Annotated in this window: 51 protein-coding genes (1 of these 51 running past the window's edge); 26 read left to right on the top strand and 25 right to left on the bottom strand. The window is 72.8% G+C overall.

Features of this window, described 5'->3' with window-relative positions; genetic code table 11:
- Positions 1 to 416: the 3' portion of a GTP-binding protein gene (locus tag ACZ4M5_RS00255; RefSeq protein ID WP_467731453.1), read on the top strand. It extends 166 nt beyond the left edge of the window; the window shows 416 of its 582 coding nt (coding positions 167–582); the start codon falls outside the window, past its left edge; the stop codon is at positions 414 to 416.
- A gap of 107 nt (positions 417 to 523) precedes the next feature.
- Here the strand turns inward: ACZ4M5_RS00255 and ACZ4M5_RS00250 are convergent, their stop codons facing one another.
- The 6 genes from ACZ4M5_RS00250 to ACZ4M5_RS00225 all read right to left on the bottom strand — a co-directional run bounded on the left by ACZ4M5_RS00250 (position 524) and on the right by ACZ4M5_RS00225 (position 6270).
- Positions 524 to 1477: an ABC transporter substrate-binding protein gene (locus tag ACZ4M5_RS00250; RefSeq protein ID WP_467731451.1), complete on the bottom strand. Its 954-nt coding sequence runs from the start codon at positions 1475 to 1477 to the stop codon at positions 524 to 526.
- Between the two features lie 78 nt (positions 1478 to 1555).
- Positions 1556 to 2221 (bottom strand): ABC transporter permease, encoded by a 666-nt coding sequence (locus tag ACZ4M5_RS00245; RefSeq protein WP_467731449.1) that lies wholly within the window; start codon positions 2219 to 2221, stop codon positions 1556 to 1558.
- Positions 2218 to 2922, bottom strand: coding sequence for an ABC transporter permease (locus tag ACZ4M5_RS00240; RefSeq protein WP_467731447.1), 705 nt, complete (start codon positions 2920 to 2922; stop codon positions 2218 to 2220). The genes ACZ4M5_RS00245 and ACZ4M5_RS00240 overlap by 4 nt, the downstream gene beginning before the upstream one ends.
- A complete protein-coding gene (locus ACZ4M5_RS00235) occupies positions 2919 to 4034 on the bottom strand; it encodes an ABC transporter ATP-binding protein (protein ID WP_467731445.1) in 1116 nt (371 codons plus the stop codon). Before ACZ4M5_RS00235 ends, ACZ4M5_RS00240 begins: the two co-directional genes overlap by 4 nt.
- A gap of 83 nt (positions 4035 to 4117) precedes the next feature.
- A complete protein-coding gene (locus tag ACZ4M5_RS00230) occupies positions 4118 to 5575 on the bottom strand; it encodes a sensor histidine kinase (protein ID WP_467731443.1) in 1458 nt (485 codons plus the stop codon).
- Complete coding sequence (locus ACZ4M5_RS00225; RefSeq protein WP_369195271.1) at positions 5572 to 6270, bottom strand: response regulator transcription factor; 699 nt, start codon at positions 6268 to 6270, stop codon at positions 5572 to 5574. Before ACZ4M5_RS00225 ends, ACZ4M5_RS00230 begins: the two co-directional genes overlap by 4 nt.
- 206 nt (positions 6271 to 6476) lie before the next feature.
- Here ACZ4M5_RS00225 and ACZ4M5_RS00220 point away from each other — a divergent pair, with 206 nt between their 5' ends.
- Genes ACZ4M5_RS00220 through ACZ4M5_RS00205 form a run of 4 tightly spaced genes read left to right on the top strand, consistent with a single transcriptional unit; the run spans position 6477 to position 11942 of the window.
- Positions 6477 to 7763, top strand: coding sequence for a ferredoxin reductase family protein (locus tag ACZ4M5_RS00220; RefSeq protein WP_467732806.1), 1287 nt, complete (start codon positions 6477 to 6479; stop codon positions 7761 to 7763).
- 13 nt (positions 7764 to 7776) lie between these two features.
- On the top strand, positions 7777 to 8181 hold the full coding sequence (locus ACZ4M5_RS00215) for an FMN-binding protein (protein WP_467731440.1): 405 nt from the start codon (positions 7777 to 7779) through the stop codon (positions 8179 to 8181).
- A gap of 3 nt (positions 8182 to 8184) precedes the next feature.
- Complete coding sequence (locus tag ACZ4M5_RS00210) at positions 8185 to 8997, top strand: FAD:protein FMN transferase (protein ID WP_467731438.1); 813 nt, start codon at positions 8185 to 8187, stop codon at positions 8995 to 8997.
- A 35-nt stretch (positions 8998 to 9032) separates the two neighbouring features.
- Positions 9033 to 11942, top strand: a complete 2910-nt coding sequence (locus ACZ4M5_RS00205; RefSeq protein WP_467731436.1) for a type 1 periplasmic-binding domain-containing protein — start codon at positions 9033 to 9035, stop codon at positions 11940 to 11942.
- A 12-nt stretch (positions 11943 to 11954) separates the two neighbouring features.
- On the opposite strand, the gene msrB is transcribed toward ACZ4M5_RS00205, so the two are convergent.
- From msrB to ACZ4M5_RS00185, 4 genes are all read right to left on the bottom strand, one after another.
- Positions 11955 to 12362 (bottom strand): peptide-methionine (R)-S-oxide reductase MsrB, encoded by a 408-nt coding sequence (msrB, locus tag ACZ4M5_RS00200; RefSeq protein WP_467731434.1) that lies wholly within the window; start codon positions 12360 to 12362, stop codon positions 11955 to 11957.
- 20 nt (positions 12363 to 12382) lie between these two features.
- The gene (gene murC / locus ACZ4M5_RS00195) at positions 12383 to 13768 is read right to left on the bottom strand and encodes a UDP-N-acetylmuramate--L-alanine ligase (RefSeq protein WP_467731432.1); all 1386 of its coding nucleotides are present in this window, start codon (positions 13766 to 13768) and stop codon (positions 12383 to 12385) included.
- A 96-nt stretch (positions 13769 to 13864) separates the two neighbouring features.
- Positions 13865 to 14338 carry an indole-3-glycerol phosphate synthase gene (locus ACZ4M5_RS00190; protein WP_467731430.1) on the bottom strand — a complete coding sequence of 158 codons (474 nt, stop codon included), beginning with the start codon at positions 14336 to 14338 and terminating at the stop codon, positions 13865 to 13867.
- Positions 14339 to 14582: 244 nt separating this feature from the next.
- Positions 14583 to 15395 carry a pyrimidine reductase family protein gene (locus ACZ4M5_RS00185; protein ID WP_467731428.1) on the bottom strand — a complete coding sequence of 271 codons (813 nt, stop codon included), beginning with the start codon at positions 15393 to 15395 and terminating at the stop codon, positions 14583 to 14585.
- Positions 15396 to 15432: 37 nt separating this feature from the next.
- Here ACZ4M5_RS00185 and zapE point away from each other — a divergent pair, with 37 nt between their 5' ends.
- The 12 genes from zapE to ACZ4M5_RS00125 all read left to right on the top strand — a co-directional run bounded on the left by zapE (position 15433) and on the right by ACZ4M5_RS00125 (position 27673).
- Positions 15433 to 16530 carry a cell division protein ZapE gene (gene zapE, locus ACZ4M5_RS00180; RefSeq protein WP_467731426.1) on the top strand — a complete coding sequence of 366 codons (1098 nt, stop codon included), beginning with the start codon at positions 15433 to 15435 and terminating at the stop codon, positions 16528 to 16530.
- 197 nt (positions 16531 to 16727) lie between these two features.
- Positions 16728 to 17150, top strand: coding sequence for a hypothetical protein (locus ACZ4M5_RS00175; protein ID WP_467731425.1), 423 nt, complete (start codon positions 16728 to 16730; stop codon positions 17148 to 17150).
- 78 nt (positions 17151 to 17228) lie between these two features.
- Complete coding sequence (locus ACZ4M5_RS00170) at positions 17229 to 17822, top strand: carbonic anhydrase (protein WP_467731423.1); 594 nt, start codon at positions 17229 to 17231, stop codon at positions 17820 to 17822.
- Between the two features lie 2 nt (positions 17823 to 17824).
- Positions 17825 to 19330 (top strand): SulP family inorganic anion transporter, encoded by a 1506-nt coding sequence (locus ACZ4M5_RS00165; protein ID WP_467731421.1) that lies wholly within the window; start codon positions 17825 to 17827, stop codon positions 19328 to 19330.
- Positions 19331 to 19488: 158 nt separating this feature from the next.
- Positions 19489 to 20343 carry a slipin family protein gene (locus ACZ4M5_RS00160; protein ID WP_467732804.1) on the top strand — a complete coding sequence of 285 codons (855 nt, stop codon included), beginning with the start codon at positions 19489 to 19491 and terminating at the stop codon, positions 20341 to 20343.
- A 90-nt stretch (positions 20344 to 20433) separates the two neighbouring features.
- Positions 20434 to 21816 (top strand): PhoX family protein, encoded by a 1383-nt coding sequence (locus ACZ4M5_RS00155; RefSeq protein ID WP_467731419.1) that lies wholly within the window; start codon positions 20434 to 20436, stop codon positions 21814 to 21816.
- Between the two features lie 292 nt (positions 21817 to 22108).
- Positions 22109 to 23632, top strand: coding sequence for an FAD-dependent oxidoreductase (locus ACZ4M5_RS00150; RefSeq protein WP_467731417.1), 1524 nt, complete (start codon positions 22109 to 22111; stop codon positions 23630 to 23632).
- A 62-nt stretch (positions 23633 to 23694) separates the two neighbouring features.
- On the top strand, positions 23695 to 24549 hold the full coding sequence (locus ACZ4M5_RS00145; RefSeq protein ID WP_467731415.1) for a polysaccharide deacetylase family protein: 855 nt from the start codon (positions 23695 to 23697) through the stop codon (positions 24547 to 24549).
- A gap of 18 nt (positions 24550 to 24567) precedes the next feature.
- Complete coding sequence (locus ACZ4M5_RS00140) at positions 24568 to 24786, top strand: hypothetical protein (protein WP_467731412.1); 219 nt, start codon at positions 24568 to 24570, stop codon at positions 24784 to 24786.
- Positions 24787 to 24826: 40 nt separating this feature from the next.
- Positions 24827 to 25546, top strand: coding sequence for an aminoacyl-tRNA hydrolase (locus ACZ4M5_RS00135; protein WP_467731410.1), 720 nt, complete (start codon positions 24827 to 24829; stop codon positions 25544 to 25546).
- A 111-nt stretch (positions 25547 to 25657) separates the two neighbouring features.
- Complete coding sequence (locus ACZ4M5_RS00130; protein ID WP_467731408.1) at positions 25658 to 26110, top strand: DUF7144 family membrane protein; 453 nt, start codon at positions 25658 to 25660, stop codon at positions 26108 to 26110.
- A gap of 168 nt (positions 26111 to 26278) precedes the next feature.
- Positions 26279 to 27673, top strand: coding sequence for an MbnB/TglH/ChrH family RiPP precursor modification enzyme (locus ACZ4M5_RS00125; protein WP_467731406.1), 1395 nt, complete (start codon positions 26279 to 26281; stop codon positions 27671 to 27673).
- On the opposite strand, the gene ACZ4M5_RS00120 is transcribed toward ACZ4M5_RS00125, so the two are convergent.
- From ACZ4M5_RS00120 to ACZ4M5_RS00110, 3 genes are read right to left on the bottom strand one after another with little or no spacing between them, the layout of a single operon-like run.
- Positions 27670 to 29148, bottom strand: a complete 1479-nt coding sequence (locus ACZ4M5_RS00120; RefSeq protein ID WP_467731404.1) for an APC family permease — start codon at positions 29146 to 29148, stop codon at positions 27670 to 27672. The genes ACZ4M5_RS00125 and ACZ4M5_RS00120 overlap by 4 nt on opposite strands.
- Positions 29145 to 30716 (bottom strand): GMC family oxidoreductase, encoded by a 1572-nt coding sequence (locus ACZ4M5_RS00115; protein WP_467731402.1) that lies wholly within the window; start codon positions 30714 to 30716, stop codon positions 29145 to 29147. Before ACZ4M5_RS00115 ends, ACZ4M5_RS00120 begins: the two co-directional genes overlap by 4 nt.
- A 49-nt stretch (positions 30717 to 30765) precedes the next feature.
- Positions 30766 to 32232: an aldehyde dehydrogenase family protein gene (locus ACZ4M5_RS00110; RefSeq protein WP_467731400.1), complete on the bottom strand. Its 1467-nt coding sequence runs from the start codon at positions 32230 to 32232 to the stop codon at positions 30766 to 30768.
- A 261-nt stretch (positions 32233 to 32493) separates the two neighbouring features.
- Between ACZ4M5_RS00110 and ACZ4M5_RS00105 the strand changes: the two genes are divergently transcribed.
- Positions 32494 to 33264 (top strand): TIGR04222 domain-containing membrane protein, encoded by a 771-nt coding sequence (locus ACZ4M5_RS00105; protein WP_467731398.1) that lies wholly within the window; start codon positions 32494 to 32496, stop codon positions 33262 to 33264.
- 108 nt (positions 33265 to 33372) lie between these two features.
- Here ACZ4M5_RS00105 and hemQ read toward each other — a convergent pair whose 3' ends face one another.
- A complete protein-coding gene (gene hemQ / locus ACZ4M5_RS00100; protein ID WP_467731396.1) occupies positions 33373 to 34104 on the bottom strand; it encodes a hydrogen peroxide-dependent heme synthase in 732 nt (243 codons plus the stop codon).
- A 5-nt stretch (positions 34105 to 34109) separates the two neighbouring features.
- Positions 34110 to 35570, bottom strand: coding sequence for a protoporphyrinogen oxidase (gene hemG, locus ACZ4M5_RS00095; protein WP_467731394.1), 1461 nt, complete (start codon positions 35568 to 35570; stop codon positions 34110 to 34112).
- Positions 35571 to 35726: 156 nt separating this feature from the next.
- Between hemG and ACZ4M5_RS00090 the strand changes: the two genes are divergently transcribed.
- Together ACZ4M5_RS00090 and ACZ4M5_RS00085 are read left to right on the top strand one after the other, a co-directional pair.
- Positions 35727 to 36725, top strand: a complete 999-nt coding sequence (locus ACZ4M5_RS00090) for a DUF4349 domain-containing protein (protein ID WP_467731392.1) — start codon at positions 35727 to 35729, stop codon at positions 36723 to 36725.
- A gap of 27 nt (positions 36726 to 36752) precedes the next feature.
- The gene (locus tag ACZ4M5_RS00085) at positions 36753 to 38144 is read left to right on the top strand and encodes an FAD-dependent oxidoreductase (protein ID WP_467731390.1); all 1392 of its coding nucleotides are present in this window, start codon (positions 36753 to 36755) and stop codon (positions 38142 to 38144) included.
- Positions 38145 to 38291: 147 nt separating this feature from the next.
- On the opposite strand, the gene ACZ4M5_RS00080 is transcribed toward ACZ4M5_RS00085, so the two are convergent.
- The gene (locus ACZ4M5_RS00080) at positions 38292 to 38624 is read right to left on the bottom strand and encodes a hypothetical protein (protein ID WP_467731388.1); all 333 of its coding nucleotides are present in this window, start codon (positions 38622 to 38624) and stop codon (positions 38292 to 38294) included.
- A 165-nt stretch (positions 38625 to 38789) separates the two neighbouring features.
- Positions 38790 to 39857, bottom strand: coding sequence for a uroporphyrinogen decarboxylase (gene hemE / locus ACZ4M5_RS00075; RefSeq protein WP_467731386.1), 1068 nt, complete (start codon positions 39855 to 39857; stop codon positions 38790 to 38792).
- Positions 39858 to 39957: 100 nt separating this feature from the next.
- Here hemE and ACZ4M5_RS00070 point away from each other — a divergent pair, with 100 nt between their 5' ends.
- From ACZ4M5_RS00070 to ACZ4M5_RS00050, 5 genes are all read left to right on the top strand, one after another.
- A complete protein-coding gene (locus tag ACZ4M5_RS00070; RefSeq protein WP_467731384.1) occupies positions 39958 to 40632 on the top strand; it encodes a DUF3000 domain-containing protein in 675 nt (224 codons plus the stop codon).
- A 377-nt stretch (positions 40633 to 41009) separates the two neighbouring features.
- On the top strand, positions 41010 to 41672 hold the full coding sequence (locus ACZ4M5_RS00065) for a response regulator transcription factor (RefSeq protein ID WP_003993737.1): 663 nt from the start codon (positions 41010 to 41012) through the stop codon (positions 41670 to 41672).
- Positions 41673 to 41800: 128 nt separating this feature from the next.
- On the top strand, positions 41801 to 43090 hold the full coding sequence (locus tag ACZ4M5_RS00060; protein WP_467731382.1) for a ribonuclease D: 1290 nt from the start codon (positions 41801 to 41803) through the stop codon (positions 43088 to 43090).
- Positions 43091 to 43311: 221 nt separating this feature from the next.
- Positions 43312 to 44529 (top strand): thiolase family protein, encoded by a 1218-nt coding sequence (locus ACZ4M5_RS00055; protein ID WP_467731380.1) that lies wholly within the window; start codon positions 43312 to 43314, stop codon positions 44527 to 44529.
- Entirely contained in the window at positions 44526 to 46655 is a 2130-nt protein-coding gene (locus tag ACZ4M5_RS00050) for a 3-hydroxyacyl-CoA dehydrogenase NAD-binding domain-containing protein (protein WP_467731378.1), read from the top strand. The genes ACZ4M5_RS00055 and ACZ4M5_RS00050 overlap by 4 nt, the downstream gene beginning before the upstream one ends.
- 101 nt (positions 46656 to 46756) lie before the next feature.
- On the opposite strand, the gene ACZ4M5_RS00045 is transcribed toward ACZ4M5_RS00050, so the two are convergent.
- Positions 46757 to 47776, bottom strand: coding sequence for a hypothetical protein (locus ACZ4M5_RS00045; RefSeq protein WP_467731376.1), 1020 nt, complete (start codon positions 47774 to 47776; stop codon positions 46757 to 46759).
- An 82-nt stretch (positions 47777 to 47858) separates the two neighbouring features.
- Here ACZ4M5_RS00045 and ACZ4M5_RS00040 point away from each other — a divergent pair, with 82 nt between their 5' ends.
- A complete protein-coding gene (locus ACZ4M5_RS00040; RefSeq protein ID WP_467731374.1) occupies positions 47859 to 48230 on the top strand; it encodes an NTP pyrophosphohydrolase in 372 nt (123 codons plus the stop codon).
- A gap of 48 nt (positions 48231 to 48278) precedes the next feature.
- On the opposite strand, the gene ACZ4M5_RS00035 is transcribed toward ACZ4M5_RS00040, so the two are convergent.
- The 7 genes from ACZ4M5_RS00035 to ACZ4M5_RS00005 all read right to left on the bottom strand — a co-directional run.
- Entirely contained in the window at positions 48279 to 49781 is a 1503-nt protein-coding gene (locus ACZ4M5_RS00035; RefSeq protein WP_467731372.1) for an amino acid permease, read from the bottom strand.
- Positions 49782 to 49952: 171 nt separating this feature from the next.
- The gene (dxs, locus tag ACZ4M5_RS00030; protein WP_467731370.1) at positions 49953 to 51911 is read right to left on the bottom strand and encodes a 1-deoxy-D-xylulose-5-phosphate synthase; all 1959 of its coding nucleotides are present in this window, start codon (positions 51909 to 51911) and stop codon (positions 49953 to 49955) included.
- Between the two features lie 198 nt (positions 51912 to 52109).
- On the bottom strand, positions 52110 to 53402 hold the full coding sequence (locus ACZ4M5_RS00025) for a sugar ABC transporter permease (RefSeq protein ID WP_467731368.1): 1293 nt from the start codon (positions 53400 to 53402) through the stop codon (positions 52110 to 52112).
- On the bottom strand, positions 53399 to 54190 hold the full coding sequence (locus tag ACZ4M5_RS00020; protein WP_398109736.1) for an ATP-binding cassette domain-containing protein: 792 nt from the start codon (positions 54188 to 54190) through the stop codon (positions 53399 to 53401). The genes ACZ4M5_RS00025 and ACZ4M5_RS00020 overlap by 4 nt, the downstream gene beginning before the upstream one ends.
- A 184-nt stretch (positions 54191 to 54374) precedes the next feature.
- On the bottom strand, positions 54375 to 55475 hold the full coding sequence (locus tag ACZ4M5_RS00015) for an ABC transporter substrate-binding protein (RefSeq protein WP_467732802.1): 1101 nt from the start codon (positions 55473 to 55475) through the stop codon (positions 54375 to 54377).
- Between the two features lie 133 nt (positions 55476 to 55608).
- Positions 55609 to 56820, bottom strand: a complete 1212-nt coding sequence (locus ACZ4M5_RS00010) for an ROK family transcriptional regulator (RefSeq protein ID WP_467731365.1) — start codon at positions 56818 to 56820, stop codon at positions 55609 to 55611.
- A gap of 500 nt (positions 56821 to 57320) precedes the next feature.
- Positions 57321 to 57671 (bottom strand): carbohydrate ABC transporter permease (locus tag ACZ4M5_RS00005; protein ID WP_467731363.1); only part of this gene is annotated, 351 nt, incomplete at its 5' end.

Here is a 57671-nt window from a genome sequence, read left to right as displayed (position 1 = left end):
ACCTGGACGGCATCGAGGAGAAACGGGCCACCACGGTGGCCCTGGACTTCGGCCGCATCACCCTCAGCCGGGACCTGGTGCTGTACCTGTTCGGCACACCGGGCCAGCAGCGCTTCTGGTTCATGTGGAACGACCTGGCCCTCGGCGCGCTCGGCGCCGTGGTGCTGGTCGACGTCCGCCGCCCGGAGTCGAGTTTCGCCGCGATCGACTTCTTCGAACGCCGGGGCATCCCGTTCGTCGTCGCCGTCAACGGCTTCTACGGCGAACACCCCTATCCGCCCGAGGACATCCGGGAGGCCCTCGCGGTGCCGGAGCACGTGCAGGTGCTGCTGTGCGACGCGCGGGACAGGGAGTCGTGCCGGGACGTGCTGATCGCCCTGATCGACCAGCTGATCGCGTCGGCGGTGCGGGCCTGAGCGGTCTCGCGCGGGGACCCGCCCCGCAACGGGCGGGACCCGGGCGGCCTTCGCCACCCGGGTCCCCCTGTCCGGCCCGTCAGATCCGGTCCTTCGGCTCAGACCCGTCAGCTCAGACCCGCCGACTTCAGCCACGCCTTCGCGACGTCGAGCGGGTCCTTCTTCTCCAGCTGGACCTGGGCGTCGAGGTCCCGGAGCGTCTCGGTGTCCAGCTTCGCGGAGACCGCGTCGAGCACGTCGGCGCCCTCCTTCGGCAGTCCGCTCCGGTTGACCAGCGGGGTCACGTTCGCGAAGCCGAAGAGGTTCTCCGGGTCCTTCAGGACGACGAACTTCTCCTTCACGATGGCCGGGTCCGTGGTGAAGACGTCGGCCGCCTGGACGGTGTTGCGGGTCAGCGCCGCCTGGGTGAGCGGGCCGCCCGCGTCGAGCGCCTTGAAGGACTTGAACTCCAGCCCGTACACCGACTTCAGGCCCTTCAGGCCCTGGTGCCGGGTCTGGAACTCGGGCGAGCCGCCGATCACCAGGTCGGGGGCCGCGTCCTTGAGGTCGGCGAGGGTGGAGGAGGAGGTCAGCTTGTACTTCTTCGCCGTCTCGGCGTTGACGGTGACCGAGTCCTTGTCCTCGGCCGGCGAGGACTTCAGCAGCGTCAGCTTCTTGTCCAGCTTGGCCTTGACGGCCTCGTTCACGGCGTCCGCGGACTTCTGCCCGGCCTTGGGGTCGAGGTAGGCGAGCAGGGAGCCGTTGTACTCGGGGAGCACGGTGACGGAGCCGTTCTTCATCAGCCCGTAGGTGGTCTCGCGGCTGCCGATGTTGTGCTTGTAGGCGACCTCGATGCCCTTGGCCTTGAGCGCCTCGCCGTAGATGTCGGCGAGCAGGGTGGACTCGGCGAAGTTGTTGGAGCCGACGACGACGGTGCCCTTCTCGGCCTTCTCGCCCGCCAGGGGGTCGTCGGAGGTGTCACCGGACGAACAGCCGGCGAGCAGTGCCGCCGCGGCGAGCGCGACGGCCGCCGCACCGGTGTTCCTCGTCCTGGACCAGCTGTTGTGCACGGTGGAAGTCATCCGTCGATCCAATCCAGCGGCCTCACGATCAGTCAAGGTCGTCCTCGTCACGGTTTTCCCACGGATCCGGTGGGGATCTCAGCGTCTGCGCACACCGGGCGACACGGCCAGGCGGCCCGCCGCCCAGAAGACCGCCAGCGTGACGAGGGCCAGGACGGCGACCAGCGTGGCGCCGCCGACCACCTTCTCGTAGTCGCGCTGGTAGAGCCCGTCGACGATGTAGCGGCCGAGGCCGCCGAGGCTGACGTACGCGGCGATGGTGGCGGTGGAGACGATCTGGATGGCCGCGGAGCGCAGGCCGCTCAGGATCAGCGGCAGGGCGACGGGCAGTTCGACCTGGAACAGGATCCGCGACTCCCGCATGCCCATCCCGCGGGCGGCGTCCACCGGGGACGGGTCGACGGTGCGCACCGCCTCGTAGGTGGTCACCAGGATCGGCGGGACGGCCAGCACGACCAGCGGGATCATCACCGGCAGCAGACCGAAGCCCATCACGATGACGATGAGCACCAGCAGGCCGAAGCTGGGCAGCGCGCGGGCCGCGGTGGCGATGAGGGCCAGGGCGTTGCCGCCGCGCCCGGTGTGCCCGGTCAGCAGCCCGACGGGCAGGCCGATGGCGGCGGCGAGGGCGAGGGCGAGCAGCGAGTACTGGACGTGTTCGAGCAGGCGCTGAGGGATGCCGTCGTAGCCCTGCCAGTGGGCGCTGTCGCCGAAGAAGGCCTGGACGAAGGTGAGGACGTTCACCGGGCGGCCTCCTGCGCCGCCGGGGCCGCCCCGCGGGTGCCGGCCGCACGGCGGTCGCGCCGGGCGTTCGGCATCCAGGGGGTGAGCAGGACGCGCAGCAGGACCAGCAGCGCGTCGCACAGGATCGCCAGGACGGCCGTGGTGAGCACGGAGTTGACGGCCAGCTCGGGGCGGTCGTACTTCTGCGCGTCGGCGAGCAGGTTGCCGAGGGCGCCCTGGTTGCCGATGAGGGTGCCCACGCTGACCAGGGAGATGCTGGAGACGGTGGCGACCCGGAGCCCGGCGACGAGGGCGGGCACGGCGATCGGCAACTGCACCTGCAGGTAGCGGCGTACGGGCCCGAAGCCCATGGCGGTGGCGGCGGCCAGGGTCTCCGGCGGGACCGAGCGGACCCCGTCGACGATGGCCGGGACGAGCACCACGAGGCTGTAGACGGCCAGCGGGATCATCACGGTCAGTTCGGTCTGGCCGGTGTAGTCGATGAGGACGACGAAGAAGGCCAGGGACGGCACCGCGTAGAGGACGGTGGTGACGCCGAGGACGGGCGGGTACAGCCAACGGAAGCGGACGCAGAGCTGGGCGAGCGGCAGGGCCAGCAGCAGACCGGCCAGGACCGGCAGCAGGGCCTCGCGCAGGTGCAGCCCGACCAGCCCGAGCCAGCTGTGCTGGAGGTCGCTGGGGATGTCGAAGAAGCCGTTCACGAGGCGACCTCGGCCACGTCGGCGGCGTGGGCGCTGCGGATGGCCTCGCCGATGGTCTGCTGGGAGACCACCCCGGTCACGCGGCCGGTGCCGTCCACGGCGACGGCGTGGCCGGCCGGGGAGAGCACCGCGCAGTCGAGGGCGACCCGCAGCGAGTCGGCGCCGGGCACGAAGGGCCGTCCGGGCGGGACGAGCCGGTCGGTCCGGATGTCACCGGCCGTCAGGTCACGCCGCTCGCCCCAGCCGAGGGGGCGGCCGTCGGCGTCGGTGACCAGGAGCCAGGGGGCGTCGGGGGCGGTGATCTGCGCGGCGGTGGCGTCGAGCGGGATCACCGGGCCGGTGCTCAGCGGGAGGTGCGCGGACGGGAAGAACGACAGGCGCCGGATGCCGCGGTCGGCGCCGAGGAAGTCCTCGACGAAGCTGTCGGCGGGGCTGGACAGCAGCTCGGCGGGCGGCGCGTACTGGGCGAGGCGGCCGCCCTCGCGCAGCACGGCGACCGTCGTGCCGAGTTTGATCGCCTCGTCGATGTCGTGGGTGACGAAGACGATGGTCTTGCCCAACTCGTCCTGGATGCGCAGCAGTTCGTCCTGAAGCCCCTTGCGGACCACCGGGTCGACGGCTGAGAACGGCTCGTCCATCAGCAGGACGGGCGGGTCGGCGGCCAGCGCCCGGGCCACGCCGACGCGCTGCTGCTGACCGCCGGAGAGCTGGTAGGGGTACCGCCCGGCGAGGGCGGGGTCGAGGCCCACGCGCTCCATGAGTTCACCGGCCCGCGCCCGGGCCTTCTGCTTGCCCCAGCCGAGCATGCGCGGCACGGTCGCGATGTTGTCGGCGATCGTGCGGTGCTGGAAGAGACCGGCGTTCTGGATGACGTACCCCATGGACCGGCGCAGGGCGGTGACGGGGCGGCGCTGGATGTCCTCGCCGTCGAGGAGGATCGTTCCCTCGCTCGGTTCGACCATCCTGTTGATCATGCGCAGGGTGGTGGTCTTGCCGCAGCCCGACGGCCCCACGAGGACGGTGATCGAGCGGTCGGGTATCTCCAGGGACAGGCGGTCGACGGCCACCGTGCCGTCGGGGTACCGCTTGGTGACTGATTCCATCCGTATCAAGACGCCGGGGCCCTTCGGGTTGGCGGACGCTGCTGGCCGTGGTCGTGCGGGCTGTTGTCCGGTGCGAGTCTAGAGGGCGCACGTCACGGGGTTGCGGGGGCCGCTTCCCGCACCGGCAGGCGGACGGTGAAGACGGTCGCCCCCGGTTCGCTCGTGACCTCGATCCGGCCGCCGTGGGCGCGGACCAGGGAGCGGGCGACCGCGAGGCCGAGTCCGCTGCCGCCGCGGTCGCGGCTGCGGGCCCTGTCGACGCGGTAGAAGCGGTCGAAGACCCGGGCCCGGTCCTGCGGCGGGATGCCCGGGCCGGTGTCGGCGACCCGTACCTCGGCCGCGCCGGGCACGGGGAGCACCTGCACCGACACCCGCGTCCCGGCCGGGGTGTGCACGGCGGCATTGGTCAGCAGGTTGTCCAGCACCTGGCGGATGCGCAGCGGGTCCATCCGCAGCCGTACCGGCCCCGGCCCCGCCGACACGGTCAGGGGGTGGTCGGGCCGGCCCGCGCGGAAGGCCTCGGCGGCCTGGCCGACCAGGTCGGTCAGGTCGGCGTCCTCCAGGCGCAGGGGCGTGTCCACCTCGGCCGCGTCCAGCCGGGCGAGCAGCAGCAGGTCGTCGAGGAGGACGCCCATGCGGGCCGCCTCGGCGCGCAGGCGGGCCAGGTGCCGGTCGCGTTCGGCGGGGGCGTTGGCGGCCGCGTACTGGAAGAGGTCGGCGTAGCCGCGCACCGACATCAGCGGGGTGCGCAGTTCGTGCGAGGCGTCGGCGACGAACCGGCGCAGCCGCTGCTCGGCCTCGGCGCGCACGGCGAGGGAGGAGTCGATGTGCTCCAGCATCGTGTTGAAGGCGGTGCGCAGTTCGTCCACCTCGGGTCCGCCGTCGCGGCCGTCGGCGCGCAGCGGCAGCCGGGCCGCCGACTCGGTCAGGTCGTGCGAGGCGATGCCGTGCGCGGTGGTCGCCATGTCGCTGAGCGGCTTCAGGCCGCGGCGCAGCATGCGGCGGCCGAAGACGACCAGGGCGAGCAGCGCGAGGGCGAAGGTGACGACCTGGATGGTGATCAGCTGCCCGACGGTGTCCTGGATCTCGTCCATGGGGGCGGCGCTGACCAGGACGACGCCGGGCTCGACCTCGCAGGCGCGCAGCCGGTAGGTGCCGGCGCCCTTCAGGTGCTCGGTGCGCAGCAGTTCGGTGTGGGCGGCGGTCTGCGCCGAGGCCAGCGCGGTGAAGTCGTCGACGTCCTGCGGCAGGTCGACCGGGTCCTCGGGCCGCCGCAGCTCGGGCCTGCCGTCCGACACGTCGTACACGGCGTAGAACCAGCTGTAGTACTTCTTGCCGGAGAGGGTGCCGTAGTCGGCGATGCTCTTGGACTGGGCGAGCTGTGCCTGGGCGAGCTGGGTGTCGAGCTGGGCCGACAGGTAGTCGCGCATGTACGTGGTCAGGGCCGTGCCGACGACGGCGAAGACGACCAGGGACAGGGCGCCCAGGCCCAGGGCCAGCCGGGTGCCCAGGCGCATCCTGCGGTAGGTCCGCCTCAGCCGGGCGATCACTCGGCGGCCTGGCGCAGCACGTATCCGAAGCCCCGCACGGTGTGGATCAGCGGGGCGGCGCCGTCGCCGGACTCGTCGAGCTTGCGGCGCAGCCGGCTGACGACCAGTTCGACGACGTTGGAGCGGCCGCCGAAGCCGTACTCCCAGACGTGGTCGAGGATCTGCGCCTTGGTGAGCACGGTGGGGGACTTGCGCAGCAGGTAGCGCAGCACCTCGTACTCGGTCGGGGTCAGCGACAGCAGCCTCGCGCCGCGCCGCACCTCGCGGGTGTCCTCGTCCATCGTCAGGTCGCCGACACGCAGCACGGACCGCTGGAAGGACGGCCCGGCGCTGCGCCGCAGCACGGTCCGCAGCCGGGCCATCAGCTCCTCCACCGCGAACGGCTTCACGAGGTAGTCGTCGCCGCCCCGGGTCAGGCCCGCGACCCGGTCGGCGACGCCGTCGCGGGCGGTGAGGAACACCACCGGCACCATCGTGCCGGAGGCCCGCAGCCGGTCCAGGACACCGAAGCCGTCCACGCCGGGCAGCATCAGGTCGAGCACCACGATGTCCGGGTGGAAGTCGGCGGCCCGCCGCAGCGCGTCCTCGCCGGTGTACGCGGTGACCGCCTCCCAGCCCTCGTAGCGGGCGACGGTCGCGACGAGGTCGGCGATCGGCGGGTCGTCGTCGACGACGAGCAGTCGTACTTTCTCCACGCCCCCATACTGCGGCACGGTTCCGGGACCGCCACGGCCGCCCGGCCCCTCCCCCGGGATCGATAACCACTTGAAAGTCCGGCGACAGCTTCCCGACAGCTCCCCCGCGCCAAGCTCGGTGTACCCAGGACCCGATCAAGGAGCTGCCGACGGTGACCACCCTCCGACACCCTCCTGTGGCGGCCCGGCCGGGGGTGCGCCCCCGCGTGGTGGGACGCGCCGGCCTGTACGCGGTGCTGCTGGCCAACGCCGTCGCGGTGGCCGTGTTCTTCGTGCAGGCCGGTTTCGCCTCGAACGCGCTGCTCGTGCTGGGCCGGCTGACCGGCCTGTACGCGTCCCTGCTCATGGCGTTCCAGCTGCTGCTGGTGGCCCGGCTGCCCTGGTTCGACCGGCGGATCGGCATGGACCGGCTGACGTCCTGGCACCGGTGGACGGGCTTCTCGGTGCTGTGGCTGCTGCTGTCGCACGCGGTGTTCGTCGTCTTCGGCTACGCACGGTCCTCGTCGCTGGACCCGGTGAACCAGCTGGTGGACCTCGCGGAGACGGTCGAGGGCGTGCTGCGCGCGATCGTCGCCCTCGCGCTCCTCCTGGTCGTCGGGACCCTCTCGGCCCGCTTCGCCCGGCGCCGACTGGCCTACGAGACCTGGCACTTCGTCCACCTGTACACCTATGTGGCGGTGGTGCTGGCCTTCACGCACCAGGTCGCGGCGGGGACGACGTTCGCCTCGTCCCCGGCGGCGACGGCGTACTGGTACGTCCTGTGGGGCGCGGCGCTGGCCTCGGTGTGCGCCGGCCGCCTGGTGCTGCCGCTGCGGCGCAACCTGCGGCACCGGCTGCGCGTGACGGCCGTCGTCCCCGAGAACGACGACGTGGTGTCCGTCCACGTCACCGGCCGTGATCTGGACCGGCTGCCCGCGCGGGCCGGGCAGTTCTTCCTGTGGCGCTTCCTGACGCGGGACCGCTGGTGGCAGGCGAACCCGTTCTCCCTGTCCGCCGCACCGGACGGCCGCACCCTCCGGCTGACCGTGAAGCGGGCCGGTCCGGGCAGCGCGGCCCTGCGGCATCTCCGGCCGGGCACACGGGTCTTCGCCGAGGGGCCCTACGGCGCGTTCACCGCCCTGCACCGCACCCGCCCGGACGTGGTGCTGATCGCCGGGGGCGTGGGGGTGACGCCGATCCGGGCGCTGCTGGAGGAGCTGGACGGTCACGCGGTGGTGATCTACCGGGTCGCCACGGACCGGGAGGCGGTCCTGCGCGGCGAGCTGAGCGAGCTGGCACGGGCCAGGGGCGCCGAGCTGCACGTGGTGACCGGACCGCCGGTGCCCGACCGGCTGGCGCCCGGGGAACTGGCCCGGCTGGCGCCGGACATCGCCGGCCGGGACGTCTACCTGTGCGGCCCGCCGCCGATGATGACCGCGGTGCTCGGCTCCCTGCGTGCCCTGGGCGTGCCCCGGCCGCAGATCCACTTCGAACGCTTCAGCCTGGCCGGATGACGAGGAGACCGTCGTGAAACGAGCCGTACCCGTCCTCGTCCTCAGCGTCGCGGGCCTGATCCCGGTCTGGCGCTACGCCCCGTCGCCGGGCACCGGCTCGCCGCCGGCCGCCGCCCCGGCCCCGGCGTCCACGCCCTCGGTGTCCTCGCCGGGCGGCGCGGCCACGGTCGTCGCCGGTCCCACGGTGGACACCGAGAAGGGGCCGGTGCAGGTCGAGGTGGCCTTCGAGGGCGACCGGATCGCCTCGGTGCGGATGCTGCGGCAGCCGGACCACCCGCAGACCACGGCCGCGGTGCCGCGGCTGATCGAGGAGACGCTGCGGGAGCAGAGCGCCGACGTCGACACGGTGTCCGGTGCGACGGTCACCAGCGACGGCTACCGGGAGTCCCTCCAGGCCGCCCTCGACGCGCGGGACTGAGCCGTGCGGCGCGTGGAGCACGTCATGGGGTTCCCGGTGTCGGTCCGCGTCGACGACCCGGGGTTCCCGGCAGGTCCGGTGGAGGAGCTGTTCGCGTGGCTGCGCGAGACGGACGCGCGGTTCAGCCCGTTCCGGCCGGACAGCGAGGTGTCCCGGCTGGACCGGGGCGAACTGCCCGTCGTCGGCCCGGCGTTGCGGGAGGTGCTGGACCTGTGCGAGGAGTACCGGCTGGCCACCGGGGGCGCCTTCGACGCCCGGCTGCCGGGGCGGGGTCTCGACCCGTGCGCCGTGGTGAAGGGCTGGTCGGTGCAGCGCGGCGCGGAACTGCTGCGCACCGCCGGCGCCCGCCGCTTCTGCCTCAACGCGGGCGGTGACGTCGTCGTCGGCGGCGGCCCCTGGCGCGTCGGCGTGCGCCATCCCGAGGACGCCGGCGCGCTCTGCGCGGTCGTCGGCCTCACCGACGGGGCGGTCGCGACCTCGGCACGCTACGAACGCGGGGACCACATCCTCGACGGGCGCACCGGACGTCCGGCGACCGGACTGCTCTCCGTGACCGTCGTGGCCCCGACCCTGACGGAGGCCGACGCGGTGGCGACGGCGGCGTTCGCGCTCGGGGACGAGGGCGCGCGGTGGGCGGCGTCCCGGGAGCAGTGCGAGGTGTTCGCGGTCGAGGAGGGCGGGCGGGTGCTGCGCAGCCCGGGCTTCCCGGTGGCGGAGGCCGGGGTGCCGGTCCGAGGTCCGCGCGACGGGCCGCGGCCGGCCCGGGGAAACCGGAGTCGGCCCGTCACCCACTCGCACCCCACCCGCAGCGGTTAACCTCGTAACTCACCGAAGGTGAACGGGGGTTGCCCATGGTGAACAGCGACCGCACGCCGCCGGTCTGTCCCGGGGGGCACGACGGGACGCCGGACACCGGTGCCGGCGTCCACCTCCAGAACCAGCTCGAGATCCTCATCCAGGACTTCCGCACGAGCACCGAGCCGCCCATGCCGGTCTTCGTCGTCCACGCGCAGGACGGCGCCGACGACGAGGCGGTGGCCGCGCTGGTGCGGCAGCTGCATACGGGCCAGGGGGCGCACGGCACGCGCTGCGCGGTCGCGCAGGACGCCTACGAGGCCGGCACGGAGGTGCGCCGGGCCGCGGCGATGGTGCGCGCGCTGAGCGACCCGAAGAAGTGGGGCGGCCCGAAGTCGGTCTACCGGCGCTACGCCTTCCCGCGGCTGCGGCTGGTGCACGCCGTCGAGGACGCGGTCACCGCGCTCGGCGACCAGTGGCCGGCGCCCGCCCCGGACAGCCCGGGGGCCGGCCAGGACCAGCGGCAGCTGCTGCTCGACCAGCTGGCCGAGCAGCGCTGGCGGCCGCGGAACACGGCGCGCTGGCGCTCGGGCCTGCCGCTGTTCGACATGGCGCACATCCTCCCGGCCAGCCTGGTCACGGTGCTCGCCGCGCTCCTGGCGCGCAGCGAGTGGTACGTCGCCGTCGGTGCCGGTCTGGTGTTCCTGCTGCTGCTGACCGTCCTCAACTACGTGCTGCCCGGCCGGGCGCCGATCTTCCTGTGGCTGCGCCGGGAGAGCCGCTGGTTCATGACGACGACCTTCCTCAGGGCGGCGGACCAGGACCAGCCCACCGAGGCCTCGCTGCTGCGCCCGGTGCGCTCCTGGAAGGCGATCGCCGCCCGGGCCCACGGCGTGGCCGAGGCGCTGAAGTCGGGCGGCGACTTCCACCTCCAGCTGTGCGTGCTGGCGCTGCGGGAGGACCTGCGCGACAACCACCGCAGGTGGAGCTGGGACCTGCGCGGCTTCAAGCGGCCGCGTCCGCCGGTGCTGTTCCTGCCGCGGGCGGACGACCGCAACGGCGGCATCGAACTGATCCGCGCGATCAGCGACGTGCGCAGCAGGCGCAGTGAGCTGGACCCGTTGCTCGTGGTCGCCGCCGTGCGCGCGGACGACGTGCCCCTGCTGGAGCGCAGCGTGGTGCGGACGCCGCCCGCGCCGGCCGCCGAGCCGCCCAAGTTCGGTGACCGGCTGCGCACCTGGTACCGGGAGTGGGCGCACAATCTGCGGGCCGAGCAGTCGCCCAGCCGGGAGCGGTCCGTGCTGCCCTGGGTGATGAAGATCCCGCTGCCGCACGACCAGCTCGGCCCCGTCGAGGAGGGCCGCCCCCACCGGCGGGCCTCGGCCCGGCCGACGTTCGCCCGGCTGGTGTGGGCGCTGCACACCCTGGTCCTGGTCGTCGCCCTGCTGACCGCGGGCACCGTGATGCGGGCCGACGCCCTGCACGACCGGTACTGCTCGGCGTCGGTGCTGACCGCCAACCGGGACACCAGACGCGCTCAGACCCCCGGCGGGTCCACCGAGTGCATCGGCATCGCCACGGGCGGCGTCCGCTTCGCCGACTGGCTGCCCGCCCCCGTCTCCGGGGACGACGACGCCGCCCTCACCGCGGGCGGCGGCCGCCCGTGGACGGTGGCCGAACTGGAGGACCGCATAGCCCGGCAGAACGCCGGTGTGCCGGCCCGCCACGGCGGCGCGTACGTCACCGTCGTCTACGCCGGGCCGCTCAGCGCCGACACCGACTCGGGGTCCTCGCTCGTGAAGGGCGCCGAGGAACTGGCCGGGGTGTACCTGGCGCAGGCGGTGGTGAACGAGAACTCCAGCGTCAAGCTGCGGGTGCTGATCGCCAACGGCGGGGTGGACCTGGGCCACCAGGAGGAGATGGCCGAGGCGATCGCCGCGTACGCCGCGCACGACCCCACCGTGGTGGGGGTGGTGGGCACCGGCCGGGACCTGAAGTCCAGCCGGGCGACGACGCGGATCCTGATGCGGGCCGGGCTCCCGGTGGTCTCCGGCACCAACTCCGCGACGTATCTGCCGCGCGAGTTCGCCAACTGGTTCAGCCTGGCCGCCACCGACGAGTGGCAGACCCGCCAACTCGGCCTGATAGCAGCACAGTTGCGCACTCCGGACCGACGGCAGTACGCCCTGGTCCTCGCCCGGGACACGACCCGCACCGACGACCTGTACACCGACGAGCAGGCCCGCTACGGCCGGCGCATGCTCCAGCGGCAGGGCTTCACCCTGCACCCCGAGCGCCGCTACGAGCTCAGCGGCGGCAAGCCGGAACTGCGCTCCCACGCACAGGAGATCTGCCGGAGCGGCCGGGTGCCGTCGGTCATCTACTTCGCGGGCCGGGTGGAGGACGTCGACCCGCTGATGACGCAGCTGGGCACGGAGCCGGGCTGCGCGGGCAAGCCGCTGGCGATCCTGACCGGCGACGACCTGTCCAAGGCGGACTTCGCGGGCGGCGGCCAGTCCGTGGCGCCGGACGTCACGCTGTACCACGCGGCCCTGGCCGAACTGGAGAGGGCCGCCACCAGGACGGCCTTCTACCTGGACGCGGCCGAGCACCTGCCCGGCCTGCGCGGCCACCGGCTGCGCCACGACAGTCCCGCCCTGGCCAGCGGCCAGACCGCCCTCGCCCACGACGCGACCCGCGCCCTGTTCTGGGCGGCCACCCGCGGCGACCGGCCGCAGAGCCGCGCCTCGACCTGGGTGAACCTGCGCAGCGTCAAGATCGAGGGCATGGCGACCGGCACCATCGACTTCACCGGCGCCGCGCTGTACGGCGACCGCACCGGGCACAGCATCGTCCTCAAGGCGGTGCGCCGCGCCCACGACGGCACCACCGACACCGTCGTGCTGTGCCGGCGCACCGCCGGGGACACCCGGCGCCTCACGCAGCGGGAGTGCCGGCTGCGGTGAGGCGCCCCCGGCTCAGCCCTCCTGAGGCTCCAGCCGCAGCGCGATGCTGTTGATGCAGTACCGCTGGTCGGTGGGCGTGGGGTACCCCTCGCCCTCGAAGACGTGCCCGAGGTGCGAGCCGCACCGTGCGCACCGCACCTCGGTGCGCACCATGCCGTGCGAGCGGTCCTCGATCAGTTCCACCGCGTCGGTGTCCTTCGGGTCGAAGAAGGACGGCCAGCCGCAGTGCGACTCGAACTTGGTGTCCGAGGTGAACAGCTCCGCGCCGCACGCGCGGCAGGAGTAGACGCCCCGGGTCTTGGTGTCGGTGTACTCACCGGTGAAGGCGGGCTCGGTGGCCGCCTGCCGCAGTACCGCGTACTCGCCCGGGGACAGTTCCGCGCGCCACTGCTCGTCCGGCTTCTGAACGTCGTACGGCATGAGCCTCCAGCCCCTCGGTTCTACAGACGGTCCAGGATCAGCGGGCCGAGGTCGGTGACGTCGCCCGCTCCCATGGTGAGAACGAGATCACCGGGCTTCGCCATTCCCGCGACCACCGCGGGGACGTCCGCCTTGTCGTGCACCGGCGTGACGTCGGCACCCGCGGCCCGGGCCGCCTCGATGATCAGCTCGCTGGTCACCCCGGGGATCGGGTCCTCGCGGGCCGGGTAGATGTCCAGCACCACGGACGCGTCCGCGAGGGCCAGCGACTGCCCCATCTCCTTGCCGAGCTCCTGGGTGCGGGAGAACAGGTGGGGCTGGAAGACGACCAGGATGCGGGCGTCGCCCGCCGCGGCGCGCATGGCCTCCAGGTCGGCCGTCATCTCGGTGGGGTGGTGCGCGTAGGAGTCGATCACCTGCACGCCCGCGGCCTCGCCCTTGAGCTGCAGCCGGCGCTTGACGCCCGTGTACGCGGCGATCGCGCCGGCCAGGCCGGCGGCCGGCACCCCGAGCGCCACGCCCGCGGCCAGGGCCGCGACCGCGTTGTGGGCGTAGTGCCGCCCGGGGACGGAGACCGTGAAGGTCAGCCGCTCGCCGTCCAGGTCGACGGTGACCTCGCTCTTCAGGCCCTGCGGCACGACGGACAGGATCCGCACCGCGGCGTCCGCGGACTCGCCGTAGGTCACCACCTTCACCCCGCGGCCGGCGACCCGCCGGGTCAGCTCCCGCGCGCCCTCGTGGTCGGCGGCGATCACCAGGGTGCCGCCCTCGGTGATCCGGTCCACGAACGTCTCGAAGGAGGCGTAGATCTCGTCCATCGACGCGTAGTTGGCGTGGTGGTCGAGCTCGACGTTGAGGACGATCGCCACCCCGGGCGCGTACTTGTGGAAGCTGCGGTCCGACTCGTCGGCCTCGGCGACGAAGATCTCGCCCTCGCCGTGCAGCGCGTTCGAGCCGGGCGCGTCCAGGTCGCCGCCGATCGCGTACGAGGGCTGCAGGCCCAGTTCGCTCAGCGACACGGCCAGCATCGAGGTGGTGGTGGTCTTGCCGTGCGTGCCCGCGACGGCGATCGGCCGCAGCCCGTCCATCAGCGCGGCGAGCGCGTCGGAGCGGTGCACGACGGGGATGCCCAGCTCGGCGGCGCGGGCCAGCTCGGGGTTGTCCTGCCGGATCGCCGAGGACACGACCACGCAGCTGGCGTCGTCGGCCAGGTGCGCGGCGGCGTGCCCGATGTGCACGGTCACGCCGAGCGCCCGCAGCGCCTCGGCCGTGGCCGACTCCTTGGCGTCGCTGCCCGCGACGACGGCCCCGCGCTGGGCGAGGATCTTCGCGATCCCCGACATGCCCGCCCCACCGATGCCGATGAAGTGCGGTCGGTCCATGGCGGTGGGAAGGCCGGGTGCCATGCGGTTCTCCAAGTGCGGCGTGACGGGTGTGGGCGGCCCCCACCTTATTTCAGCGGCGCCCGGGGCCGCGCCAACCCCGGACCGGTGCCGTGGGCTCTACGCCTTGCTGTGCGAGAACAGCTTGAGCACGGGCACGCCGACCTTGTGCCGGGCACGCGAGGCCCAGTCCCGGTGGAAGAACTCCTCCACGTAGTGCGGGTCGGTGAGCACGATCACCTCGTCCGCCCCGACCTCGGCGACCAGGGACTTCAGCGCGTCCAGCGGATGGTCCTCGATCAGCCGGCCCTGGGCCTGGCTCCCGGAGGCGCGCAGCGCGGCGAGGGACACCTCCAGCGCCCGCTGCCCCACGCTCAGCGCCTCCTCGCCCTCCGGGGTCTCGCCCTCGCGCACGGCCTCGTCCAGTTCGCCGAGCGCCACGTCGTCGATGGCCCGCAGCAGCCGGTCCGCCTGTTCGCCGCGCGGCTGGAGAAGCACCTGGAAGGTCACCTCCTCCTCGCCGTGCAAGGTCGTGACGAACTCCACGTCGGCGGACGTCAGGGCCTTCTCGATCATCAAAACGCTTGTGAACACCAGGCGCCCCTTCTGCTCCGGGGGCCTCGGGGCCCCACTCCTGCCTGGGCCGTGGCGGGCCCTGCGGAAACCATCCTGCCCCGTGATCGCACGGGTACTGCCGGATTCAGTGTGCCCTGCGGAAACCGAACAGAACGGAACATTCCGCTCACACCCGGTCCGGTGGCGGCCCTCTGCGCCGCCCGCGGACGAACCGGCGGCCGCACGCGCGGCCGCCGGCACCTTCTACCCCGGCTGCGGCGGTTCAGTGCGCCGCGGGCCTGCCGTACCGCGTGAAGAGGAAACCGTCCTCCTCCAGCATCGACAGCAGCGCGAAGCGGTGCGGGACGGTGACGGCCGGTCCGCCGGCGATGCGCTGCGCGTCGCCCGCGGTGAGCATCGGCGCGAGGGTCAGGCACAGTTCGTCGAGCGCCCCCGCCGCCACCAGCTGGCCCAGCAGGCGCGGACCGCCCTCGGTGAGCAGCCGGGTGTGGCCGAGAGCGGCCAGGGCCCGCACGGCCCGGGCGGGCTCGACGCCGACACCCTCCCCCGCGGTGACGACCCGGGCACCCGCCTTCTCCGCGGCGGCCACGCGGTCCTGCGGGGCCGCGGCGCCGGTGAGGACGAGCGTGGGCACCAGCGGGGAGGTGAACAGCGGCAGGGAGAAGTCCAGGTCGAGCCCGGCGGTGACGACCGCGATCGCCGGTGCGGGACCCTGGCCGGCCGCCTCCCGGGCGGCGGCGAAGTCGGCACGCGCGCGTGCGGGCCGGTACCCCTCCTGGCGCACCGTCTCCGCCCCGACGACCACGACGTCGGCCAGCGCCCGCAGCGTGCCGAAGATCCGCATGTCGGCCGCGCCGGAGATGGGCTGGGAGCGGCCGTCGTGCTGGGCGGCCCCGTCCAACGTGGACACCATGTTGGCCCGCAGGTACGGCACCGGTCCCTCGGGGCCCGGCTCGGGATAGGCGTAGGCGGCGGCCAGTTCGGCCAGGCTCCACTCCCGTCCGCTTCCCTCGCCGGACGCGCCGCCGGGCGCCGGAGCTGCTGTTTCATCGGTCACAGGGAACAGACGTCGCATGCCGTGCAGTGTTCCACGCGCCGTAGCATGGTGAACCGTGTCCTCTTCCCCCGCCGCATCCGGAACCGGCCCCGTGACCGACCCGGCCCCGCTGTCGCTGTGCGCCCGTGAGCCGCACGTGCCCGCGGACCGCCTGGTCGCCGAGATGGTGCCGCCGCCCCGGTTCGACTCCGTCCGCTTCAGCACCTACATCCCGGACCCGAACCAGCCCAGCCAGACCGAGGCCGTCGAGGTCCTGGAGGGGTTCGCGGCCGGGCTCGGCGGCGGCGCCGCCCCGGGCAGGCGGCGCCTGTTCGGTTTCGGCAGGGCGGCCCGGCAGGCCCCCTCGGGCCCGCGCGGCGTCTACCTCGACGGCGGCTACGGCGTCGGCAAGACCCACCTGCTCGCCTCCCTGTGGCACGCCACCCCCGCGGAACCCTCGCTGAAGGCGTTCGGCACGTTCGTGGAGCTGACCAACCTGGTCGGCGCCCTCGGCTTCCAGCAGACGGTGCGGACCCTGTCCGGCCACCGTCTGCTGTGCATCGACGAGTTCGAGCTCGACGACCCGGGCGACACCGTGCTGGTGTCCACCCTGCTCGGCAAGCTCGTCGAGGCGGGGGTCGCGCTCGCCGCCACGTCCAACACGCTGCCCGGCAAGCTCGGCGAGGGCCGGTTCGCCGCCGCCGACTTCCTGCGCGAGATCCAGGGCCTGTCGGCGCACTTCCGCGCCCTGCGCATCGACGGCGAGGACTACCGCCACCGCGGGCTGCCCGAGGCACCGCCGCCGTTCTCGGACGAGCAGGTGAGCGCCACGGCGCGCGCCACCGAGGGCGCCTCCCTCGACGCGTTCCCCGCCCTGCTGGAGCACCTGGCCCGCGTCCACCCCAGCCGTTACGGCGCCCTGACCGACGGGGTGAGGGCGGTGTGCCTCACCGGGGTACAGCCCGTGCCGGACCAGTCGACGGCGCTCAGGCTCGTCGTCCTCGCGGACCGCCTCTACGACCGTGAGGTGCCCGTGATGGCGTCGGGGCTGCCGTTCGACCGGCTCTTCAGCGAGGAGATGCTGAAGGGCGGCTACCGCAAGAAGTACTTCAGGGCCATATCCCGGCTCACCGCCCTCGCCCGTGACGCGGGCACCTTGGCCGACTCCGGGTGACCGTCGCCCCAGCCGTGCACCGACGAGCGTGAGGTGGGCGCCGCTTCAGGCCAGCCACCCACGATTTTCAGGCTCTCTTCAGCCGGAAACATTAAGTTAACCCTGCAAACAACTTTGCAGGGTTAATGTTGTTTCTTGACCAGCAGTTGACCAACTGCCGGTCCGCGCCGAGCGTGTGACGCGGTGAAGGGGGGCGCATGTTCCGAGGTACGACGGTGCGGGCCCTGATGTCGGTCCTCGCCACCGCCGCGCTGACCCTCCTGCTGTTCGCACCCTCGGCATCGTTCGCATCCGCGCACACTTTCCGTGAAACCCAGGCCAAGGCCGCCCCCGGAGCCACACCTCCCGCCGCCTTCCCGGGCCCCGCGAGCACCCCCGCCGGACAGGCCCTGCGGGACGAGACGACCTCGTGCCGCGCAGCACACCCCGGGGACCCGACCGGTCCCCTGCGCACCCGTGCCCGGTCCCACCCCGCCGACCGCGCACCCTCGGCGTCCGGCCGGCCGCTGCCGCCGCACGTCACGCCGGCGACGGCCGAACCGGCCCGCGGCATCACCGCGCCCGCCTCCAGACCCCCGGTGCCCCACACCCCGGCGACGCTGCAGGTCTTCCGCTGCTGAGCCGCGGAGCACTCCCCCCACCCTTCGTCATGCCCGTCCGACGCGCCCCCACTGCGCGCCAGGAGGATTCATCACGCCATGCAGCCCCTCATCGACAACGCCCGCACGTTCGGACAGCGCCCTGAGGAGTTCGCCCGCCTCGCCGAGGGCCAGTCCCCCGACGTGCTGTTCATCACCTGCTCCGACTCCAGGGTCGTGCCGGCCCTGATCACGGGCGCCCGTCCCGGCGAGCTCTTCGAGCTGCGCACCGCGGGCAACGTCGTCCCCCCACACACCCTCGGTCACCCCACCGCGGAGGCCGCCACCATCGAGTACGCCGTCGACGTGCTCGGCGTCCGGCACATCGTGGTCTGCGGCCACTCCCACTGTGGCGCCGTCGGCGCCGTGGTGCGCCACGACGACCTCACCGCCGTACCCGCGGTGCGTGACTGGCTCGCCCATGCCTGTGACGAGCCCACGTGCTCCGACCCCGACGACCCGGCGGTCGCGGAGGCCGTACAGCACCATGTGCTCGCGCAGTTGACGCGGCTGCGTTCCCACCCGTGCGTCGACAAGCGCCTCCAGGCGGGCGATCTCCGGCTGCACGGCTGGTACTACGAGGTCCACACCGGCGTGGTGCGGGAGCACCGCGCGGAGTCCGACACGTTCGAGACGCTCCGAGGAGGCCGGTGACCATGGTGTCCGCAACGTCGAAGTTCCCTCATCTGAGGCAGGACTTCCTCGCCTCCATCGTCGTCTTCCTGGTCGCGGTGCCGCTCTGCGTCGGGGTGGCGGTCGCCTCCGGCGTCCCCGCCGAGCTCGGTCTCGTCACCGGCATCGTGGGCGGGATCGTCACCGGGCTGCTGCCCGGCAGCAGCCTCCAGGTGTCCGGGCCCGCCGCCGGTCTCACCGTGCTGGTCTTCCAGGCCGTCACCGAGTTCGGCGTGGCCGCGCTCGGGGTGATCGTGCTGCTCGCCGGACTGCTCCAGCTCGCCATGGGCTTCCTCGGCATCGGCCGCTGGTTCCGCGCGATATCCGTCTCGGTCGTCGAGGGCATGCTCTGCGGCATCGGGCTGGTGATCATCGCCGGCCAGATCTACGCGGCGGCGGGTCTGAAGGCCCCGGAGTCCGGGCTCGGCAAGATCGCGGGTCTGCCCGGGGCGTTCATCGACGCGTTCGGCAGCACCAAGGCCCTGGCCTCCCTCGCGATCGGTGCGGGCACCGTCGCCGTCATCGTGCTGTGGAAGAAGATGCCCAGGGCCGTCCGGACCGTGCCCGGCGCCCTCGCCGCGGTCGTCCTGGCCACGGCCGTCACGCTCGCCTTCGGGCTGCCCGTCGCCACCGTCCGGGTGGAGGGCCTGCTCGGGGTGGTCCAGCCGCCCGGGGCGGACGCCTTCGGCGAGCTGGCGAGCCCGGCGATCTGGGGCACGATCGTCGCGTTCGCGCTGATCGCCTCGGCGGAGAGCCTGTTCAGCGCGGCGGCCGTGGACCGGCTGCACGACGGTCCGCGCACCGAGTACAACAAGGAGATGATCGCCCAGGGCGCGGGCAACACCCTGTGCGGCCTGCTCGGCGCGCTGCCGATGACCGCGGTCATCGTGCGCAGCTCCGCCAACGTGAGCGCGGGCGCCCGGACCAAGGCCTCCCGGGTGCTGCACGGCGTGTGGCTGCTGCTGTTCGCCGCCGCCATGCCGTGGGCCCTGGCACTGATCCCGATTCCCGCGCTGGCCGGCATCCTCGTGCACGCCGGCTGGAAGCTGATCCCGTTCCGCCAGGTCATGGCGCTGTGGCGGGATCACAAGGGGGAGGCGCTGATCCTGGTGATCACGGCCGTGTCGATCGTCACGGTGAACATGTTCGAGGGTGTGCTCATCGGTCTGGCCCTGTCGGTCGTCAAGACCGCCTGGGACGCCTCGCACGTCAAGCTCGACATCATCGACAAGGGCGCCGGGCCGATCCAGGTGTACCTGTCGGGCAACGCGACCTTCCTGCGGCTGCCGAAGATCCTGGACAGCCTGGAGTCCCTCCCGCAGGACCGTCCCGTCGAGCTGGACCTCTCGGGCCTGCACCACCTGGACCACGCCTGCCGCACGGCCCTGGAGAGCTGGGCCGTGCGGCACAGCACCGCGGGCACCGAGCCGGTGAAGGTCACCCAGGGCGAACCGGCCACGCCCCCGGCCCAGGAGGTCACCCCCGCCTAGCCGCCCTCCTCCCCCGGCCCGGGGTGCGCGCGACGGCCTCCGCGCGCACCCCGGGCCGGCCCGCGTCCGGCCCGGGCCGCCGGGGCATGGCCTCGCCCCCAGGTGCGGGCATATCGTTGCAGAAAGGCACGAACCCGGACCTCGAACGGGAGGTCGGCATGGTCGAAGAGCTGATCGCCGCCGCGGCGGCGGTGGGCGCGGGCGCCCTGGTGTACGTGGCCTCGGCGGCGCGCGTGGTCAAGCAGTACGAGCGCGGTGTGGTCTTCCGCCTCGGCCGGCTGCACGGCGACGTGCGGCGGCCCGGCTTCACCCTGGTCGTCCCGGCGGTCGACCGGATGCGCAAGGTCAACCTGCAGATCGTGACCATGCCGGTCCCCGCCCAGGAGGGCATCACCCGCGACAACGTGACGGTGCGGGTCGACGCGGTCGTGTACTTCAAGGTGGTGGACCCCGCCGCCGCGGTCGTCAACGTCGAGGACTACCGCTTCGCCGTCTCGCAGATGGCCCAGACCTCGCTGCGCTCGATCATCGGCAAGAGCGAGCTGGACGATCTGCTGTCCAACCGCGAGAAGCTCAACCAGGGCCTGGAGCTGATGATCGACAGCCCGGCCGTGGAGTGGGGCGTGACCATCGACCGCGTGGAGATCAAGGACGTCTCCCTGCCGGACACCATGAAGCGCTCGATGGCCCGCCAGGCCGAGGCCGACCGCGAGCGGCGGGCCCGGCTGATCAACGCCGACGCCGAGTACCAGGCGTCCAAGAAGCTGTCCCAGGCCGCCCAGCAGATGGCCGACACGCCCTCGGCCCTGCAGCTGCGGCTGCTGCAGACGGTGATGGCCGTCGCGGCGGAGAAGAACTCCACGCTGGTGCTGCCCATCCCGGTGGAACTGCTGAGGTTCCTCGAGAGGGGCGCTCATGAGGGTGGTTCGCAGGCGGCCGTGGAGGACACTCTCGACCGCACCGAGCAGGCCGGCCAGGCCCTGGAGGAGCTGCGGCGCTCCGTCGAGGGGTGACCCGCCCGGCCCGCGTGGTTCCCGCCGCCCGCACCAGGTGGTAGACACAGCGGGATCACAGTTCCTGTCCGCCAGCAGGAAGGTTTTCCCATGACCGAAACCGGTCGTTCCGCCACACGACGTCAGGTGCTCGCCGGGACGGGCGCCCTGGGCGTCGGGATCGCGTTCTCCGGCGCCCTCTCCGAACTCTTCGCCGGTACCGCCGCCGCCCAGACCCTCGGCCGCACCGGCTACGGCCCGCTCGTCCCCGACCCGAAGGACGTCCTCGATCTGCCGGAAGGTTTCCGCTACCGGATCCTCTCCCGCGAGGGGGACCGGCTCCGCTCGGGCGAGGGCGACGTCCCCTCCAACCACGACGGCATGTCGGCCTTCGCCGGCCGGGGCGGCCGGGTCCACCTCGTCCGCAACCACGAGAACCGCGCCAACGGCAAGATCCCCGTCCCGACGGTCGAGGGCCTCACCTACGACCCGGCCGGCAAGGGCGGCTGCACGGCGCTGACGCTGGACTCCCGCAACCACGTCCTGTCGGAGCGCGTCGCGATCGCCGGCACGGCCGTGAACTGCGCGGGCGGCCCCACCCCCTGGGACACCTGGCTGACCTGCGAGGAGACCGAGGACAAGGCCGGCACCAACGGCTACACCAAGGACCACGGCTTCATCTTCGAGGTCGACCCGGTCGATCCGCACCGCACCGGGGCCGTGCCGCTGACCGCGATGGGCCGCTTCCAGCACGAGGCGATCGCCGTCGACCCGCGCCGGGGCGTGGTCTACGAGACGGAGGACGCCTTCGACAAGCCCTTCGGCCTGTTCTACCGCTTCCTGCCGAGAAAGCCGCTGGGCGGCCGGGGTTCGCTGCGCGCGGGCGGCCGGCTCCAGGCGATGCGGGTGCCGGGCGTGCCCGATCTGTCGACCGTCCAGGAGATCGGCGCGGAGTTCGACGGCATCGAGTGGGTGGACGTACCCGACCCGCTGGCCGCGCAGACGCCCATCCGGTTCCAGGACTTCGGCCGCAAGGGCATCACGCACGCGCAGAAGCTGGAGGGCTGCTACTGGGGCGGCCGGTCGGTGTACTTCGTGTCGTCCTTCGCGCACCGGTCGGACGGTTCGGCCGCCGACCACTACGGGCAGGTCTGGCGTTACGACCCGGAGCGCCACCGGCTGACCCTGGTGATCGTCTTCGGCCCGGACACCGACGTGCAGATGCCGGGCGAGTCACCGGACAACATCTGCCTCGCGCCCAGCGGCGGCCTGATGGTCTGCGAGGACGGCGACGGCGCCCAGCACGTCTTCGGCGTGACCCGGCGCGGCCAGGTCTACCCGATGGCCCGCAACCGGCAGAACATCGGCACTCCCGGGGAACCGGAGTGGGGTGAGTTCGCCGGCGTGACCTTCTCCCCCGACGGCGAGACGATGTACGTCAACTGCTACACGCCGGGAACGACGTTCGCGGTGACGGGACCCTGGCGCCGCTAGCCGGGGGACCGCTTCGGTACGAGGGGCGCCGGGTGCCCGGCCCGGCGCCCCGGTACGACCGTCCGGGCGCCGAACCGTGGGGCCCCGCGGCACGCAAGGGTGGCCCGGGTGCGCGAACCGGCCGCTGAGGGAGATGGATCCGCAGGACCCGGAGCCGGACTTCGACGTGGCCGAGTGCCGCCGTCGACCGCTCGGTCAGGCGTGATCCGGCCGGCCGGGCGCCCGCGGAGTCCCGGCTGTAAAGCGGCGCAGTCCGGCACTGACGCGGGCCGGCCGGGGTACTCGATGGCCCATGAGCGAGAAGCAGCAGGTCAGGGGCTCGTACTGGCTCGAGACGGCACCGGAGGGCCGGCACCCGGCGCTGGCGGAGGACCTCGACGTCGACGTGGCGGTGATCGGCGCCGGGATCGCGGGGCTGTGCACCGCGTGGGAACTGGCCCGGGCCGGGCGCAGCGTCGCGGTCCTGGAGGCCGGGCGGGTCGCCGCCGGGGTCACCGGGCACACCACCGCCAAGGTCACCGCCCAGCACTCCCTGGTCTACGACAGGCTGCGCCGCACGCGCGGTCCCGAAGGGGCCCGCCTGTACGCCCGCTCCCAGTCCGAGGCGATCGAGCACGCGGCCCGCGTGGCCGCCGAGCTGGGTGTCGACTGCGACTGGGAGACCCGCAGCGCCTACACCTACGCCAGTGACCCGAGCCGGGTGGAGGAACTGCGGGCCGAGGCGCGTGCCGCGGCCGAGGCGGGGTTGCCGGCCTCGTTCGTCACGGACACCGGGCTGCCCTTCGAGGTGGCCGGCGCGGTCCGGGTCACCGGGCAGGCGCAGTTCCATCCGCGCAAGTACCTGCTGGCCCTCGCCGCCGATCTCGCCGGGCACGGCGGGCGGATCTTCGAGGACACCACCGTCCTCGGCATGGAGGAGGGCGAGCCCTGCCGGCTGTCGACCTCGACCGGGGCGGCCGTGCGCGCCCGGGACGTGGTCGTCGCGACGCACTACCCGATCTTCGACCGGGCGCTGCTGTTCACCCGGCTGACCCCGAAGCGGGAGCTGGTCGTCGCCGGGACCCTCCCGGCCGGGCAGGACCCCGACGGCATGTACATCACACCCGACGAGAACACCCGCTCGGTCCGCACGGCGCCCTACGAGGGGGGCGGGGACCGGCGGCTGCTCATCGTCACCGGGGAGCACTTCACACCGGGCACGGGCGACACCCGGGCCCGTTTCGAGCGCCTCACCTCCTGGGCCACCGGGCACTTCCCCGGCCTGGAGGTCACGCACCACTGGGCGACACAGGACAACACCCCGACCGACACCGTGCCGATGGTCGGCCCGCTGCACCCGGGCGCCCGGCACTCCTACGTGGCCACCGGCTTCGGCGGCTGGGGCATGACCGGCGGCATCATGGCGGGGCGTCTGCTCGCTGCGCAGATCACCGGCGAGGAGTGCGCGTGGAGCGGGCTGTACGACCCGCGCCGGGTGAAGCCGGCCGTGCGGGAGGCACCGTCCTTCCTGAAGACCCAGGCCAAGGTGGCCGGGCACTTCGTGGGCGACCGGCTGCGGCCGTCGCCGCCGGTGGAGTCCCTGCCGCCCGGCGAGGGCGCCGTGGTCCGCGCCGGCGGTCACCGGGTCGCGGTCTACCGGGACGACGACGGAGCCCTGCACGCGGTGTCCGCGCGCTGCACCCACCTGGGCTGCCTGGTCGACTTCAACGCCGCCGAACGGGCCTGGGAGTGCCCCTGCCACGGCTCGCGTTTCGACACCGACGGCAGGGTGATCCAGGGCCCGGCGACCAAGCCGCTGGACAAGCGCGACATCTGACGGCCGGGTGACACCGACGGCCGTCACGCATAGCGGGACGCTCCCGGTCACATCTTCATACGGTGAGCGTCCCCCTGTGCCGCCCCGCTCTGCGCCGCGCCGCCGCCCTGTGCGCCCTGACCGCGACCCTCGCCGCCTGCGGCGCCGACCGGCCACCGCGTCCCGCCTCCACCGCCGTGCAGGTGCCGGCGCCGCCGGCGAAGCCGCCGACCCTCGCACCCGGCCCCGCCGGCCTGACCCCCGTCTTCGAGCACGGGCCCCGCACCCGCGGCGCGACGGTGGCGCTCACCTTCGACGCCGACATGACCGCCGGACAGGGGGAACGGGCGGCGGCGGGCGAGCGCTTCGACCATCCCCGGCTCATCGCGACCCTGCGGGCGCTGAAGGTCCCGGCCACCGTGTTCATGACCGGGCGGTGGGCCGAGGAGTACGCCGACCAGGCCCGCTCCATCGGCCGGGACCCGCTGTTCGAGGTCGCCAACCACTCCTACAGCCACTACGCCTTCACCGGCGACTGCTACGGACTGCCCGAGGTGGCGGCCCCGCGCATGCGGCCGGACGTGGAGCGCGCGTACGCCGCGCTCCGCACGGCGGGCGTGCCCAACCCGATGCCCTACTTCCGCTTCCCCGGCGGCTGCTACGACCGGCGGGCCCTGAAGGCGCTGGCCCCGGCCGGGGTGACCGCCGTGCAGTGGGACGTCGTCGGCGGTGACGCCTTCGAGACCGACCCGGACGTGGTGGTCCGGCAGGTCCTGGACGGGGTGCGGCCGGGGTCGGTGGTGGTGCTGCACTGCACGCGCAGTGCCGCCCCCGCGACCGAGCGGGCGGTGCGCCGGATCGTGCCCGGGCTGCGGCAGCGGGGCTACCGGTTCGTGAAGGTGTCCGACCTGATCCGCACCTCGGACGATCACCGCTGACCGTCCTACGCTGGAGGCATGAGCGAGGACGACGACTACTGCCTGATCGACGCGGCCAGGCCGCCCCGGGCGGACGGGCCGCCGTACGCGATGGGGGTCCCCCCGCTCGAGCGCAGCCGAGAGCGGGGGAGTGTGTTGTGCCGGGAGCCGACGGAGTACCCGGAGTCGTACAAGGGCATCACCTACTGCCCCACCTGCGAGTGGCGCGAGGCCGAACGCACGTCCTGCTCGGGCTGAGCGCACATTCGTACGATCTTCCGGCTGGCAGACTGGGAGCGTGAGCGCAGATCCGACGCCCGTGAGCGACAGTCCCTTCCGGTCCGATTCTTCTCCGCGTGACGAGGCGCCGCAGTTCGTGCTGCCGCTGGTCGTGCGGATCGAGCGGGCGGACCCGCCGGCGCGGACCGACGCGCTGGAGACGGCCGCCCGGGCCGTGCTGATGATCCTGGCCGACGAACGGTCGGTGGGCGACGGCGAGTGGGCCCCGGCCGTGCGGGACTGGCAGGACGCCCGGATCCGCAAGGTCGTGCGCCGGGCGCGGGGTGCCGAGTGGCGGCGGGCCGGGGCCCTGCCGGGGATCACGGTGACCGGCAAGTCCGCCGAGGTGCGGGTCTTCCCGCCGGTCCCCCTGGACGGCTGGCCGAAGGACCTCGCCCGGCTCCAGGTCTCCGGCACCGACCTGGACGATCCGCAGGAGCCGGCCGGCGCCGACCCGGACGCCGTCGTGCTGTGGCTGAACCCGGAGCTCGGCATGTCGGCCGGCAAGGCGATGGCCCAGGCCGGCCACGGCGCGCAGCTGGCCTGGTGGGAGCTGTCCGGTCCCGAGCGGGCCGCCTGGCGGGACGCCGGCTTCCCGCTGGCCGTGCGCACGGCCGACCCCGTCCGCTGGTCCGCACTGACCACCGCGGGGCTGCCCGTGGTCCGGGACGCCGGGTTCACGGAGATCGCGCCCGGCTCGTGCACGGTCGTCGCCGACCATCCGGCGCTGCGCCGGTAGCGGGACGCGGTGCGGCCGGCGGCCACCACCCGTTCGGAGCAATCGCGGGAGCGCCGGACGCGGCCGGGTGCTCCAGTGGGGTTACAGACAACCCCGACGCAGGAGGCAGCCATGACCAGCGCCGCGCCCCCACCCTCCGCCCCTCCCGCCGACGACCGGAAGCCGGGCGGCTCCGGCGGCTCCGGCGACCCGTGGGCGGCCGGCGGTCTCGCCCTCGGCGCCACCCTGATGATCGTCTACGGCTTCTTCGCGATCTTCCAGGGCATCGCGGCGATCGCCAACGACGAGGTGTACACGAGCTTCGGCGACTACGTCTTCGAGTTCGACCTCACCGCGTGGGGCTGGATCCACCTGATCGTCGGCCTGCTCGTGATGATCGCCGGGTTCGGCCTGTTCACCGGCGCGACCTGGGCGCGGGCCGTCAGCGCGGTCGTGGTCGGCCTGGCGCTGATCGCGAACTTCCTGTGGCTGCCGTACCAGCCGTTCTGGTCGATCATCATGATCGTGACCGGCCTGTTCGTCCTGTGGTCGGTGTTCAACTACCACCCCTCGCGCAGGGTCTAGCGCCCCGGCGGGTCAGGGGGACGGTGGTCGCCGGTCGCGTCCGGCGGCCACCGCGCGCGTCGAACCTCAAATGTTGCTCTGAAGCCGGACCGGGGAGGGTTCGGGCGCGAGCGGCTGGGCCATACCCCCGTCACGTCCGGGGATCGGCCGGGTGGAGGAGGGGGAACGATGGAACGACTGGGGACGGGCATCGGGTGGCGGCCGGAGATCGCGGACGCCGTGGAACGCATGCCGGGCATCGACTGGGTCGAGGCCGTGGCCGAGAACGTCTGCCCCGGGCATCTGCCCGAGTCGCTGCTGCGGCTGCGCGAGCGCGGCGTCACCGTGGTGCCGCACGGTGTCTCGCTGGGCCTCGGCGGCGCGGACCGGCCCGACCCCGGCCGGCTGGCCGCGCTCGCCGAACGGGCCCAGGTCCTGGGGTCCCCGCTGGTCACCGAGCACATCGCGTTCGTCCGGGCCGGCGGCGCACTGACCGCCACGCCGCATCTGGAGGCCGGTCACCTGCTGCCCGTGCCGCGCACCCGTGACGCTCTGGACGTGCTGTGCGCGAACGTGCGGATCGCGCAGGACGCCCTGCCGGTGCCGCTGGCCGTCGAGAACATCGCCGCGCTGCTGGCCTGGCCGGGCGAGGAGATGACGGAGGGCCAGTTCCTGTACGAGCTCGCGGACCGCACGGGCGTGCGGCTCCTCATCGACGTGGCCAACCTGCACACCAACCACGTCAACCGCGGCGAGGACCCGGCCAAGGCCCTCGCCGAGCTGCCCCTGGAGGCCATCGCGTACGTGCATGTCGCCGGCGGTTTCGAACGCGACGGCGTCTGGCACGACAGTCACGCCCATCCCGTCCCGCGGCCGGTCCTGGACATCCTGACCGACCTGGCCTCCCGGGTCTGCCCGCCGGGTGTCCTGCTGGAGCGCGACGAGAACTTCCCGGCCCCGGCGGAACTGGAGGGCGAACTGGCCGCCGTACGCCGGGCCGTGGAGGCGGGAGCGGTGCAGCGGGTGAAGACCGAGGTAGGCACCCCTGCCCACGCGCGCGCCGTACCCCGTCCCGGCGAGGCGTCCCTGCCGGTGGGCGGCCCCGCCGGGGGGCCTGGGGCCGGGGCGTCGGGGGGCGCCTCCGGTCCGGGGGCCGCCGACGGTGCGGACGAGGCGCGGGGGCGGCTCGGGCTCGCGCAGACCGCGCTGCTGTCGGCGCTGGTCGCGGGGACGCCCGTGCCCGAGGGGTTCGACCGGGTGCGGATCGGTGTGCAGGCGCGGGCACTCGCCGCCAAGCGGGCGGACGTCGTCGCGAAGGTCGCGCCCGAACTGCCGGAGATCCTCGGCCCGCGGTACCGCCCGGCGTTCCTCGGGTACGCGCAGGCCCGGCCGATGACCGGCGGCTACCGGCGCGACGCCCTGTCCTTCGCCGGGCACCTGCTCTCCGCCGGGCTGCCGGACGACGCCGCGGCCCGGCGGGAACTGCGCGAGTGGTGGCTGGACCGGTCGGGGCCGAAGCCGCGTTCCCGCCGCCCGGCGCACCGGCTGGCCCGCGCCACGCGCAGGGTGCTGCTGCGGCGCTAACGCCCGGCCGTGCCGCTCTCCTCGGGCACCGCGTCACCCGCGGCCGCGTCGCCGCGGCCGTAGTGGTGCGTGGTGAACATGTACAGCAGCCCCGTGCCCAGCACGACCGCGCCGCACAGCAGGACGATCCAGTTCTCCCACCACGGCTTCTCGGGGCTACGGGCCCAGCAGATGTTGACGATGGCGAAGATCCCGTAGGCCAGCGCCCCGACGTTCACGGCCGTGCCCCAGCGGCCCAGGGTGAACTCCCCCGCCGGGCGCCAGCCCTTGAGCCGGGCGCGCAGGGCGGCCAGGACGACCATCTGGAACGAGGCGTAGATGCCGAGGATCGCGAACGAGACGATGTTGGTCAGCGCGTCCTCGGACAGCAGCGAGGCGAACGCGATCAGCAGCGGGACGGCCGCGGACACGAACAGCGCCCAGCTGGGCACCGCACGGGCGTGGACGAACCGCCGCAGCAGCCGGTGTCCGACGATCATCTCGTCCCGGGCGTAGGAGTAGATGAGCCGCCCGGCCGCGGCCTGGAGGCTGATCGTGCAGGACAGGAAGGAGATGAGCACCACGGCCATCACCAGCCGGGCCCCGGTCTCGCCCATGGCGTCGTACAGCACGTTCACCACCGGGTCGGCCACCTCACCGGAGATGATCGCGTTGAAGTCCGTGACCGACAGCAGAAGCGACATGCAGGTGAACGTGGCCGCGGCGCCCCCGATGTAGATGGTGCGCCGCATCGCACGCGGGATGACGCGCCCCGGGTGGGCGACCTCCTCCGCGGTGTCTCCGCAGGCCTCGAAACCGTAGTACTGGTAGAAGCCGATGATGGCGGCCGCCAGGAACGCCGGCAGGTAGGAGCCGTTCTCCTCGATCCCGTAGGTGTCGAAGATGATGCCCACGTTGTGGTGGCGGTGGGTGGACAGCAGGTAGATGCCGACGACGAGGGCGCCGATGAGCTCGCCGCCGAAGCCGATGATGGCCGCCGCCGACAGGGCCTTGGTGCCCATGTAGTTGATGAGGATGGCGACGACGATGAGCACGGCGGTGCACAGCACTGTGGTGTGCACCGTGGCGTCGAAGCCGAAGAGGATGGCGATGTAGGGGCCGGCGCCGTAGGCGACGGAGGTGATGGTCACCAGCAGCGCCCACATGTACACCCAGCCGGTCATCCATGCCCAGCGCCTGCCCCACAGCCGCCGGGCCCAGGGGTAGACGCCGCCCGCGATCGGATACTGGGCGACGATCTCCCCGAAGATCAGCGCGACGAGGAACTGGCCGCACCCGGCCAGCACGAACGCCCAGATCATCGGCGGGCCGCCGTCGACGATCGCGATGCCGAAGAGGGTGTAGGTGCTCACCACCGGGGACAGGTACGTGAAGCCGAGGGCGAAGTTCGCCCACGGGCCCATGTCCTTGCGGAACTCGGAGCCGCGCTCGCCCTCGGGGACGGGTCCGGAGGCGGCGGCGGAGGGCTGGGTCACCGCAGGGTTCCCTGCTCGGCCGGACCCGGGCGGCCGGTGACGAGGTCCGCGGCCCGTTCGGCGGCCAGCAGCACGGTCACCATCGGGTTGATGGTGGGCATCGTCGGGAACACCGACGCGTCCACGATCCGCACGCCCTGCGCGCCCAGCAGCCTCAGGTCCGGGTCGCAGACGGCCATCGGGTCGTCGGGTGAGCCCATGCGGCAAGTGCCGGCCGGGTGGTAGACGGTGTGCGCGGCGCGCCGGCCGTACTCGGACAGGTCGGCGTCCGAGACGACGTCCGGGCCGGGGGCGACCTCCCGGACCAGCCAGTCGCGCAGCGGGGCGGTCGCGGCCACCTCGCGGGCCACCTTCAGCCCGTCCACGATGGTGCGCTCGTCGTGGCCCTCCGGATCGGTGAAGTAGCGGAAGTCCAGGGCCGGATGCTCTGCGGGGTTGCTGCTGCGCAGCCACATCCGTCCCGTGGAGCGGGCGCGCGGCACGTTCGGCGTCATGCACACCCCGTACGGCGGCACCGGGTAGCCGAGGCGTTCGGTGTTGACGGTGAACGGCACCTGGTAGAAGTGGAACATCAGGTCGGGGCGCGGCTGTCCCTTGTCGCGGCGCAGGAACAGGCCCGCGTCGGAGTCCATCGCGGAGTTGGGCGGCAGCGGGCCGGCGGTCTCCCAGACGATGACGGACTCGGGGTGGTCCAGCAGGTTCTCGCCGACGCCGGGCAGGTCGATCCGGACGTCGATGCCGAGCGCGCGCAGGTCGTCGGCGGGGCCGATACCGGACAGCATCAGCAGGCGCGGGGTGTCGATGGCGCCCGCGCACAGCAGCAGTTCGCGCTCGGCGCGGACGGTGGCGGGTTCGCCGTCGGCGCCCCGGACCGCGACGCGGGTCAGCCGTCCGGACGCGTCGGGGACGATGCGGTGGGCCCAGGTCTCCAGCAGCAGCGTGAGGTTGGGCCGGTGCAGCACCGGGTGCAGGTAGGCGACGGACGCGGAGGAGCGCAGGTTGCCCTCCGGCTGGTAGGCCAGGGAGAAGAAGCCGGCACCGTCGGCGAAGGGCTCGGCGTTGAAGTCGTCGACGACCGGGACGCCGAGGGCGCGGGAGGCGGCGGTGACGAAGTCCTCGGCGATGGGATTGCGGTCGGCCTCGGCCACCGGGACGATCTCGGTCTGCAGCCGCTGCCGGTAGGGCAGGATCGTGGCCGGGTCCCAGCCGGCGCATCCGCGGCTCACCCAGTCGTCGAGGTCCTGCGGCAGCGGCAGGAAGCTGATCAGGGTGTTGTGCGAGGAGCAGCCGCCGAGGACGCGGGCCCGGGAGTGCAGGATGTGCGAGTTGCCGCGGGGCTGCTCCACGGTGGTGTAGCCGTAGTCGAACTCCGAGCCGAGCAGGTTGATCCAGTTGCGCAGGCGCAGGATGCGCTCGTCGCCGACGTCACTGGGGCCGCCCTCGATGACGCAGACGCGGCAGTCGGGGTCCTCGCTGAGCCGGGCGGCGAGCACGCAGCCTGCGGTGCCGCCGCCGACGATGACGTAGTCGTAGGCGGACTCGGCGCCGTGCGCGGGAGGGGTGGCCATGCGGTGCCTTTCTCGGGGTGCGGTGCGGGGCGGTGGTGCCGGACGCGGGTCAGCCCTTGAACCAGCCGGAGGGTGCGGGGGCGAGGTTCTGGTAGATGTGCTTGGCCTCCTGGTACTCGCGCAGTCCGGTGGGGCCGAGCTCGCGCCCGACGCCGGAGCGGCCGAAACCGCCCCACTCGGCCTGCGGCACGTACGGGTGGAAGTCGTTGATCCACACCGTGCCGTGGCGCAGCCGCTGGGCGACGCGCTGGGCGCGGCTCGCGTCAGAGGTCCACACGCCGCCGGCCAGTCCGTAGCGGGTGTCGTTGGCCAGGCCGACGGCCTCGTCCTCGGTGGCGAAGCGCTCGACGGTGACGACCGGGCCGAACACCTCCTCCTGGACGATCCGCATGGAGCGGTGGCAGTCGGCGAAGATCGTCGGCAGCAGGAAGAAGCCGCGGCTGAGGGCGGGGTCCTTCGGCCGGGTGCCCCCGGTGACGAGGCGGGCGCCCTCCTCCCGGCCGAGTGCGATGTAGCCCTCGACCTTCTCGCGGTGCTCGGCGGAGCTGAGCGGGCCGCTCTCGGTGCCGTCCTCCATGCCGTCGCCCAGGCGGATGGCCTGGGCGCGGCGGGCGAGGGCGTCGACGAACCGGTCGTGCAGCTCCTCCTGGACGAGCAGCCGGGAACCGGCGGAGCAGACCTGGCCGGAGTGCAGGAACGCGGCGTCGAGCGCGTAGTCGACGGCGGCGTCGAAGTCGGCGTCCGCGAACACGATGTTGGGGTTCTTGCCGCCCAGTTCCAGGGCGATGTTCTTCGGGCCGCCGGCGGCCGCGGCCATGATCCGGCGGCCGGTGGCGAGGCCGCCGGTGAAGGACACCAGGTCCACGTCGGGGTGGTCGGTCAGGGCGGCGCCGACGGTCGCGCCCGAGCCCAGCACGAGGTTGGCGACGCCGGGCGGGGCGCCGGCCTCCTCGATGAGGCGCATCATCATGACCGTGGTCAGGGGGGTGGTCTCGCTGGGCTTGAGCACGAAGGTGTTGCCCGCGGCGAGCGCCGGGGCGACCTTCCAGGAGGCCTGCAGCAGCGGGTAGTTCCAGGGGGCGATGAGCGCGCACACGCCGACCGGCTGGTAGACGACGCGGCTGAGGACGCCGGGGCCGACGTCGACGACCCGGCCGCCGTCCTTCCCGGCGAGCTCGGCGAAGTAGCGGAAGGCGTTGGCCACGTCCTCGACGTCGATCCGCGCCTCGGTCAGCGTCTTGCCGGTGTCGAGGGTCTCGGTGCGGGCGATGTCCTCACGGTCGCGCAGGAGCAGGTCGTGCACGCGCAGCAGCAGGTCGGCCCGCCGGCGGGAGGGGGCCTCCGGCCAGTCGCCCTGGTCGAAGGCCCTGCGGGCGGCGGTCACGGCCCGGTCGACGTCGGTGGCGTCCGCCTCGTCGACGGTGGTGACGACGGAGGCGTCGTAGGGATTGATCACGTCACGGCGGCCGCCGGCCGCCGCCCGGGTCCACTCGCCGCCGATGTACAGCTCACCCACCGCGGGGCCTCCTTCGCTCTCGGCCGTGAGCCGTTCGGCTCGACCGTCAGCAACATGGCCCATGGGAGGGGCGGCGGCCACGGGACGCACCGCCGCGGCGGGGTGCGGACGGTGGCAAAGGACCCGGGTGGGCTAGTGGCCGAACTCCCCGTGCGGGCGCCCCGGGCAGAGGTGGAACGGAACGTCACATCCCGGCAACACTGCGTCCGTATCGTGGACGAGGCATGGTGTTCTCCCGACGGCGTCACATACAAACGACATATGCTCTGGGTCCTTCTCCTCCTGGCGGCCTGGGCCGTGGCCGGTACGGCGTGCACCCGCCTGTGTCTGGCGGCCGTGCGGGCCGCGGCCGGTGGCACCGACACCGGCCGGGACCGCGAACTCACCCTGTACGAGGCGGCGTTCCTCTCCGGCGGGCCCCGGCGGGTCGCCGACGTGACGCTGGTGGCGATGGCCCGTCAGCGCCGGCTGCTGCTGGCCCACACCGGCTGGGCCACGGTCGTCGACCCGCGGGGGCGGGACGACATGGAGCGCTCGGTGATAGGGGCCATCGGCCCCGAGGGGCAGTGCCGCATCGCGCCGGTGCGCACCACGGCCGCCGCGGCGGAGGCAGTGCGGGGCATCGCCGACGGGCTGGTCCGCGCGGGCCTCGCGGTGCCCGACAGCGCGCGTACGACGGTGGCTTCGGCGGTCCGTCAGGTGCGCCGGGCCGCCCTGGCCGTCCTCGGTCTCGGGTTGCTCGCGCTGCTGGTGCCGGTCCCGCCGGACCTGCCGCGGCACCTGGTGGCGCTGTGGTTCGCGCTGCCGCTGACCCTCGCCCTGAGCTGCCTCGCCGTCGCCCGGATCGAGGTGCACCCGTACGCGCGCTGGGCCTCCCCGGCCGGTCAGCGGCTGCTGGGCGCCCTGCCCCGCACCGCGGACGGCGCCGCCGACGACCGTGCGTACCTCACGTCCGTGGCCGTGCGCGGCGTCCACGCGGTCGGCGAACCGGAATTGCGCGCGGCCTTCGCGCAGCGGCAGGCGCGCGGCTGACGCGGCCGGGGGCGCAGGGAGGCATGGCCCCGGGCAGCGGCGGACGGTGCCCGCCTTCCCCGCGGGCGGCCCCGGACGGACCCGGGACCGCCGTGCGGGTCGGCTGGGTCAGGCCAGGCCGGCGACCAGGTCGGCGATGTCCTTGCGGCGGCCCGTGTAGAAGGGCACCTCCTCGCGGACGTGGCGGCGGGCCTCCGAGCCGCGCAGGTGGCGCATGAGGTCGACGATGCGGTACAGCTCGTCGGCCTCGAAGGCGAGGATCCACTCGTAGTCGCCCAGGGAGAACGAGGCGACGGTGTTGGCGCGCACGTCCGGGAAACCGCGGGCCATCTTGCCGTGGTCGGCGAGCATGCGGCGGCGGTCCTCGTCGGCCAGCAGGTACCACTCGTAGGAGCGCACGAAGGGGTAGACGCTGACGTAGTCGCGGGGCGTCTCGTCGGCGAGGAACGCCGGGATGTGCGAGCGGTTGAACTCGGCGGGGCGGTGCAGCGCCATGTTCGACCAGACGGGCTCCAGGGCGCGGCCCAGCTTGGTGCGGCGGAAGAGGTTGTACGCCTCCTGCAGGGCGTCGCTGGTCTCCGCGTGCCACCAGATCATGACGTCGGCGTCGGCGCGCAGGCCCGACACGTCGTAGGTGCCGCGGATCGTCACGTCCTTCGCGGCGAGCTGGTCGAACAGCTCCCGGACCTCGTCGGCGTACCCGGCGCGGTCCTCGGGCAGGACGTCCTTCAGCTTGAAGACGGACCAGAGCGTGTAGCGGATGACCTCGTTGAGGTCCTTGGCCAGCTTGCCCTTGTTCGGGATCCTGCCGGGTTCGGTGGTGGAGGCGTCGTCACTCATGTCCCTCATTCTCCCGCTCCGCCGTGCAGGCTCTGCACCGGGTGCGCGGTGAGCTGCTGCACACCCCGCAGGTCGCCGTGGACCTGGTCCACGGCGGCGCGGGCGCTCGCGATGCAGGCCGGGATGCCCACGCCGTCGTACGGGGCGCCGCACACGGCGAGGCCGGGCAGCGCGGCGACGTGCTCGCGGATGCGGGCCACCCGCGCGTGGTGCCCGACCGGGTACTGGGGCAGGCCGCCGTCCCAGCGGGTGACCCGGGTGGCGACGGGCGCGGCCTCCAGCCCGGTCGCCTCCTTCAGGTCCCTGCGGGAGACCTCGACCAGTTCGGCGTCGTCGCGCTCGAGGACCTCCGTCTCGCCGTGGCGTCCGACGGAGGTGCGCACCAGGAGCAGACCGGGATTCTCCTCGGCGATCCAGCCCCACTTGTGCGAGGCGAAGGTGGACGCCTTGATGGTGCGTCCGTCCACCGGCGGCACCAGGAAGCCGCTTCCCTCGGGCAGGGCCGCCTCGCCGCGGCGGTAGGCCAGGGTGACCAGGGCCATGGAGGCGTACTCGACGGCGTCGAGCTCGGCGGCGGCCGCGGGGCTCTCCTCGCGCAGCAGCCGCGCCGCGGCCGGGGCGGGGACGGCGACGATCACGGCGTCCGCCCGCCAGGTGCGCTCGGCGGAGGCCACCTCCCAGTCGCCCTCGGGGGTGCGGCGCAACCGCGTCACCGGCGTGCCGGTGAGGATCTCGCCCCCGCGGGCGCGGACGGACTCGGCGACCGCGAGCGGCAGGGTGCCCACGCCGCCGCGCAGGCCCGTGAACACCGGGCCGGTCTGCCGGGCGGCGGCCGCCCGCTGCTGGATCTCCCGCACGCCCTCCGTCAGGGAGGTGTGGGTCCGGGCGGCCTGGAAGAGCTGGGGGACGGCCGAGCGCAGGGAGATGCGGTACGCGTCGCCCGCGTAGACACCGCCCAGCAGTGGTTCCACCAGCCGGTCCACGACCTCGCGGCCGAGGCGGGCCGCCACGTACTCGCCCACCGCCACGTCCTCCCCCACCTCCGTGCGGGGCAGTTCGGCGTCGCGTCCGATGCGGGCCAGGCCCTCCTCGGACAGCACGCCGGACAGGGCGGCGGCGGTGCCGGGCACGCCCATCACATGACCCTTGGGCATGGGCCGCAGCGCGCCCCGGGTCCACAGGGAGGCCGTCGCGGTGGCCGGCGGCTGGAGGTGGTCCGTGAGCCCGACCTCGCGGGCGAGCTCCACCGCCTCGGGACGGCGGGCCAGCATCGACTCGGCGCCGAGGTCCACGCGCGCCCCGGCGACCTCGCCGGGCAGCAGCTTGCCGCCGACCCGGCCGGAGGCCTCCAGCACGGTCACCCGCGCCCCGCGTTGCAGCAGCCGGTGCGCGGCGGCCAGCCCCGCGATGCCCGCCCCGACGACGACGACCCGACCCGTGCCCTCGCGGGCGTGAACTTCGCGCATGACCCCAGCCTCTCAGACCCCGCCGGGTGTGCCGCCGCGCCCCGGTGTCCGTCCCGAGTCCCGGCCGTGACCGCATCGGAACCGTCCCGCGCCGAACGCCCGCGCCCGCCCGGGCGTCGAAGAGGCGTCAGGCGAATCGACCCGGGGGATGCCCGCATGCGCACACGACGACCCGTACGACACTCCGCCCCGCCGCCGGCCGCGCTGTTGCTGGCCGCCGCCCTGGCGCTCACCGGGTGCAGCGGCGCCGGTGACGACTCCGGCGGCAAGTCGGCCGGCGACCGGGGGGCCGCCGCGCCCCGGTACGACGGCAAGGCCCCCGGTGACGCCGGCGGCGAGGCCGGGGCGGGCGGCGCCGCGAACGGCGCCCGGGCGACCGCTGCGCCGAAGCTCACCGGCAGCGCCGTCATCCGCACCGCCGAGCTGACCGTGCAGGTCGAGGACGTCCCGAAGGCCCTGGACCGGGCACGCGCCCGCGCCGAGGAGGCGGGCGGCTACGTCGGCAACGAGACCACCACCCGCGACGGGGAGGGCCGTGAGCGCACCCGCGTGGTGCTGCGCGTGCCCGTGGAGAAGTACGAGGAGGTCCTCACCGACCTGGAGGGCTCGGGCAGGCTCCTGGAGCGCAGCGCCAAGGCGCAGGACGTCACCGACCAGGTGGTGGACGTGGAGAGCCGCATCAGGACGCAGCGGGCGAGCGTGGCGCGCATCCGGGAGCTGATGGACCGGGCGACCAAACTCAGTGACGTCGTCACCCTGGAGGGGGAACTGAGCACCCGCCAGGCCGACCTGGAGGCGCTGCTCGCCCGGCAGGCGTCCCTGAAGGACCGCACCAGCCTGGCCACCGTCACCCTGTCCCTGTCCCGCACGCCGGTGGCGCAGGCGGCCGAGGACGACGACCCCGGGTTCCTCGACGCGCTCGCGGGCGGCTGGCACGCGTTCTCGACCATGCTGCGCTGGCTGGCCGTCGCCCTCGGCGCGGTCCTGCCGTTCGCCGCGGCCGCGGCGGCCCTGCTGCTGCTGTGGCTGCGGGTCGTCCGCCCGCGCCTGCCGCGCCGCCCCGGGCCCGCTCCGGCGGCGGGCCCTGCGGGTCCGCTGCCCACGGCCCGTCCGGTGCCCGCGTCCGAAACCCGGCAGCCGGGCGGGCGGGACTGAAATGCCCTGCTCCCGTAGCGTGTTCGCATGAGCATGAGCCGTACGCGCAGGGAGCGACTGGTCGTCGTCGGGGGCGACGCCGCGGGCATGTCCGCGGCGTCGCAGGCCCGCCGCCTCAAGGGCCACGACGAACTGGAGATCGTGGCGTTCGAACGGGGTCACTTCACCTCGTACTCGGCGTGCGGCATCCCCTACTGGGTGGGCGGCTCCGTCACCGACCGGGACCGGCTCATCGCCCGCACCCCCGAGGAGCACCGCGCCCGCGACATCGACCTGCGGCTGCGCACCGAGGTCACCGCCCTGGACGTCGAGGGCCGGCGGGTGCGCGCCCGCGACGTCGACTCGGGCGAGGAGACCTGGACGGCGTACGACCGGCTCGTGCTCGCGACCGGCGCCCGCCCGATCCGGCCCGACATGCCGGGTGCCGACGCCGAGGGCGTGCACGGGGTGCAGACGCTCGACGACGGCCAGGCCCTGATCGACACGTTGGAGCGCACCCCCGGGCGGCGGGCTGTGGTCGTCGGGGCCGGCTACATCGGCGTGGAGATGGCCGAGGCGCTCATCAACCGCGGCTACGAGGTGACGGTCGTCGACCGCGGCGCCGAGCCCATGTCGACCCTCGACCCGGACATGGGCCGCCTGGTGCACGAGGCCATGGTGGGCCTCGGCATCACGATGGCCGGCGACGCCGAGGTGACGAAGATCCTCACCGGTGAGGACGGCCGTGTGCGGGCGGTGGCCACCCAGGACGCGGAGTTCCCCGCGGACGTCGTCGTGCTGGGTCTCGGCGTGCGCCCCGAGACGTCCCTGGCGCGGCGGGCCGGACTTCCGCTCGGCGCGCACGGCGGTCTGCTCACGGACCGCTCGATGCGGGTGCGCGGCCATGAGGACATCTGGGCGGGCGGCGACTGCGTCGAGGTGTTCGACCTGGTCTCCGGCCAGGAGCGGTACATCCCGCTCGGCACCCACGCCAACAAGCACGGCCAGATCATCGGCACCAACGCCGCCGGCGGCTACGCCACGTTCCCGGGCGTGGTCGGCACGGCGGTGAGCAAGGTGTGCGACCTGGAGATCGCCCGCACGGGCCTGCGCGAGAAGGACGCCCACCGGGCCGGCCTGCGCTTCGAGGCGGTGACCGTCGAGTCGACCAGCCGCGCCGGCTACTACCCCGACGCCTCCCCCATGACCGTCAAGATGCTCGCGGAGGTACGCACCGGCCGCCTCCTCGGGGTGCAGATCGTCGGCCGGGAGGGCGCGGGCAAGCGCGTCGACGTGGCCGCGGTGGCCCTGACCGCCGGGATGACGGTGGAGCAGATGACCGCCCTGGACCTCGGCTACGCCCCACCGTTCTCCCCGGTCTGGGACCCGGTCCTGGTGGCAGCCCGCAAGGCGGCCGCAAAAATCCGCAACTCGTCGTAGCGCCGACTTTCAGGGGCGCGGGGAAGGGCAGGACCCGCAGCTCTTCCTACCGCCCCCGGCCCACACCCTCAGGGGCGCGGGGAACTGCGCGAACAACCCCCACGCCCCCGCACCCGGCAACGAACCCACAGCCCCCACGGCGAAGCCCTACGCCGTGCCCGCCGTCCCGTTGATCCGGTCGATGGCCTGCCGCGCCTGCTCCGCCGGCGGCCGGGCCGGCAGGGAGGACACCGACCCCGAAGCGGCCGTCACCGCCGCCGGCTGCTCCCCCGCCGGCTTCGCGTGCGCGGCGACCCGCGTCGAACGCAACCGGTGGCTCACCGCCTCGTCCAGCGTCACGGGCCGCCGCATCTGGGTCGCCAGCCGCCCGGCCTCCTGGCCGAGCCGGGCCACGTCCTCCCAGGGCAGCCGCACCACCAGCGTCAGTTCCGCCTCGCCGTCGGGCAGGGCGTGCATCGGAGGAGTACCTCGGTCGTTCATCGCCTGTTCCTCACGTCGGCCCCGCGATGCGCCTTCCCCGCGCCGCGGGCGGTTGACGCTTCATACGCACGCCCGTGCGGCCGCGTTCACCGGACCGGCCGATTCACCGGCACCCGCCCGGGCAGCCTCGGCCCGTGGCCGGCCGTCGGGGCCGCCGGGCCGGGGTCAGCGCGCGGTGTGCGTGTGCACGTGCTCCACCAGGCGCGTCAGGGCGTCCGGGTCCGTGGAGGGCATGACCCCGTGACCGAGGTTGAACACATGTCCTTCCAGGCCCTCGGCCGACTCCAGGACCTCGCGCGTCTTGGCCTCGACGGCCTCCGTGGGGGCGAACAGGACCGTCGGGTCGAGGTTGCCCTGGAGCGCCTTGCCGGGGCCGACGCGGCGGGCGGCCTCATCGAGCGGGACGCGCCAGTCGACGCCGACGACGTCCGCGCCCGCCTCGCCCATGAGGCCGAGCAGTTCGCCGGTGCCGACGCCGAAGTGGATGCGCGGCACGCCGTACGCGGCGACGGCCTCGAACACCTTCGCCGACGCGGGCAGCACGGAGCGCCGGTAGTCGACGGGGGCCAGGGCGCCCGCCCAGGAGTCGAAGAGCTGCACCGCCGAGGCGCCCGCCTCGATCTGCACCTTCAGGAACGCGGCGGTGATGTCCGCGAGGCGGTCCAGCAGGTCGGCCCACAGCTCCGGGTCGCCGTACATCATCGCCTTGGCGTTCTCGTACGTGCGCGACGGGCCGCCCTCGACCAGGTAGCTGGCGAGGGTGAAGGGGGCCCCGGCGAAGCCGATGAGGGGCGTGGCACCCAGTTCGCGGGTGAGCAGACCGATCGCCTCGGTGACGTAGGAGACGTCCTCGGGGGTCAGGTCGCGCAGCTGCGCGAGGTCGGCGCGGGTGCGGATCGGCCGCTCGACGACGGGGCCGACGCCGGGCTTGATGTCGAGGTCGATGCCGATGGCCTTCAGGGGTACGACGATGTCGCTGAAGAAGATCGCCGCGTCCACGCCGTGCCGGCGCACCGGCTGCAAGGTGATCTCCGTGACCAGCTCGGGCCGCATGCAGGACTCGAGCATCGGGACGCCCTCGCGGACCTTGCGGTACTCCGGCAGTGAGCGCCCGGCCTGCCGCATGAACCACACCGGGGTGTGGGGTACGGGCTCGCGCCGGCAGGCCTTGAGGAAGGCGGAGTCGTACGTGGCGGACGGCTGCGGGGCCCGGGGGGCGTCGTTGGCACTCACGGGGCAAGTTTCGCACGCGGCCGGACGGCGTGATCCAGCCCCTGGACGGGCGCGGGGTGTCTAGCCCCGCGCGGGGCTCCGGTCACCGTAACCTTCCCGCATGGCTGCGGCTCAGGGACCACTGTCGGACGGCGCTGGCGGTATGGACGAAGCGAAGGACACCGGGAACGACCGGCGGGAGGCGGACTCCGCCCCGCTGCCCTTCCGGGCCGCCGTCGAGGCGCTGCGGGCGGCGCGCCTGCGGCCCCAGATCGAGGTGGAGCCGACGCCCGCCCCCAAGCGTCTCGCCCCCTGGGCCCACGCGCTGGAGGCCGCCGTCGTCGACGGCGACCAGGATCTGGCGGACGGCCGGCTGGTGCTGCTGCACGACCCGGCGGGGCACGACGCCTGGCGCGGCACGTTCCGGCTGGTGACGCTGGTGCGCGCGGAGCTGGAGCCGGAGATGGCGGCGGACCCGCTGCTGCCGGAGGTGTGCTGGTCCTGGCTGACCGGCGCGCTGCAGGCCCGCGGGCTGACCTACGGGGAGCCGAGCGGCACGGTCACGCGTGCGAGCTCCCACTACTTCGGCGGACTGTCCGCCCGTCCCGCGGCCTCGCAGATCGAGATCCGCGCGTCGTGGACGCCGCGCGAGGGCCTGGGCGGCGTGCCGGACACGGCCGCGCACCTGGCCTCCTGGTGCGACCTGCTCGCCCAGGTCGGAGGGCTGCCGCCGGCCGTGCCCGGCGACGCCTCGGTGGTGACGCTGCCCCAGCGGCGCGGACCCCGCTCGCACTGACCGGGCCCCGCCAGCCCCCTTCACCCCCTGCAGAACCCCCTTCACCCGCGTAGAACCCCCTTCACCGACCCCGTACTGATCGAACCTGTACGGGGCGGTCAACCATGCCCTGCCGACGATCACACCTGAGTCCCCCTCTTGGCCGAATCACTTTGTCGATACGGCCACTTTCGGCCGCGTACCGACGCAGACCGAAACCGTCCGGCCTTCGAATGATCGACCGCGTGTCCGAATTGCACGGATTGTTATCACTGAATCGTGATCATTCTCTAAAGGCCGCCGGGGTGGGTGCCGAAGACGACTGTGACCTTGAAAGCACGGTTCGTCCCGGCTTCACCCCCCACGAGCCGGCCCCGTCCCGCACCCCAGGAGGCCTGGTGTCCGTTCTCCTCGAGCAGCCCGCAAGCCTGGTCGCCTACCGCCCGAACAAGCCGACCGCCATGGTGGTCGTGGCCGATCCGCGCGTCCGCTCCACCGTCACCCGCCACCTGTGGGCGCTCGGTGTGCGCGACGTCATCGAGGCCTCGTCCATCGCGGAGGCTCGTCCCCGCATCGGCAACCCCCGCGACATCTGCGTCGCCGACGTCCACCTGCCGGATGGCTCCGGCCTCACCCTGCTCTCCGAGACCCGCGCCGCGGGCTGGCCCAACGGGCTCGCCCTGTCGGCGGCCGACGACATCGGCGCCGTGCGCAACGCGCTCGCCGGCGGTGTGAAGGGGTACGTCGTCACCGGCACCCGCACCAACGTCGGGCTCCCCACCCGTCCGGGCGCCGCCCCCATCGGCGCCGCCGCCGCCCGCCTGCACCGCCGCCCCCCGGGTGCCCCGAGCCACCCGGGCGGCTACCGCGAGCTCTCCGGCCGCGAGGTCGAGGTGCTGCGGCTGGTCGCCGAAGGCCAGTCGAACAAGGCGATCGGCGTCTCGATGGGCCTGTCCGCACTGACCGTCAAGAGCCACCTCGCCCGGATCGCCCGCAAGCTCGGCACGGGCGACCGCGCCGGCATGGTCGCGGTGGCCCTGCGGACCGGGATCATCCACTGACCCCGTTCGCGTCACACACGGTTCGCGAACCCGCCTCTTCCCCGGCATGACTGGTTTGCGACCCCCGGGCGCCCGCCGACGGAACGTTCCGTCGGCGGGCGCTCTCCATACATGGATACCCTTGACAGGTGACCGACGCCCACGACACCGCAGCAGACAGCTCACTGCGAACCACCGGAGGCGCTCCTCCGGACGACGGCGGATCTTCTGCTACGGAGGCGCCGATCCCCCTGCTGGAACCGCGCGAGGGCATCCCGCCCGTCGTCGCGGACGAGGCCGCCCTCGCCCGGGTGATCGCCGCCTTCGCCGCCGGCTCCGGGCCCGTCGCCGTCGACGCCGAGCGGGCCTCCGGCTACCGCTACGGCCAGCGCGCCTACCTCGTGCAGCTGCGCCGCGAGGGCGCCGGGACGGCCCTGATCGACCCCGTGGCCTGCCCCGACCTCTCCGGCCTGGGCGAGGCCCTGTCCGGCGTCGAGTGGGTGCTGCACGCCGCCACCCAGGACCTGCCCTGCCTGCGCGAGATAGGCATGGTGCCCACCCGTCTGTTCGACACGGAGCTGGCCGGCCGGCTCGCCGGGTTCCCCCGGGTCGGCCTCGGCGCGATGGTCGAGGGCGTCCTGGGCTTCGTGCTGGAGAAGGGCCACTCCGCCGTCGACTGGTCGACCCGGCCGCTGCCCGAGCCGTGGCTGCGCTACGCGGCGCTGGACGTCGAACTGCTCGTCGACCTGCGGGACGCGCTGGAGAAGGAGCTGGACCGGCAGGGGAAGCTGGAGTGGGCGCGGCAGGAGTTCCACGCGATCGCCTCGGCGCCGCCGCCCGAGCCCCGCAAGGACCCCTGGCGGCGCACCTCGGGGATGCACAAGGTGCGCCGGCGGCGGCAGCTGGCCGTCGTGCGGGAGCTGTGGCAGACCCGGGACCGGATCGCGCAGCGGCGGGACGTCTCCCCCGGCAAGGTGCTCGGGGACGCGGCGATCGTGGAGGCGGCCCTGGCCCTGCCCGCCGACGCGCGCGCCCTGGCGGCACTGACCGGCTTCGGGCACCGGATGGGCAAGCGCCAGCTGGAGCAGTGGCAGGCGGCCGTGGACCGGGCGAAGGCGCTGAGCGAGGCCCAGCTCCCCCAGCCGGGGCAGCCGGTGGCCGGGCCCCCGCCGCCGCGCGCCTGGGCCGACAAGGACCCCGTCGCCGCGGCCCGGCTGTCCGCGGCCCGGGCGGGGGTGTCGGCGCTGGCCGAGCGGCTCACCATGCCGCAGGAGAACGTGATCACCCCGGACACCGTCCGGCGGGTGTGCTGGGAGCCGCCGAAGGAGGTCACCGCCGAGTCGGTCGCCCAGGCGCTGGCGGGACACGGCGCACGCCCCTGGCAGGTGGAGCAGGTGACCCCGGTACTGGTGGAGGCCCTGTCCGCGCAGTCGCCGTGACGACCACTCCCGTACGGGGAGGAGGCGGCGTCGAGATCAGGCCAAGATCCTCGGTGTCGCCGCCACGCCTCCCCGCACGGTCCGCACCGCCGAAGGTGTGACCTTCACCGCTCCGCCTGTCAGGGGTGTGCAGCTACGTTACTCATAAGTAGCATGGGGACTGAGCGCGCGCTCAGCGCATCGCAGCAGCACTGCAATCCTGACCCTGGAGGAGAGCCATCGTGCCTCGTACCGTCAGGGACGTCGTCTTCGTCGACGGCGTCCGCACCCCGTTCGGCAAGGCGGGCCCGAAGGGCATCTACCACGAGACCCGTGCCGACGACCTCGTCGTGAAGGCGATCCGGGAGCTGCTGCGCCGCAACCCCGGCCTCGACCCGAAGAAGATCGACGAGGTCGCCATCGCCGCGACCACGCAGATCGGTGACCAGGGCCTGACCATCGGCCGCACCGCGGGCATCCTGGCCGGCCTGCCGCAGTCCGTGCCCGGTTACTCCATCGACCGCATGTGCGCCGGCGCGCTGACCGCCGTCACCACGGTCGCCGGTTCCGTGGCCTTCGGCGCCTACGACATCGCCATCGCGGGCGGTGTCGAGCACATGGGCCGTCACCCCATGGGCGAGGGCGTCGACCCGAACCCGCGGTTCGTCTCCGAGAAGCTGGTCGACGAGTCGGCCCTGTTCATGGGCATGACCGCGGAGAATCTGCACGACCGCTACCCGCAGATCACCAAGCAGCGCGCGGACGAGTACGCCGTGCGCTCCCAGGAGAAGGCCGCCAAGGCGTACGCCAACGGCAAGATCCAGGCCGACCTGGTGCCGATCTCGGTCCGCCGCACCTCGCCCGAGGCCGGTGAGACGGGCTGGGGCCTGGTCACCGCCGACGAGCCGATGCGCCCGGGCACGACCCTGGAGAACCTCTCCGGCCTGAAGACCCCGTTCCGCGTGCACGGCCGGGTCACCGCCGGTAACGCGGCCGGTCTGAACGACGGCGCCACCGCCTCGCTCATCGCCTCCGAGGAGTTCGCGCGGGAGCACGACCTCCCCGTGAAGATGCGCCTGGTGTCCTACTCCTTCGCGGGTGTCGAGCCGGAGGTCATGGGCTACGGCCCGATCCCGGCCACGGAGAAGGCGCTGGCCCAGGCGGGCCTGTCGATCTCCGACATCGGCCTGTTCGAGATCAACGAGGCCTTCGCCGTCCAGGTCCTGGCCTTCCTCGACCACTACGGCATCGCCGACGACGACGAGCGCGTCAACCAGTACGGCGGCGCCATCGCGTTCGGCCACCCGCTGGCCTCCTCCGGCGTCCGCCTGATGACGCAGCTGGCCCGCCAGTTCGAGGAGCAGCCGCACGTCCGCTACGGCCTGACCACCATGTGCGTCGGCTTCGGCATGGGCGCGACGGTCATCTGGGAGAACCCGCACTTCGAGGGGGACAAGTGAGCACCACCGCCGAGCTTCTGAAGCAGGCTTCCGAGCTGTTCCCGGACGAGGTCGTCACGAGTGCGCACGTACGCCACTTCGACCTCCCCCTCGGTGCCGGGCGCTTCGCCCTGATCACCCTGGACAACGGCCACGACCACACCAAGCCGACCACCTTCGGCCCGGCCTCGCTGGCGAACCTCAACGCCGCGATCGACCAGGTCGAGAAGGAGGCGGCGGACGGCGAGATCGTCGGCGCCGGCATCACCGGCAAGCCGTTCATCTTCGCGGTCGGCGCCGACCTCAAGGGCGTGGAGATCCTCAAGGAGCACGAGCACGCCCTCGCCATCGGCAAGGGCGGCCACGAGGTCTTCAAGCGGCTCTCCCAGCTTGCCGTGCCGACCTTCGCGTACTACAACGGCGCCGCGATGGGCGGCGGTGTCGAGGTGGGCCTGCACTGCACCTACCGCACCGTCTCCGCGGCCGTGCCGGCGTTCTCCCTGCCCGAGGTCTTCCTGGGCCTCGTCCCGGGCTGGGGCGGCTGCACGATCCTGCCGAACCTGATCGGTCCGGAGAAGGCCGTCTCGGTGATCATCGAGAACAGCCTCAACCAGAACAAGCAGCTCAAGGGCAAGCAGGTCTACGAGCTCGGGATCGCCGACGCGATCTTCGAGGGCGCGGACTTCCTGGAGCAGTCGCTGATCTGGACCGCGACCGTCCTCAAGGGCGAGCTGAAGATCGAGCGCCCGGTGATCGACCGCGGCGAGGCCTGGGACCAGGCCGTCGCCAAGGGCCGCTTCATCGCGGACTCCAAGGTGCACGGCGCCGCCCCGGCCGCCTACCGCGCCCTGGACATCATCGCCGCCGCCAAGAACGGCGACCTCCAGCAGGGCTACGACGCCGAGGACCAGGCCCTCGCCGACCTCATCATGGGCGGCGAACTGCGCGCCGGCATCTACGCCTTCAACCTGGTGCAGAAGCGCGGCAAGCGCCCCGCCGGCGCTCCCGACAAGTCCCTGGCCCGCCCGGTCACCAAGGTCGGTGTCGTCGGCGCCGGTCTGATGGCCAGCCAGCTCGCGCTGCTGTTCCTGCGCCGCCTCGAGGTGCCGGTCGTGCTGACCGACATCGACCAGGAGCGCGTCGACAAGGGCGTGGGCTACGTCCACGGCGAGATCGACAAGCTGCTCGGCAAGGGCCGCATCAACCAGGACAAGGCCAACCGCCTCAAGGCGCTGGTGTCCGGTGTGCTGGACAAGGCCGAGGGCTTCTCGGACGCCGACTTCATCATCGAAGCGGTCTTCGAGGAGATGGGCGTCAAGCAGAAGGTGTTCGCGGAGGTCGAGGCGGTCGCCCCGGCGCACGCGGTCCTCGCCACCAACACCTCCTCGCTGTCGGTGTCGGAGATGGCCTCGAAGCTCAAGCACCCCGAGCGGGTCGTGGGCTTCCACTTCTTCAACCCGGTCGCCGTGCTGCCGCTGCTGGAGATCGTCCGCGGCGAGCAGACCGACGACGCCTCCCTGGCGACCGCGTTCGGCGTCGCCAAGAAGCTGAAGAAGACCGCGGTGCTCACCAAGGACGCCCCGGCGTTCGTCGTGAACCGCATCCTGACCCGCTTCATGGGCGAGATCCAGAACGTCATCGACGAGGGCACCCCCGTCGAGGTCGCCGAGAAGGCCGTCGAGCCGCTCGGTCTGCCGATGTCCCCGCTGGTCCTGCTGGAGCTCGTCGGCCCGGCCATCGGTCTGCACGTCTCCGAGACGCTCAACCGGGCCTTCCCGGACCGCTTCACGGTCTCCCCGAACCTCAAGGCGGTCGTCGAGGCGGGCAAGCGCGGCTTCTACGTATACGACTCCGGCAAGCCGGAGCTGGACCCCGAGGTCGCCGCACTGCTGAAGCAGGGCGACACCGTCCTGACGGAGGAGCAGGTCCGCGACCGCGTGCTCGACGCCGTGGCGCAGGAGATCGGCATCATGCTCGACGAGGGCGTGGTCGCCGAGGCGCAGGACATCGACCTCTGCCTCATCACGGGCGCCGGCTGGCCCTTCCACCTGGGCGGCATCACGCCGTACCTGGACCGCGAGGGTGTCTCCGAGCGGGTGAACGGCAAGCGGTTCCTGGCGCAGGGCGTGGCGTCCGTCCCGGCGTGAGCCGCACGCTGAACTGACGGACAGGAGGGCCTCTCGCGACATGCGGAGGCCCTCCTGTCATGCCCGGGCTTCCGCCGGTGCGCCCGCGGACGGGCGGCGGCTCACAGGTCGCGCCAGGCGGTGAGCGCCAGGCCCGGCTCGTCCTTGCGGCGGGCGAGCCGGAGCGTGCCGGTGGAGGGCGAGAACGTGGCGGCGACGACCTCCTCGTGTTCGTCCAGCGCCAGCGACACCAGGGCGTCCGACGGCAGCAGCGGACCCGACTCGGTCCACCAGGCCCCGGCGGGCTCCTGTTCGGTCGGGTAGGCGGCGAAGGCGACCCGGCCGCTCGCCGACCGCTGGGCGAGCACCGTGCAGTCGTGCCCCTCGATGACGCACCGCACGGCGCAGACCGGCCCGGGCCCGGCGGCCGCGAGGAGGCTCACCGGCTTCTCACCGGGGCGCCAGGCGCACAGGTCCCCGGACCCGTCCGTGAAGAAGACGGTGGTGTGCTCGGCGGAGGTGGCGAGCGCGCGCAGGGTCCCCGGCCGGACGTCGACCTCCACCGTGTCGGCCAGCACCGGCTTCTTCCCGTCCCCCTCCTGCACCCAGTGCAGGATCGCCCCGGGCGCCGAGGCGTACAGCTCCATCCGGCCCGACTCCGCCGCCACGGGCGCCAGTTGCTCGCCGACGTCCTCGCCGCCGAGGTCGTGCCAGCCGCCCCAGCCGCCCCTGACCTTCTGGTTGCGCAGGCCCACGCCGCCGCGGGCGTTGCGCACGAAGACGTAGCCGCGCCCGGGGCCGTCGACGGCGACAGCCGGCGGGCCCGTGCGCTCACCCTGCTTGTCCGGGTGCCCGATCGGCACCCAGTCCAGGGGCGACAGCCGGGGACGGAAGTGCGTGGTGTGCACGAGGCCGGACTCCCCCGGCACGGTGGGCCGCCAGGCCGCCAGGTGGGCGTAGCGGTCCACGCCCTGTCCGACGGCCCCGCCCGGGTGCAGCTTCTGGCTGCCGCCGACGGTGCGTGGGACCTCCTCCCAGGGGCCTCCCGGGCCGCGCTCCGCGCGGCACAGGACGGCTTCGCCGGAGGGCAGGTAGACGGTGAGGCGGCCGTCGCGGCCGCGGATGAGCCAGTCGCCGTTCACCAGTTCACTTTATGCGGGTCCGGTGACCCGGTGCGCGGCCCACCCCTGTGGAGCGTGCGCGGCGCCGTGCGACCCTGGCCGGATGAACGCACCTGAGCCGGTCCTCGTCGTGGTCGACGCCGCCAACGTCGTCGGATCCGTGCCGGACGGGTGGTGGCGGGACCGCAAGGGAGCGGCGGAGCGCTTGCGGGACCGGCTCGCGTCGGAGGGGGTCACCGGGGTGCCCGGGCCCGTGGAGATCGTGCTCGTGGTGGAGGGGGCGGCGCGGGGAGTCGAGTCGGTGCCCGGGGTGCGGGTGTCGCCGGCGCGGGGCAGCGGCGACGACCACATCGTGGAGGTGGTCGCGGCGGCGGGCGACCGCCGCGTCCTCGTGATCACGGCGGACCGGGAGCTGCGCGGCCGGGTCGGTGAGCTGGGGGCAAACGTGGCGGGCCCCCGGACGGCCCGTCCGTAGCGCCCCGGTCACGGCAGGGCGCGTGGCCGGGGCGCTGCTCACCGGGAGCTACCGCAGGTCTACCGGCTCCGCCGGCTCCTCCCCCTTGGCCAGGCGGCTGTGGGAACGGCCGTACAGGAAGTACACCAGGAACCCGGCGGCCATCCAGATGCCGAACCGGACCCAGGTCTCGGCGGGCAGGTTGATCATCAGCCACAGCGAGGCGCACACCGACAGGATCGGGAGGACCGGCACCCACGGGGTACGGAAGGAGCGGGGCAGGTCCGGGCGCGTCCGGCGCAGGATGATCACGCCGATCGCGACGACCACGAAGGCGAACAGCGTGCCGATGTTCACCAGGGCCGCCAGTTCGGTCAGCGGCGTGAAGCCGGCCAGGACCGCGATGATCACGCCCAGCAGGATCGTCGGCCGGTGCGGGGTCTTGAAGCGCGGGTGCACGTGCGAGAAGAAGCGCGGCAGCAACCCGTCACGGCTCATCGCGAAGAACACGCGCGTCTGCCCGAGCAGCAGGATCATGCACACCGTCGTGAGGCCGACCGCGGCGCCGAAGCTGATGAAGCCCGCGAACCACGGGTGTCCGGTGGTCTTGAACGCGTCGGCGAGCGGCGCGTCGATGGACAGCTTGGTGTAGTTCTGCATGCCGGTGACGACGATGGACACCAGGACGTACAGCGTGGTGCAGATGATCAGGGAGCCGATGATGCCGCGCGGCATGTCCCGCTGCGGGTTGCGCGTCTCCTCCGCCGCCGTGGCCACGACGTCGAAGCCGATGAACGCGAAGAACACCACGGAGGCGGCGGTGAAGATGCCCATCACGCCGAAGTTGGAGGGCGCCCAGCCGAACATCAGCTGGATCAGCGGCGAGTCGAGACTGGCCCCGGCGTCCACCGGCTTGGACTTCGGGACGAACGGGTCGTAGTTCTCGCCCTTGATGAGGAACGCACCCGCGATGATCACGACCAGGACGACCGTCACCTTGATGGCGACGACGACCGAGGTGACGCGCGCCGACAGCTTCATGCCGAGCACGAGGATGCCGGTGAGGACGAGCACGAGCACGGCCGCGAGGATGTCGAAGCCGAACACGTCGGCGCCCTCGCGGCTGCCCAGGGCCGCGGGCATCGTCCAGCCCGCGTTCTCCAGGAGCGACTGGATGTAGCCCGACCAGCCGACGGCCACCACCGCCGTCCCGAGCGCGAACTCCAGGACGAGGTCCCAGCCGATGATCCAGGCGGGCAGTTCGCCGAGCGACGCGTACGAGAACGTGTAGGCGGACCCGGCGACCGGAACCGTGGAGGCGAACTCGGCGTAGCAGAGCGCGGCGAGCGCGCACGCGATGCCGGCCGCCACGAACGCCAGGGCCACGGCGGGCCCGGCGTTGTTCTTGGCGACTGTGCCGGTGAGTACGAAGATGCCGGTACCGATGATCACACCGACGCCGAAGACCGTCAGATCCAGCGCGGACAAGGACTTCTTGAGCGCGTGCTCCGGTTCCTCGGTGTCACGGATGGACTGCTCGACCTTCTTCGTCCGGAAGAGGGTACTGCTCACGGGGTACCTCCCACGCTTGTCGTCCTCGACATGATCGAGAGGTGGCACCCTCCGTATGCCCCGGCACGAACGCATTCACGCCAATGGGCCGGTTACACCACCCTCACGGTGGGGTAACCGACCCATTCCGGTCCGCCGGTCGCGTCCGTCGAAGCGGGCGCCCTGCGCCGGTCAGTCGCGCGCGGACTCCACGGTCTCCGCCGCGCCGCGCTCGGTGGGGGTCCCCCCGCTCGAGCGGAGCCGAGAGTGGGGGAGTCCGTACAGCTTGGCGACCAGCCCGGTCACCTGGCGGGCGATGTCCGGCGCCGTCAGCCCGATCTCGGCCATGACCTCGGCGCGGGAGGCGTGGTCGAGGAAGCGCGGCGGGATGCCGAAGTCCCGCAGCGGCACGTCGACGCCCGCGTCGCGCAGCGCCTGGGCGATCGCCGAGCCGACACCGCCGACCCGGCTGTTGTCCTCGACGGTGACCACCACACGGTGCTGCTCGGCGAGCGGGGCCATGGCCTCGTCGACGGGCTTGACCCAGCGCGGGTCGACGACGGTCGTGGAGATGCCCTGCTTGTCGAGCAGCCCGGCGATCTCCAGGCACATCGGCGCGAGCGCGCCGACGGAGACCAGGAGCACGTCCGGCCGGTCCGTGCCCGGCTCGCGCAGCACGTCCATGCCGCCCACACGGCGCACGGCCGGCACGGCGGGGCCGACGGCGCCCTTGGAGAAGCGGACCACCGTCGGCGCGTCCTCCACGGCGACGGCCTCGCGCAGCTGGGCGCGCACCTGGTCCGCGTCGCGCGGGGCGGCCAGCCGCAGGCCGGGCACGACCTGCAGGATCGACATGTCCCACATGCCGTTGTGGGAGGCGCCGTCGGTACCGGTGACCCCGGCGCGGTCGAGCACGAAGGTGACGCCGCACTTGTGCAGGGCCACGTCCATCAGCACCTGGTCGAAGGCGCGGTTGAGGAAGGTGGCGTACACGGCGAACACCGGGTGGACGCCGCCGGTGGCGAGGCCGGCCGCGGACACGGCGCCGTGCTGCTCGGCGATGCCGACGTCGTAGACGCGCTCGGGGAAGCGCTTGGCGAACTTGTCGAGGCCGACCGGCTGGAGCATGGCGGCCGTGATGGCGACGATGTCCTCGCGCTCCTCGCCGAGCTTGACCATCTCCTCGCCGAACACGGAGGTCCAGTCGGCGCCGGAGCTGGCGATCGGCAGGCCCGTGTCGGGGTGGATCTTGCCGACGGCGTGGAAGCGGTCGGCCTCGTCCTGGAGGGCGGGCTGGTAGCCGCGGCCCTTCTCGGTGAGGCAGTGCACGATGACCGGCCCGCCGAACCGCTTGGCCTTGGCGAGCGCGGACTCCAGGGCCTCGACGTCGTGTCCGTCGATGGGGCCGACGTACTTCAGGCCCAGGTCCTCGAACATGCCCTGCGGGGCGATGAAGTCCTTCAGGCCCTTCTTGGCGCCGTGCAGGGTGTCGAACAGCGGCTTCCCGACGACCGGAGTGCGGTCCAGGATGTCCTTGGTGCGGGCGAGGAAGCGCTCGTAGCCGTCGGTGGTGCGCAGCGTGGCCAGGTGGTTGGCGAGGCCGCCGATGGTGGGCGCGTAGGAGCGCTCGTTGTCGTTGACCACGATGACCAGCGGGCGGTCCTTGGCCTCGGCGATGTTGTTGAGCGCCTCCCAGGCCATGCCGCCGGTGAGGGCGCCGTCGCCGATGACGGCCACGACGTGGCTGTCGCGCCGGTGCAGCTCGTTGGCCTTGGCGATGCCGTCGGCCCAGCCGAGGACGGTCGAGGCGTGCGAGTTCTCGATGACGTCGTGCTCGGACTCCGCCTGCGAGGGGTAGCCGGACAGGCCGCCCTTCATCTTCAGCTTCGAGAAGTCCTGGCGGCCGGTGAGCAGCTTGTGCACGTAGGACTGGTGGCCGGTGTCCCAGAGCACCTTGTCCTTGGGCGAGTCGAAGACCCGGTGCAGGGCGATGGTGAGCTCCACCACGCCGAGGTTGGGGCCGAGGTGACCGCCGGTCTTGGAGACGGCTTCGACAAGGAAGGTCCGGATCTCCTCCGCCAGCTGGTGCAGCTCCTCCAGGTTGAGCCGGTCCAGATCGCGCGGTCCCCTGATACGGGTCAGCAGCGGCACCCGTGCCTCCTTGCAGTAGAGCTGTTGCCGGGCTTGTCGAGTCTAATGTTCCGCCCGGGCGGGCGGCGCCGTGGCTCCGGGCCGTACGTCACGCGTTCGGCTCTACCCATGATGCGCCTTGCCCACGACACACCTGTGCCCGGTACCGGGTGGTACCGGGCACAGGTGTGCGGTTCGGGGTGCGCGCCCCGGTCAGGGTTACGCGCGACCCGCGGTCTTCTGCGTCTTGCGCGTCACGGCGTCGATGACGACCGTGGCCAGGAGCACGCCACCGGTGATCATGTACTGGACCGGGGAGGCGATGCCCTCCAGGGCCAGGCCGTACTGGATCGACACGATGACCAGCACACCGAGCAGCGCGTTCCAGGTGCGTCCGCGGCCGCCGAAGAGCGACGTGCCGCCGATCACCGCTGCGGCGATCGCGTTCATCAGCAGGTCACCGCCGCCGGCGCCCTGGTTGGCCGCGGCGATCTTCGAGGCGATGAACAGACCGCCCACCGCGGCGAAGGTGCCGGAGATCGCGAACACGGAGATGCGGACCATCTCGACGTTGATGCCCGCGCGGCGCGACGCCTCGACGCTGCCGCCGAGTGCGAACACCTTGCGGCCGTACGCGGTCCGGCGCAGCACGAAGTCCGTCACCAGCAGCACCGCGATGAAGATCACCACGGCCAGCGGCAGGCCCTTGTACTGGTTGAAGACGATCGCCACGGCGAACGCGAGGACCGCCAGCAGCACGGTCCGCACGATGGTCTCGCTCAGCGGCCGGGACGGCACACCCGCGGCCTCGCGGCGGCGGTTGCCCAGGAAGGAGCTGAGGAAGTACCCGGCGGTCACCACCGCGGCCAGCGCGTACGCGGCGGCCACGTCGGAGAAGTAGTAGCTGGTCAGCTGGGCCACGACCCCGTCGGGGTCGAGGTTGATGGTGCCGTTGTCGCCCAGGATCTGGAGCATGAAGCCGTTCCAGAACAGCAGACCGGCCAGGGTGACGGCGAACGCGGGGACGCCGATCTTCGCGAAGAAGAAGCCGTGCAGCACACCGGCGACCGTGCCGGTGAGGATGGCCAGCACGAAGGCGAGCCACTCGTTCATGCCGTTGGTGACGTTCAGCACCGCGAAGCTGGCGCCGGCGACACCGGACACGGAGCCGACCGACAGGTCGATCTCACCGAGCAGCAGCACGAACACGATGCCGACGGCGATCATGCCGGTGCCGACCATCGCGACGGACATGTCGGAGAGGTTGCCGGCGGTGAGGAAGTTGGAGTTCAGGCTCGCGAAGATGATCCAGATGATGGCCAGGCCGATGACGACCGGGAGGGACCCCAGGTCACCGGACTTCATCTTCCGCTTGAACTCGCTGACGTAGCCCTTGAGTCCCTGCTCGCGCACCAGCAGCCGGGGGTCGACCACCGTGACGGCGGCCTTGGCCGCCTCGGGGTTCTCCACGACGTGTTCTTCGGCAGCCGCGGAGGTCTTGTCGATGCTCACTTGGAAACCTCCCCGTTCGTGCGCGCCGCACGGCGGGTCACGGCGTTGTCGGTGGCGCCGGTGATGGCGGAGATGATCTCCTCCTGCGAGGTCGACTTGACCTCGAAGACGCCGTTGTTGCGGCCCAGGCGCAGCACGGCGACCTTGTCCGCGACGGCCTTCACGTCGGCCATGTTGTGGCTGATGAGGATGACGGCGTGGCCGCGCTCGCGCAGCCGCTCGACGAGGTCGAGGACCTGCGCGGTCTGCTCCACGCCGAGGGCGGCGGTGGGCTCGTCGAGGATGACCAGCTTCGGCTCGCCGAGCATGGACCGGGCGATGGCCACGGTCTGGCGCTGACCGCCGGACAGCGAGGCGATCGGGATGCGCACGCTGGGGATGCGGATCGACAGCGTGTCGAGCAGCTCGCGGGAGCGGCGCTCCATCTCCACCTCGTCCAGGACACCGCGCTTGCGGATCTCCCGGCCCAGGTAGAGGTTGCCGACGACGTCGATGTTGTCGCAGAGCGCGAGGTCCTGGTAGACGGTCGCGATGCCCAGGTTCTGGGCGTCGTGCGGCTTGGTGATCTGGACGGGCCTGCCGTCCCACTCGATGACGCCTTCATCGATGGGGTGCACGCCGGCGATCGTCTTGACCAGCGTGGACTTTCCGGCGCCGTTGTCGCCGACCAGGGCGACCACCTCACCGGCGTGGATCTCGAGCTCTACGTCGGTGAGCGCCTGGACGGCACCGAATCGCTTGGAGACCCCGCGCAACGCCAGCACGGGCGTAGCGGACACGTGAACCATCTCCTTCGCCGCCTGACCCGGCGGGAGGTTGTGCAGAAGTGTGGGAGGAGTGATCACTCCGGCGCCCCGCATAGCTTGCGGGGCTGGTGTGGCGGGGCGCCGGAGGAACTCGGGGGCAACCGGTCCCCGGGTGGGTGTGGGAGTCCGGGGTCGGACTCCCGTGTCCCGGGGACGAGGGGGCTGCTTACTTGAGACCGATCTTGTCGCAGGCGGCCTTGTACTTGCCCGTGCAGATGTCGTTCACGGTGTAGATGCCGTCCTTGAGGACGGTGTCCTTGATGTTGTCCTTGGTCAGGGAGACGACCGGGACCAGGACGGACGGGACGGCCTTGGTGGTCGGGCTGTCGACCTTGTCCTTGGCGATCGAGTCGAGCGACTTGCCCTGGGCGAGGGCGACGGCCATCTCGGCCGCGACGTCCGCCTCCTGCGGGTAGGGCTTGTAGACGCTCATGTACTGCTCGCCCGTGACGATGCGCTGCACACCGGCGAGTTCGGCGTCCTGGCCGGTGACCGGGATGTCGTCGATGCCGGCGGCCTTCAGGGCCGTGATGATGCCGCCCGCCATGCCGTCGTTGGCGGAGTAGACGCCGACGATCTTGCTCTTGCCGAGGGCGGAGATGGCGCCCTCCATGTTGGCGTTGGCGTTCTCCGGCTTCCACTCCTTGGTGTCGTACTCGCGGCCGATCTTGACCTTGCCGTCGAGCACGGAGTGCGCGCCCTTCTTGAACTGGGCGGCGTTGGGGTCGGTGGAGGAGCCGTTCATCATGACGATCTGGCCGTCCTTGGCCTTGCCGCCCAGCGCCTTCAGCAGGGCCTCGCCCTGGGTCTTGCCGACCGTCTCGTTGTCGAACGAGGTGTAGGCGTCGATCGGGCCCTCGGCCAGGCGGTCGTAGGCGACGACGGGGATGCCCGCGTCCTTGGCCTTCTTCACCGAGCCGGCGATCGCCTTGGAGTCCACCGCGTCCACGATCAGCACGTCGACCTTGTTGGTCACCATCGTGTCGACCTGCTGGTTCTGCGTGCTGGCGTCCTGCTTGGCGTTGGCGTAGACGACCTCGCCCTTGCCGTTGGTGAGCTCCTTGACCTTCTTCTCGATGAGCGGACGGTCGAACTTCTCGTAACGGGCGGTCGCGTTCTCGGGAAGGAGCAGACCGACCTTGATGTCGTCGCCCTTCTTGGCGGACCCGGAGGAGTCGGCCTTGTCGCCGGACTCCTTGGCGCTGCCACAAGCGGCAAGCGAAACAGCCATGGCACCGGCGGCAATCGCAACGGCGGCGCGACGCATACGCGTGTTCACTTCAGAAACCTCCCTGACGAGGCCGCGACATTGCGGCCGAGGTGGCTGGAAGTCAACTCGGCCGCGCGTGCGACGTCAAGAAGTAAATCCTTAACGAGATGGCAACGGTGCCATCCGTTCTCTAAGTGAAGGCAGGGGTGACCGCCTGCCGGGGTGCCGCGGCAGTCCCGTCCAGAAGGGTCGAATCGCCCATTTCACTGAGGGCCAGAGCGAGGGCCCCGAGCACCTCCGCGCGGCCCCCGAGAGCGCCGGGGAGGACGGTCAACTGCCGTGCGGCGCTGGGGATCGCGTAGCGTCCGACGGACTCCCGTATGGGCCCGAGCACCAGCTCGCCGGCCTCGGCGAGATCACCGCCGAGCACCACGCGGCTCGGGTTCAGCAGGTTGCACAGGTTGGCCACTCCGCTGCCGATGTGGCGGCCGACGTCGGCGATCACCCGACGGCAGCCCGGGTCTCCGTCCCGCGCCAGCCGTACGACGCCCTCCATGGTCAAGTCGGTGCCGTGGCTGGACTGGAGGAGCGGGAGCACGTAGCGCGCGGCCGTGAAGGTCTCCAGGCAGCCGCGGTTGCCGCAGCGGCAGACGGGGCCTGATTCATCGAGTGTAATATGCCCGATTTCTCCGGCGGTGCCGCCGGGACCCCGGTAGATCTTCCCGCTGATCACGAGCCCGGCGCCGACACCACTGGCGACCTTGATGTACGCCAGGTCGCGCACGCCCCGGCCGCTGCCCCAGACCATCTCGCCCAGGGCGCCGAGGTTGGCGTCGTTGTCCACGTGGACGGGGACGCCCAAGCGGCCGTGGAGCTCCTCGGCGGGGTTGGTGCCGGTCCAGCCCGGGAGGATGGCGGTGGAGCCGAGGGTGCCGGACTCCACGTCGATGGGGCCGGGGACGCCGAGGCCGATGCCGGCGATCTTGGAGCGGTCGACGCCGGTCGCCTTGATCAGGCGGCTGACCAGCTGTTCCGCGCGGTCGAAGCCCTGGGCCGACGAGGCGTCGACGTCCAGCGGCTCGGATTCCTCGGCCAGCACCTGGTGGGCGAGGTTGCCGACGGCGACGCGCAGGTGGGTGTGGCCGAAGTCGACGCCGATGACGATGCCGGCGTCGCCGCTGAGGGACACGCTGCGCGCCCTGCGGCCGCCGGCGGAGGTCGGGGTGACCTCGACGGTGCCGCCATCCTTCAACTCCCGGACGATGTTGGAGACCGTCGCCGCGGACAGACCCGTCGTCCGGGCGATCTCGGCCTGGGTGAGGGAGCCCGCCAGGCGCACGGCTCGTACGACACGCTCCAGGTTGGCTCGGTGCAGCGACGACTGCGACCCCGGAGTCTCCACGACGACCTCCTGCGCGCGGAGCCGCATCGATGAGGCCCCGTCTATGTCCAACTAGTGAACTCTAAGCTGAGCCGTTCGGGTCGCCTCCCGTCAAGAGGTTGAACTGATTCCAGGGTGTGTGCGTCTCGTCGCGGACGGCTGTGCGGGGGTACGCGCTTTCCGCCTGCGGCGGCCTGTGCGGGTGCTCGGGGGTGTGCGTTTCGCCTGCCGGCGGGTGGGGGGTCGGGGCCGCGCCGGGGGGTGTCCGCCTCGGAACGGCGCGATCGACGTGCGTGCCGACTGACTGTTCGTTGACGCACCAACCAGCTGCGGGCGGACACCCCCGGCACGACCCCTTCTCGCCGTACGCGGGTGCGGACCGCCCCAACTGCGGGCATGCGTGCCGCTGGGGGCGGCACGGGTGGGCGCAGCGGCACCCCGCCACGCCGGGTTGCGGAGCCACCCGCGCCTCAGCGGCAACGCCGAGCATCTGGGAGCGTCCTCGTGTGAGCCCCCGGCTCCTACTTCAGCGCACCCGCCGTCAGCCCCTGCACCACCTGCCGCTGGAAGACGATGTACGCGGCCAGGACCGGCAGCATCGCCATCACCAGGCCCGCGAACAGGCCCGACCAGTCGCCCTTGTAGCCCTGGCTGACCGCCAGCTGCACCAGGCCCTGGGTGAGGACCCTCTTGTCGGGGTCGGTGTTGAGGACCGTGGGGAGCATGTACTGGTTCCACTGGCCCAGGAAGTTGAAGATGCCCACGCTGATCAGGCCTGGCTTGGCCATGGGCAGCATGATCTGGAAGAACGTGCGGCTGTGTGAGGCGCCGTCGACGAAGGCGGCCTCGGCGATCGACGTCGGCAGGGTGCG

It is taken from the genome of Streptomyces sp. NPDC026246 (assembly GCF_055567995.1).
The sequence above is the reverse complement of the archived record's forward strand: the minus strand, read 5'-3'. Positions and strand labels throughout refer to the sequence as shown.

Bases quoted from the DNA above. Each gene is read 5' to 3' on its own strand.
- ACZ4M5_RS00250 (WP_467731451.1), bottom strand. From the start codon at position 1,477: ATGACTTCCACCGTGCACAACAGCTGGTCCAGGACGAGGAACACCGGT.
- ACZ4M5_RS00205 (WP_467731436.1), top strand. From the start codon at position 9,033: ATGGTGAACAGCGACCGCACGCCGCCGGTCTGTCCCGGGGGGCACGAC.
- msrB (WP_467731434.1), bottom strand. From the start codon at position 12,362: ATGCCGTACGACGTTCAGAAGCCGGACGAGCAGTGGCGCGCGGAACTG.
- murC (WP_467731432.1), bottom strand. From the start codon at position 13,768: ATGGCACCCGGCCTTCCCACCGCCATGGACCGACCGCACTTCATCGGC.
- ACZ4M5_RS00185 (WP_467731428.1), bottom strand. From the start codon at position 15,395: ATGCGACGTCTGTTCCCTGTGACCGATGAAACAGCAGCTCCGGCGCCC.
- ACZ4M5_RS00175 (WP_467731425.1), top strand. From the start codon at position 16,728: ATGTTCCGAGGTACGACGGTGCGGGCCCTGATGTCGGTCCTCGCCACC.
- ACZ4M5_RS00170 (WP_467731423.1), top strand. From the start codon at position 17,229: ATGCAGCCCCTCATCGACAACGCCCGCACGTTCGGACAGCGCCCTGAG.
- ACZ4M5_RS00165 (WP_467731421.1), top strand. From the start codon at position 17,825: ATGGTGTCCGCAACGTCGAAGTTCCCTCATCTGAGGCAGGACTTCCTC.
- ACZ4M5_RS00160 (WP_467732804.1), top strand. From the start codon at position 19,489: ATGGTCGAAGAGCTGATCGCCGCCGCGGCGGCGGTGGGCGCGGGCGCC.
- ACZ4M5_RS00155 (WP_467731419.1), top strand. From the start codon at position 20,434: ATGACCGAAACCGGTCGTTCCGCCACACGACGTCAGGTGCTCGCCGGG.
- ACZ4M5_RS00150 (WP_467731417.1), top strand. From the start codon at position 22,109: ATGAGCGAGAAGCAGCAGGTCAGGGGCTCGTACTGGCTCGAGACGGCA.
- ACZ4M5_RS00140 (WP_467731412.1), top strand. From the start codon at position 24,568: ATGAGCGAGGACGACGACTACTGCCTGATCGACGCGGCCAGGCCGCCC.
- ACZ4M5_RS00130 (WP_467731408.1), top strand. From the start codon at position 25,658: ATGACCAGCGCCGCGCCCCCACCCTCCGCCCCTCCCGCCGACGACCGG.
- ACZ4M5_RS00125 (WP_467731406.1), top strand. From the start codon at position 26,279: ATGGAACGACTGGGGACGGGCATCGGGTGGCGGCCGGAGATCGCGGAC.
- ACZ4M5_RS00115 (WP_467731402.1), bottom strand. From the start codon at position 30,716: ATGGCCACCCCTCCCGCGCACGGCGCCGAGTCCGCCTACGACTACGTC.
- ACZ4M5_RS00105 (WP_467731398.1), top strand. From the start codon at position 32,494: ATGCTCTGGGTCCTTCTCCTCCTGGCGGCCTGGGCCGTGGCCGGTACG.
- hemQ (WP_467731396.1), bottom strand. From the start codon at position 34,104: ATGAGTGACGACGCCTCCACCACCGAACCCGGCAGGATCCCGAACAAG.
- hemG (WP_467731394.1), bottom strand. From the start codon at position 35,570: ATGCGCGAAGTTCACGCCCGCGAGGGCACGGGTCGGGTCGTCGTCGTC.
- ACZ4M5_RS00090 (WP_467731392.1), top strand. From the start codon at position 35,727: ATGCGCACACGACGACCCGTACGACACTCCGCCCCGCCGCCGGCCGCG.
- ACZ4M5_RS00085 (WP_467731390.1), top strand. From the start codon at position 36,753: ATGAGCATGAGCCGTACGCGCAGGGAGCGACTGGTCGTCGTCGGGGGC.
- ACZ4M5_RS00080 (WP_467731388.1), bottom strand. From the start codon at position 38,624: ATGAACGACCGAGGTACTCCTCCGATGCACGCCCTGCCCGACGGCGAG.
- ACZ4M5_RS00070 (WP_467731384.1), top strand. From the start codon at position 39,958: ATGGCTGCGGCTCAGGGACCACTGTCGGACGGCGCTGGCGGTATGGAC.
- ACZ4M5_RS00040 (WP_467731374.1), top strand. From the start codon at position 47,859: ATGAACGCACCTGAGCCGGTCCTCGTCGTGGTCGACGCCGCCAACGTC.
- ACZ4M5_RS00020 (WP_398109736.1), bottom strand. From the start codon at position 54,190: ATGGTTCACGTGTCCGCTACGCCCGTGCTGGCGTTGCGCGGGGTCTCC.
- ACZ4M5_RS00015 (WP_467732802.1), bottom strand. From the start codon at position 55,475: ATGCGTCGCGCCGCCGTTGCGATTGCCGCCGGTGCCATGGCTGTTTCG.